48 protein-coding genes and 1 pseudogene (1 of these 49 running past the window's edge) are annotated in these 57,671 nt (G+C 42.6%); 29 read left to right on the plus strand and 20 right to left on the minus strand.

Annotated features, from left to right (window positions below):
• The 3 genes from NH399_RS16040 to NH399_RS16050 form a co-directional block, all read left to right on the plus strand.
• The coding region (locus NH399_RS16040; protein WP_253041832.1) for a hypothetical protein at positions 1–354 on the plus strand (354 nt) is incomplete at its 5' end.
• Between the two features lie 902 nt (positions 355–1,256).
• Positions 1,257–1,667, plus strand: a complete 411-nt coding sequence (locus tag NH399_RS16045; protein WP_253041834.1) for a hypothetical protein — start codon at positions 1,257–1,259, stop codon at positions 1,665–1,667.
• A 180-nt stretch (positions 1,668–1,847) separates the two neighbouring features.
• On the plus strand, positions 1,848–2,261 hold the full coding sequence (locus NH399_RS16050; RefSeq protein WP_253041836.1) for a hypothetical protein: 414 nt from the start codon (positions 1,848–1,850) through the stop codon (positions 2,259–2,261).
• Positions 2,262–2,727: 466 nt separating this feature from the next.
• Here NH399_RS16050 and NH399_RS16055 read toward each other — a convergent pair whose 3' ends face one another.
• Complete coding sequence (locus NH399_RS16055) at positions 2,728–4,089, minus strand: tyrosine-type recombinase/integrase (RefSeq protein WP_253041838.1); 1,362 nt, start codon at positions 4,087–4,089, stop codon at positions 2,728–2,730.
• A 303-nt stretch (positions 4,090–4,392) separates the two neighbouring features.
• Here NH399_RS16055 and NH399_RS16060 point away from each other — a divergent pair, with 303 nt between their 5' ends.
• Positions 4,393–4,725, plus strand: coding sequence for a DUF2956 domain-containing protein (locus NH399_RS16060; protein WP_253041840.1), 333 nt, complete (start codon positions 4,393–4,395; stop codon positions 4,723–4,725).
• A 40-nt stretch (positions 4,726–4,765) separates the two neighbouring features.
• On the opposite strand, the gene NH399_RS25965 is transcribed toward NH399_RS16060, so the two are convergent.
• Both NH399_RS25965 and NH399_RS25970 read right to left on the minus strand, forming a co-directional pair.
• Positions 4,766–8,278, minus strand: coding sequence for an ATP-binding protein (locus NH399_RS25965; RefSeq protein WP_253041842.1), 3,513 nt, complete (start codon positions 8,276–8,278; stop codon positions 4,766–4,768).
• Positions 8,279–8,527: 249 nt separating this feature from the next.
• Positions 8,528–8,836: pseudogene (locus tag NH399_RS25970) on the minus strand (two-component regulator propeller domain-containing protein); the annotation flags it as partial.
• A 641-nt stretch (positions 8,837–9,477) separates the two neighbouring features.
• On the opposite strand from NH399_RS25970, the gene NH399_RS16070 reads away from it, so the two are divergent.
• Positions 9,478–9,753, plus strand: a complete 276-nt coding sequence (locus tag NH399_RS16070; protein ID WP_253041844.1) for a hypothetical protein — start codon at positions 9,478–9,480, stop codon at positions 9,751–9,753.
• Positions 9,754–11,249: 1,496 nt separating this feature from the next.
• Here NH399_RS16070 and ansA read toward each other — a convergent pair.
• Complete coding sequence (ansA, locus tag NH399_RS16075) at positions 11,250–12,263, minus strand: asparaginase (RefSeq protein WP_253041846.1); 1,014 nt, start codon at positions 12,261–12,263, stop codon at positions 11,250–11,252.
• A gap of 355 nt (positions 12,264–12,618) precedes the next feature.
• A complete protein-coding gene (gene sppA, locus NH399_RS16080; protein ID WP_253041848.1) occupies positions 12,619–14,490 on the minus strand; it encodes a signal peptide peptidase SppA in 1,872 nt (623 codons plus the stop codon).
• 309 nt (positions 14,491–14,799) lie between these two features.
• Here sppA and NH399_RS16085 point away from each other — a divergent pair, with 309 nt between their 5' ends.
• The 6 genes from NH399_RS16085 (at position 14,800) to NH399_RS16110 (ending at position 23,397) form a co-directional block, all read left to right on the plus strand.
• A complete protein-coding gene (locus tag NH399_RS16085; protein ID WP_253041850.1) occupies positions 14,800–16,833 on the plus strand; it encodes an NADPH-dependent 2,4-dienoyl-CoA reductase in 2,034 nt (677 codons plus the stop codon).
• A 58-nt stretch (positions 16,834–16,891) separates the two neighbouring features.
• Entirely contained in the window at positions 16,892–17,710 is an 819-nt protein-coding gene (locus NH399_RS16090) for a DUF2797 domain-containing protein (protein ID WP_253041852.1), read from the plus strand.
• Positions 17,711–17,755: 45 nt separating this feature from the next.
• Positions 17,756–19,396, plus strand: a complete 1,641-nt coding sequence (locus tag NH399_RS16095) for a VRR-NUC domain-containing protein (RefSeq protein ID WP_253041854.1) — start codon at positions 17,756–17,758, stop codon at positions 19,394–19,396.
• The gene (locus NH399_RS16100; protein WP_253041856.1) at positions 19,389–21,725 is read left to right on the plus strand and encodes an ATP-dependent DNA helicase; all 2,337 of its coding nucleotides are present in this window, start codon (positions 19,389–19,391) and stop codon (positions 21,723–21,725) included. The genes NH399_RS16095 and NH399_RS16100 overlap by 8 nt, the downstream gene beginning before the upstream one ends.
• A 117-nt stretch (positions 21,726–21,842) precedes the next feature.
• Positions 21,843–22,256 carry a hypothetical protein gene (locus NH399_RS16105; RefSeq protein WP_253041857.1) on the plus strand — a complete coding sequence of 138 codons (414 nt, stop codon included), beginning with the start codon at positions 21,843–21,845 and terminating at the stop codon, positions 22,254–22,256.
• A gap of 166 nt (positions 22,257–22,422) precedes the next feature.
• Positions 22,423–23,397, plus strand: a complete 975-nt coding sequence (locus tag NH399_RS16110; RefSeq protein ID WP_253041858.1) for a rhodanese-related sulfurtransferase — start codon at positions 22,423–22,425, stop codon at positions 23,395–23,397.
• A 79-nt stretch (positions 23,398–23,476) separates the two neighbouring features.
• Here NH399_RS16110 and NH399_RS16115 read toward each other — a convergent pair whose 3' ends face one another.
• Positions 23,477–24,190 (minus strand): PEP-CTERM sorting domain-containing protein, encoded by a 714-nt coding sequence (locus tag NH399_RS16115; RefSeq protein ID WP_253041860.1) that lies wholly within the window; start codon positions 24,188–24,190, stop codon positions 23,477–23,479.
• A 276-nt stretch (positions 24,191–24,466) separates the two neighbouring features.
• Here NH399_RS16115 and NH399_RS16120 point away from each other — a divergent pair, with 276 nt between their 5' ends.
• Entirely contained in the window at positions 24,467–25,003 is a 537-nt protein-coding gene (locus NH399_RS16120; protein ID WP_253041862.1) for a GNAT family N-acetyltransferase, read from the plus strand.
• Between the two features lie 2 nt (positions 25,004–25,005).
• Positions 25,006–25,431, plus strand: coding sequence for a nuclear transport factor 2 family protein (locus tag NH399_RS16125; RefSeq protein WP_253041864.1), 426 nt, complete (start codon positions 25,006–25,008; stop codon positions 25,429–25,431).
• 11 nt (positions 25,432–25,442) lie between these two features.
• On the opposite strand, the gene NH399_RS16130 is transcribed toward NH399_RS16125, so the two are convergent.
• Positions 25,443–26,072, minus strand: coding sequence for a methyltransferase domain-containing protein (locus NH399_RS16130; RefSeq protein ID WP_253041866.1), 630 nt, complete (start codon positions 26,070–26,072; stop codon positions 25,443–25,445).
• Between the two features lie 395 nt (positions 26,073–26,467).
• Here NH399_RS16130 and NH399_RS16135 point away from each other — a divergent pair, with 395 nt between their 5' ends.
• From NH399_RS16135 to NH399_RS16185, 11 genes are all read left to right on the plus strand, one after another.
• A complete protein-coding gene (locus NH399_RS16135) occupies positions 26,468–26,926 on the plus strand; it encodes a (2Fe-2S)-binding protein (RefSeq protein WP_253041868.1) in 459 nt (152 codons plus the stop codon).
• A gap of 16 nt (positions 26,927–26,942) precedes the next feature.
• Entirely contained in the window at positions 26,943–29,174 is a 2,232-nt protein-coding gene (locus NH399_RS16140) for a molybdopterin cofactor-binding domain-containing protein (RefSeq protein ID WP_253041871.1), read from the plus strand.
• Between the two features lie 4 nt (positions 29,175–29,178).
• Complete coding sequence (locus NH399_RS16145; protein ID WP_253041873.1) at positions 29,179–29,640, plus strand: iron-sulfur cluster assembly scaffold protein; 462 nt, start codon at positions 29,179–29,181, stop codon at positions 29,638–29,640.
• 12 nt (positions 29,641–29,652) lie between these two features.
• On the plus strand, positions 29,653–30,723 hold the full coding sequence (locus tag NH399_RS16150; protein WP_253041875.1) for an XdhC family protein: 1,071 nt from the start codon (positions 29,653–29,655) through the stop codon (positions 30,721–30,723).
• Positions 30,716–31,288 carry an NTP transferase domain-containing protein gene (locus NH399_RS16155; protein ID WP_253041877.1) on the plus strand — a complete coding sequence of 191 codons (573 nt, stop codon included), beginning with the start codon at positions 30,716–30,718 and terminating at the stop codon, positions 31,286–31,288. Before NH399_RS16150 ends, NH399_RS16155 begins: the two co-directional genes overlap by 8 nt.
• Positions 31,289–31,594: 306 nt before the next feature.
• Positions 31,595–32,560, plus strand: a complete 966-nt coding sequence (locus tag NH399_RS16160) for a ribonuclease Z (RefSeq protein ID WP_253041879.1) — start codon at positions 31,595–31,597, stop codon at positions 32,558–32,560.
• A gap of 75 nt (positions 32,561–32,635) precedes the next feature.
• A complete protein-coding gene (locus tag NH399_RS16165) occupies positions 32,636–33,211 on the plus strand; it encodes an HAD family hydrolase (RefSeq protein WP_253041881.1) in 576 nt (191 codons plus the stop codon).
• Between the two features lie 15 nt (positions 33,212–33,226).
• Positions 33,227–33,664: an SRPBCC family protein gene (locus NH399_RS16170; protein ID WP_253041883.1), complete on the plus strand. Its 438-nt coding sequence runs from the start codon at positions 33,227–33,229 to the stop codon at positions 33,662–33,664.
• Positions 33,665–33,811: 147 nt separating this feature from the next.
• Complete coding sequence (locus NH399_RS16175; RefSeq protein ID WP_253041885.1) at positions 33,812–34,162, plus strand: helix-turn-helix transcriptional regulator; 351 nt, start codon at positions 33,812–33,814, stop codon at positions 34,160–34,162.
• Position 34,163: 1 nt separating this feature from the next.
• Positions 34,164–35,108, plus strand: coding sequence for a hypothetical protein (locus NH399_RS16180; RefSeq protein WP_253041887.1), 945 nt, complete (start codon positions 34,164–34,166; stop codon positions 35,106–35,108).
• A 115-nt stretch (positions 35,109–35,223) separates the two neighbouring features.
• The gene (locus NH399_RS16185; RefSeq protein WP_253041889.1) at positions 35,224–35,724 is read left to right on the plus strand and encodes an O-acetyl-ADP-ribose deacetylase; all 501 of its coding nucleotides are present in this window, start codon (positions 35,224–35,226) and stop codon (positions 35,722–35,724) included.
• A gap of 51 nt (positions 35,725–35,775) precedes the next feature.
• Here the strand turns inward: NH399_RS16185 and NH399_RS16190 are convergent, their stop codons facing one another.
• Complete coding sequence (locus NH399_RS16190) at positions 35,776–36,348, minus strand: YceI family protein (protein ID WP_253041891.1); 573 nt, start codon at positions 36,346–36,348, stop codon at positions 35,776–35,778.
• A 105-nt stretch (positions 36,349–36,453) separates the two neighbouring features.
• Complete coding sequence (locus tag NH399_RS16195) at positions 36,454–36,999, minus strand: cytochrome b (protein ID WP_253041893.1); 546 nt, start codon at positions 36,997–36,999, stop codon at positions 36,454–36,456.
• Positions 37,000–37,601: 602 nt separating this feature from the next.
• Here NH399_RS16195 and NH399_RS16200 point away from each other — a divergent pair.
• Positions 37,602–38,450, plus strand: a complete 849-nt coding sequence (locus NH399_RS16200) for a peroxiredoxin family protein (protein ID WP_253041895.1) — start codon at positions 37,602–37,604, stop codon at positions 38,448–38,450.
• Between the two features lie 347 nt (positions 38,451–38,797).
• Positions 38,798–39,640, plus strand: coding sequence for a peroxiredoxin (locus NH399_RS16205; protein WP_253041897.1), 843 nt, complete (start codon positions 38,798–38,800; stop codon positions 39,638–39,640).
• 63 nt (positions 39,641–39,703) lie between these two features.
• Here the strand turns inward: NH399_RS16205 and NH399_RS16210 are convergent, their stop codons facing one another.
• A complete protein-coding gene (locus tag NH399_RS16210) occupies positions 39,704–40,807 on the minus strand; it encodes an alpha/beta fold hydrolase (RefSeq protein WP_253041899.1) in 1,104 nt (367 codons plus the stop codon).
• A gap of 634 nt (positions 40,808–41,441) precedes the next feature.
• On the opposite strand from NH399_RS16210, the gene NH399_RS16215 reads away from it, so the two are divergent.
• A complete protein-coding gene (locus NH399_RS16215) occupies positions 41,442–42,104 on the plus strand; it encodes a TorF family putative porin (protein WP_253041901.1) in 663 nt (220 codons plus the stop codon).
• A gap of 172 nt (positions 42,105–42,276) precedes the next feature.
• Here the strand turns inward: NH399_RS16215 and NH399_RS16220 are convergent, their stop codons facing one another.
• From NH399_RS16220 to NH399_RS16250, 7 genes are all read right to left on the minus strand, one after another.
• The gene (locus NH399_RS16220; protein WP_253041903.1) at positions 42,277–43,362 is read right to left on the minus strand and encodes a PA0069 family radical SAM protein; all 1,086 of its coding nucleotides are present in this window, start codon (positions 43,360–43,362) and stop codon (positions 42,277–42,279) included.
• A gap of 112 nt (positions 43,363–43,474) precedes the next feature.
• Positions 43,475–43,807, minus strand: coding sequence for a hypothetical protein (locus NH399_RS16225; protein WP_253041905.1), 333 nt, complete (start codon positions 43,805–43,807; stop codon positions 43,475–43,477).
• A 75-nt stretch (positions 43,808–43,882) separates the two neighbouring features.
• Positions 43,883–44,485 carry a response regulator transcription factor gene (locus NH399_RS16230; protein WP_253041907.1) on the minus strand — a complete coding sequence of 201 codons (603 nt, stop codon included), beginning with the start codon at positions 44,483–44,485 and terminating at the stop codon, positions 43,883–43,885.
• The gene (locus NH399_RS16235; RefSeq protein WP_253041909.1) at positions 44,482–45,591 is read right to left on the minus strand and encodes a sensor histidine kinase; all 1,110 of its coding nucleotides are present in this window, start codon (positions 45,589–45,591) and stop codon (positions 44,482–44,484) included. The genes NH399_RS16230 and NH399_RS16235 overlap by 4 nt, the downstream gene beginning before the upstream one ends.
• 59 nt (positions 45,592–45,650) lie before the next feature.
• Positions 45,651–47,453 carry an amidohydrolase family protein gene (locus tag NH399_RS16240; RefSeq protein ID WP_253041911.1) on the minus strand — a complete coding sequence of 601 codons (1,803 nt, stop codon included), beginning with the start codon at positions 47,451–47,453 and terminating at the stop codon, positions 45,651–45,653.
• A gap of 61 nt (positions 47,454–47,514) precedes the next feature.
• Entirely contained in the window at positions 47,515–48,285 is a 771-nt protein-coding gene (locus tag NH399_RS16245; RefSeq protein ID WP_253041913.1) for an ABC transporter permease, read from the minus strand.
• Positions 48,285–49,199, minus strand: coding sequence for an ABC transporter ATP-binding protein (locus NH399_RS16250; protein WP_253041915.1), 915 nt, complete (start codon positions 49,197–49,199; stop codon positions 48,285–48,287). The genes NH399_RS16245 and NH399_RS16250 overlap by 1 nt, the downstream gene beginning before the upstream one ends.
• A gap of 182 nt (positions 49,200–49,381) precedes the next feature.
• Here NH399_RS16250 and NH399_RS16255 point away from each other — a divergent pair, with 182 nt between their 5' ends.
• Together NH399_RS16255 and NH399_RS16260 are read left to right on the plus strand one after the other, a co-directional pair.
• Positions 49,382–51,070: a methyl-accepting chemotaxis protein gene (locus NH399_RS16255; protein WP_253041917.1), complete on the plus strand. Its 1,689-nt coding sequence runs from the start codon at positions 49,382–49,384 to the stop codon at positions 51,068–51,070.
• Positions 51,071–51,328: 258 nt separating this feature from the next.
• Complete coding sequence (locus NH399_RS16260) at positions 51,329–52,312, plus strand: adenylate/guanylate cyclase domain-containing protein (protein WP_253041919.1); 984 nt, start codon at positions 51,329–51,331, stop codon at positions 52,310–52,312.
• A 2-nt stretch (positions 52,313–52,314) separates the two neighbouring features.
• Here NH399_RS16260 and NH399_RS16265 read toward each other — a convergent pair whose 3' ends face one another.
• From NH399_RS16265 to NH399_RS16275, 3 genes are all read right to left on the minus strand, one after another.
• A complete protein-coding gene (locus NH399_RS16265; RefSeq protein ID WP_253041921.1) occupies positions 52,315–52,923 on the minus strand; it encodes a hypothetical protein in 609 nt (202 codons plus the stop codon).
• Positions 52,924–52,998: 75 nt separating this feature from the next.
• Positions 52,999–56,142: an aminotransferase class I/II-fold pyridoxal phosphate-dependent enzyme gene (locus tag NH399_RS16270; protein WP_253041923.1), complete on the minus strand. Its 3,144-nt coding sequence runs from the start codon at positions 56,140–56,142 to the stop codon at positions 52,999–53,001.
• A 225-nt stretch (positions 56,143–56,367) separates the two neighbouring features.
• On the minus strand, positions 56,368–57,671 hold the 3' portion of the coding sequence (locus tag NH399_RS16275; protein WP_253041925.1) for a M2 family metallopeptidase. The gene runs 517 nt beyond the window's last position; 1,304 of the gene's 1,821 nt are visible here — the last part of the coding sequence; the start codon falls outside the window, past its right edge; it ends in the stop codon at positions 56,368–56,370.

Below are 57,671 nucleotides of genomic sequence, written 5' to 3' on the forward strand. Positions count from 1 at the left end.
CCCGAAGAGAGCTACGAGCTGTGTATTCAGGACTATCCGATACCAGAAGACCTAAAGAGTGTTATACGATTAGAGGGGAATATAGCCTTTTATGAAGACACTGGCGAGGTGGCTTATGTGTTTCCAACACTTAAAGTTAGCGAGGATGAAGTGAAACAAATTATCTTATCCGAATACTGCAAGGAGCAGCGTTATAAGCATGAAAAGAAGAAGTTAGAGGAACCTTTGCACTGTGAGTTTATGAGCAACAAGGTGTCATTTAAAAAACCTGCTAATGATGATGTAAGGAGCTATAACTACAACCGTTTGATTACAGATAAGCTAGAAATGTCAGAAGGAGTTATAAGTTATTGATTTTACTTAAAAGTACCTAGTCGGTAGTTTTGAACACTTCATCAAGCGGCTTACAAGTCAGCTCTGAGTGCGTTGTAAGTTATTGATAATATTGAAACACGGTGAAACGCCGTATTTGGATTTGCTGACCGTCGTGAAACGCGACTGTTAGAAAGTTTAAAGATGCTTATAGTTTGTGCAAAAGCGGTAAATTATCACCTTTAAATAAATTTTAAGTATATTAGATAGGCGGAAACTTTGTAAGTCATTGATTTTATTCAAACACCCCGTTTCGGGTGGTATGGATTTATAGACCGTCTCGTTTCAGGACAGTTAGGAACTCTCAAGTCTGGCTTAAAGGTTGCCCTGAGTGCGATGTGTTATTGATGCAGAGTTGAGGGGCGACGAAACATCGACCCCTATTAAGTGAAGTATTGTTGCAACTCATTGATGTCACCTAAAAGTAGGAATATCCGACATTTGAACACTACCATTTCGAATGTTGGGGTATTCTATTCAATGCCCCGTTTCAGGGTATTTAGAAATTCTGCTGTATAACCAAACCGGAAATTTCAGATTCGCTTAAAAAAAGAATTATGCAGATTTGCACAGTTTCTCTGGTGGTTTAACACTAAGACTAACGACTGCCACATGTACTAATTTAAGTGATCTGTAAGGTGTCTATAAGCCTCTCTGAGATCTCATCTCTAAGGGGGAGGGGGTAGATAATAGCTACAGATAAAAGCCTCTCAGACCGCCGCCTAGTGTTATTTATATGACCGCAGGTTAGCTAAGCATTTTTTGAAAGCCTTGTGGATTTATCGCTTATCTCTATATTAAGTGGCTGCTATAAATATCACTAAACGGAAGTGAAGATATAATGCTATAGTTTTGTGGGACATATAATTAAGGATATCGGGATTATGAAAAGAATTTTTATAGCTGCATTATTGAGTATATCAAGCGTTGTGCTAAGTACCGCCGTATTAAGTTTAACCCTAATGCTTATCGGCGGTGATTTTAGTGGTGCCGCCTTGGGGGTATCGGTAGTATTTATTTATGTTGCTACGATAATTGGAGGCTTAGGCATCTTTTTTGTAGCCATTCCTCTGCATTTATTTTTACAGTACAAAAATATTGATTCAGTCAAGCCTTACGTAGTGACTGGGTTGATTGCTTCGATGGGATTTGGTTTTATATTCAAACCATTTGGTAATGATGATTTTCTTACTTTGATTCAACAGTTGCTAATAGTTGGAACAGTAGGTGCTGTATGTGCATTAGTGTTTTGGTATGTGGCAGTTAAAGGCGAAGCTAATAAAGTGTCATGTTAAGGTATTTAGTCGTTTTTCAAGCTAGGTAATCATGCTGGATGTCATGAGTGACGTCCAGTGTTATGCATTTGGTTTGAAGATATACAGCCTTTTTAAATTATGCGCTAAATGATCTATATCACTTGTTAGTCTGAAATTAAGCTGGTGTAAGTTAAAAACTAAATTCAATAGAGCTTTAAAATGAAGCCAATAAAAACTCAAGAAGCGGTTCAAAAAGTAAAAAGCCTTAAACTACCACCCATTATTTGCGATATCCTCTTGGAGAAAACAAATGACCCTGTAGATATATATTTCACTTGTCCTAACACATACTTGTTGAGCGATGAGGAACAACTAGCTTATGAGCTTGGTGAGGTGATTCCACTATTTTCAACATGTGGTGGAGGTGTTGTTGCTGCATATAGTGTAAAGAATAAGTCATACCTTACTTTCTATTTGGATGGTGGAGTTGCAAAGTCTAATATGACCTGGAACGATATGTTAGTAGATTGGTTTGAAATCATTATCGAGGATTACTGGGAAACTGAGCCAGATTTTGTGCGGGAGTTAGCTATTAAATTTAGATTCGAAAACTTAAATCAATTAATAGAATAATCAATAACTGCCCATAACAAACCTGAAATTCTGATTCAACGTGCTGAGGAGTATTTGCAATGGTTAAGCTTTAGGCGCACCACAAATTTCGGGCGCGGTTGTTTTCTGAGCAATATTCATATTGATCAAGATATGGCAAAGACGCAAGTTTGCGACTAACCGCTGAGTGTAGTTTCAGGGGAAAGAGTAACAAGAAATCCTGTTTAATATTGTGGCGTGTTTTTTTATGGTAGTTCAAAAAGCACAACTTGTTCTTTTTTAGATTTTCAAAGTCGACGTTTCGTCGCTTTTAAGAATTGGGATACCCAAAACCTAAAGGTCACGTTTTGTTACTTTTGGAAGTAGCGAGCTAGCAAGTTTGAATCGGGGTGTTTTAAAAGTATCTATACTAGAAGCTCTGATTCAAGGCTTCGAAAAGAGGTTGACATAAATGAAGAGTTAGAAGAGAGCCGTTAAGCTCTCCTCTTTAATTCTCCGTATTAAACACCAAGCTATCAAATTGTAAAAAAGGTTCTAATTTCTTCTCGACCTTATCTATGGCTGGCTTTAGGATTTCTTTAATATTCGCTCCATCCGAATACAAACCATAAGTTAATGTTTGATTGTGAGAGTGTCCACAAAGCCACGCGGCGGTTCTCTCTTCAATCTTGGCATTTTCGCAAGCTGTTGCAAGGTTACATCTGAGACTATGGAAAGATTTCCAGCGCGATGTTATTCCAAACTCTCTCTTAGACTCTCGAATATTATTACTAAACCAGCCTGAATGTTGATTCTTTGCTATGCGAGCTTCTTTAAATAAAAACTCTTCGGGGTTTCCTTTTGCAAGTTTTTTAACTACATCAATATATCGATTCATAACAGGAATATATCTAATTGCATTTTTAGTTTTTACAGAGCGGTGTTTATTATTAACATGGAAGCACAATACACCATCAACATATTTCACATCGCCTTTTCTAAGTCCTGATATTTCTTCTATACGCATACCAGATGTAATACCTAGAAACATAAAGAGCTTTGCCCCAATTGTTTTACTCCTAGGCAAGTAATTTTTGAGTATTCCTTCCCACTCTTGCAAAGTTAGGACTTCATAGGAGTTACTATCTAGTATTTCTAAAGAATGATCAGTAAAAGGAGACCCCTTGTCGATTACATATTCTTTATTTGTTGCATAAATCCACGTTTTGTTAAAAATAGATAAAACATCGCGAATGGTTTTGTTTTTAAGGTCGTCAGAAAGGTATTCAATAAACGCAACCACTTTTGCTCTGCCAATATTTTGTAAAGGTGTTGATTCTTTGTCGAATTCTTCCCAGCGTGTAGCAGCCTTGAAGACTTTATTTAAGTAGTTGTTAGACTTCTTGCCTAAGATTGTATTTCTATATTCCTTTGCAACTTCTGGGAGTGTATAACCTTCTTGAACACCTGAAAACTTAGCCTCGCCGCCCTTAGCAATTCTGATAGCATCAGCCATAATCAAATCGCCTTGGTTGTAGTAATACTCTGGGTCGTGCCCATCTAACCAAGTTTGAGCTGTGTCGTGGTCTCCTAACGACTCTTTGTAAGATTGCTTAAGGTCTGCTACGAGAGAACGTAAACGGTGACCTTTGGGGTTTATTCCAGCTTGTAGTTTTAGGTTTTCCCATTCACGCAAAAAGACATCTCTATGCGCTCTCGCTTCTCTTAGATTGTTTGTCCCAGTTGAACGAGTTAGAACGGCTTTATTGTTTGTTAAATGGCGCAATGCTGTTGGTACAGCGATTTGAACTAAGTATACGCCGCCTGCTTTTTTCTGTTTTAGATATCTTCTATCTTGCTTAGCTTGCATAATTTAATGACTCCTTGTCATATATTGAAACGAGATTTTAGCAAGGGTGGAGCAAATTGAAAACAAATATCGCTCATTTATGTGGTTATTTGATATACTACGACTAAGCACTTAATACTCCTAAACTCATAGACCCCAAACTAGACCTTTGTTTTTGGGGAAATTTGTAGAAAGTGAGAGAACAAGGTGGCTGTAGGCCAGTTTTAACATTCTGAAACTATTAATTCTGGCAAATATAGGGAGTGTTTCACTCCCTTTTTTATATCTATAAAAAATTATTAAACGGTAGAGTTGTATTAACGGATGAGTAAAAAGCAAACCAAAAAATCAAAGCCTTCGCAGGAAACTCAAGACGAAGCCATGAAAATAGCCCGTGGCACCCAAAGACCTGGGCAAACTAAAGAACAAACCAAGCTCATTGCGCAAGGCATTCAAAAAGGGATTGAACAGTATAAAAAACAATACAAGGAAAAGTCACGCCAACTGGATCGACAGCGCAAGAAAATGCAAAAGCAATCAGAAGTAGAGCCTGAAGCTCTTGTTGAAGAGAAGTTGGTATATAAACAATCCGTACTTCCGTGGGGATTGCTGGTGGCTTCTTGGATTGGATTTGTCGCTTATTTAACGATGGGATAAACAGTATTCGAATTGAACACTGTTTATCCTTAGGTGAGAATTACTGTTTGTCTTTCTTGCTTGCTTCTACATATTCTTTGGGCGTGACACCAATCTCGGCTTTAAAACAACGTCCAAAATATCCCACCGAAGAAAAACCAACTGTATAGGCAATGGCACTGACCTGCATGCCTTGCTGCATGAGTTCTAAGGATTTATGCACTCGATATTGGCGCAGATATTCACTGAAAGAGTAGTCCGAAAGCGCTTTAAGTTTGCGTGAAAACTGTCGTTCGCTTATGTTAAGCTCATTGGCGATGTCTTGACGCTTCAGATCTATGTTGTCGTAGTGGTTCGCAATCAGTTCTTTAAACTTGTTCAAAAACTCAATGTCTTTTTCTTCACTTTCATCATCTGCTTGAATCGTGACTTCACCAGGTTGAACTAATTGGGTGGCGAATTTGCGCTGCAAGATTCGGCGAATCGAAAGTAGGTTGTGAGCGCGTAGCATTAACTCTTCAAGATTAAATGGCTTGGCCAAGTAGTCATCTACATTGCGACGGAAACCTTGCATGCGACTCTCTGCATCACCTTTTGCTGTGAGCATGATGATGGGAATATGGCTGGTTAAAGTGTCCTCTTTGAGGCGCTGAGTTAATTCGTACCCATCCATAACCGGCATCATGACGTCAGTAATAATAAGATCAGGAATATGTTTGTGAGCGAGTTCTAATGCATCTTTACCGTTGGATGCCATGAGACAACGATACTTTTCGCTGAAAGAATCGAATAAAAACTGACGCATGTCGGTATTATCTTCGGTGATCAACACCAGAGGCTGTGCACCATCTTCAGTATCTGATACTTCGTCTTCCTGTGTCGTTGTTTCTGTGTCTCGGGTGTTTTCTATTTCTGATAGTGCTTCGACTTCCTGCTGCACATTGGGGGTGCCTGACTCATCTTCAATCATTAGGTGAGAGAATTCTGATTCGTCTTTAATAGGAAGGACAACAGTAAAAGTAGATCCTTGGTTCAGCTCACTGGTTACGCTGATTTCGCCCCCGTTGGCAGAGACCAGTTCTTTTACTAGAGCCAGACCTATCCCAGCCCCTGGAATATTCTCTTCGTTTTGCTCGGTAGCACGAGTAAAGCGATTAAAGATGAGCTTTTGGTTCTCTTCACTGATGCCAACACCTGTATCAGAGACGTTAAAAGTAATCTGAGAGTTTTCTACTGTTACCTTGAGATCGATAGAGCGGTTATCTGGCGTATATTTAACGGCGTTTGATAGCAGGTTAATAAGGATCTTTTCTAATGAATCCGAAACCAAAATGATTTGAGTGTCTTCGAAACGGTTGGTTGTGAAAGTAATGGACTTCGCATCAAACAGAGGCTCAAAGGAGTAGAGCAATGTTTGCACTGTTTTACGTAAAGAATATCTTTTACGAGTCACTTCGATGGATGATTCTGAATGCGCCAGATCCAACAGTTGGTCAACCATTCGCAGTAGCCTACGCCCATTTCGTTTCATCATGGTTAGGGTAGTGGCTACACTCGACTCTGGATTTTTGTTGAGCATAACATCCAGAGGACTGAGTATCATGGTGAGTGGTGTTCTAAACTCGTGCGAGACATTGGCTAAAAAGCGCTGCTTTTGGTTGAGCAGGGAGTTTACGATTTCATTCTTGTGTTGCAGTTCTTGGGTGGCTTCTGCAATGCCTTTTTCCAGTTCTGCTGCACGTTTTTCAAAAGATCGAACTCTTTGACGATAGAAAATATAGATCGCTGTGAGGATGGTGAGCAAGTAAAGAACATAAGCTTGCCATGTTTTCCAGATAGGAGGCGAAACAGAAATCGGTAACAGAGTCTCGTCACTATACCATCCTTCTTCAACATGCTTTGCGCGTACCCGAAAAACATAGTCATCCGCAGGTAAAGTCGTGAAGGTGGCCATTTGATTTTCTGCTTTGATCCAATCACCTTTCAAACCATCAAGTTTGTAGTAGTACTCCAGCTTTTCCTGATTTAAATAATCAGTACTAAAGAAGGATAAAGAGAATAGGGAGTCTTTGTAAGTTAGCTCCAATTTATCCAGCATGTGTATTGGTTTTTTTAATGGCGAGTTAGGATCTTTATGAGCTAGCTGAACGGGTTTGTTAAACAGCTTAAAATCTTGTAAATGGATTTTATGATCGTTCTTAGGTGACTCTAAGTTGAGATCTGCTGGGTTGAATTTGACTAAACCCTTGAAGCCGCCAAATACCAATGACCCATCTTCTAGTTTTGCCACAGAACGGCTGATATAGTTGTTTGGTCGTAGACCATCAGAGCTTGAAATTAGTCTAAGAGAATCATTATTCATGTTATATTTGAACAACTGAGACTCAGTTGATATCCAATAAAATCCTAGATCATCTTGTATTATGTTTCTAATCGATTGGTTACTGAATTTATCATTTATTACAGGAGCTATCAAAGAAAGAGAACTTCTATCAAACTGGTATAAACCTCGACTATTCGAACAAATCCAAATTACATCTTCGAAGTCTTGGTATACGCATCTAGACTTTAAGTCTTTAATATTTTTTATGTTGATAAGTGATAAGTTAACTTTATCAAGGACAGCTACTCCCTTATTTCTAGTTGCTAAGAGTAGTTTATCACCGAGGTCGAATATTTGTTCAATAGTCATTTGGGATGTTATTTGAACATATCTATTTTCGTTCTCAATGTATTTATAGAGACCAGACAATGTTCCGTCAGAGGTTCTATATAAGCCAACCCATAGAGTTGAGTTGTCATAAAGAATACTTTGAATCGCGTAGTTTGGTAGCCCAGTACTTTTGGGAGAAAACTGACTTATTTCCCCTGTGTCACTATTGAACTGGTAAATTCCTTTAGAGTCGACTGACAATAGTATCCGTTCATCAGAAAGAGTGGTAAATGAGCTGATATAACCTAGCTCTGGATAAATTAGCTTTGAAGTTAAGTCCGAATTTGCTGCGTATAGATTGCTGTTATCGGAATACAGCATCTTGTTCTTAGGTTGGGGTATTATTCGATTTACTTCGAAGTACTCGCCATCATTTTTTTTTACATAGTTGTACTTAAAGGCCTGAGCGTTAAGTTTTAGCAGCTTACCTGCGACTGTAGTTGCGAGAGTTATATTATTTTGACTGTGATGAACTTTGATTAACTCTTCTCTTAAGAATGATTCGCTGTAGTCTCCCGGAGAGTACTTATATTCTAGTGCGGTGGACTCCAGAATATTTAATCCATGTAAGGAAAATGAAACCCAAACTTTCCCAGTTTTATCTTCCGATACACTTGCGACACGACCATTGTATTCATTGTGTTTAGATTGAACTCTGATGAAATTTAAACTTTCTCCATTAATTGCAACTTTGTTAACTCCGTTCGATGTGGCAAGCCATAGATTGTTATGTTTGTCTAAATGCATTTCATATATGCTGTTGCTCGAAGGGGAGTTCCCAATTTGTTCACTACTAGGAAATTGTTTTACTGTTTCTTCTGATGTATTGTATTCAAGCAAACCTTTTCCAGCTGTAGCCACAAAGACCCTTTTTCCAGATATTTTTATTGCGGTTGTATCTGGTGAAATTATGTTTAGATTCTTTGGAGTCTTATCGGAAAGAGTGGATAAGTCTATTCTGTTAACGCCCTTTGGAGTTGCTATCCATAAGTATTGAAAACCTTCTAGTTCAAGGTCTCTGATTGTTCCATCCGCTTGCATTGATATGGCTTGCTGGTTAAAAAATGTATATTTCTCTTTTGCAGGATTGAAACGAATAAGTCCTTGGTACGTAGTGGCCAACCATAGATTTCCATCTTGGTCCTCCACGATATCATTTATTTTTAGGTGTAGATTTGTAGGAGTTTTATAATGCTTAACATCGTGCCCATTGTATAGAGCTAAACTATGAGATGTTCCTAACCAAACTTTGCCTTTTCTGCTGGTGTAAATTGAGTAGACTCTACTGGAAACATTAATTTCTGAGTACACTGGACCTGGATTAACGAGTTCCGATGCTTCTAAGGAAAATATGGGTAGTAATAATAAGTAGGGAAAGTGTTTTAGTAAACTGAGTTGTTTTTCTAGTTTTTTAAGCATGTCTACTTGTCTTTTGTTATGACCTTAAGCTAATTTCTAAGCCGAGCTTCACTTACTATTTTATCGAATAATACGTACTATCGCAGAAAATTATTTAATGTATTTATTTGCCTTCTTTTCCCAGTTTCTGTATTATGGGTCTTGTGGTTAGCGGAAACCACAAGATTATACAGCCTCATTTCACTGCTGTGTAAATATTAAGTAAATTTTATCAAACATCATCACAGCCTAAGAAAAGAAATAACGAAGTTTAGGCTTAATAAATTAAGTTACATTATGGATTAAGTAGCTTTGATTAATTAGGGATTACAAGAAAGGATTGATCGTTATGTTGATTTGGATTAAGCGAGTCGTTTTTAACTAAAAAATACCCACGATAAGTGCCAGTATCTATGCGGAAAGTATTGGTATTTGATAATGGATTATTTTAGCAATTTCTAATACTAGGTGTAAGAAATAACACTATAACTGCTTGCGCCTCAAAATCAGAAATTGGAGTTGTTAACGAGCACATGGAGGAAAAATTAGTAGGACTTTTTTAACTGCTTTGAACACGGTTTGTTCACTTATTGAGCAGTAACTATTTGGAAATATATCGCTAGGAGCGACCAGGATAATTTTAATATATATGGAGACACACTATGCTAAGAAGAGCTTTAAAAGCGCTGTGCGTTACAGCGGTTGTTGGATTTGCATGCAATGGTTTTGCAAATGTTAATGTTAAGGAAGATAGCAGCAATGCTAACAGAGATAATTGGGCAGTTGTTTACACTGCGTGTGTAAGCTTAAAAGGAAGTCCTTCTCTTTGTGGAATGGTTGCAAATACCTTAACGGCAAGTACTAATGATACATCTTTACTAACTAAATCTGTTGTAAAAGGCAGTGATGTATGTAGAGAGTCTGAAGAAGTTTGCTAATCATTCAAGCTTCTTAAGTTGCTGGCGAGAAATGCTCGCCAGCATTTAAAATTCCCATGATGGCCGAATATTACTACTCATTGGCCCAATTTTAATAACATCTATATCCTCATTTCTGTATCTTTACCCCATCGATGATTCACAAGTGCTCTCCACTGGGACATCGATACCAGTAAAGTTTGAGTGTTTCTCTTGTTGTAGAGTATTTATACAACCGCATGGAAATTATTGCTCCAAGGATGGAGTGTTTTTTTAACCCTTGAGTTCTTAGGTTCTCTTTCAAATCACTTCTAGATATCAACCAGACAACTTTGTCATGGCTTTAATATAGCCTTTGATCTCTTCTCAATCCGTAGTCTCAATGTACCAATTCTAAATACTTTAAATAAATGACCTTATTAAAGGAGTTATAAGGTACTGTATTTAAAAAGAAAATTTGTCGATGTCCTTAAATTGACACAACTTGGCCGGATATTGATAACACATAAATCTCAACTTCAGTATCTTTCTATCTGTCGGCGGGTACACGGATATTTACATACCTGTCTATTGTTTCATCAAGTGCCAATGTTGCAATAAACGACATGATTTTTCAGGAAGAAAATAAGGATGCCAAAGTCAAAGCCCAGGGAGGGTTGTGATTTGAAAAGGCAAGTGAGTGTTTTGTCTGTCTAAAGGATATAAGCTCGGATTGATAGTAAGACCATGGATGGTAGACAGACTCTCTTATCTTCATAACTCTTAATTAGCTCATTTTGACTTATCTGGCTTTCCTCTATCCTGTCGTTCTTGTAGCTAATTATCTAGATGTAAGGCTTATTTTGCAGCTCTTGGGATAAAGGGCATGTCAAAGCTATCTCGATTTAGCCAAGTACAGCACGTTCAAACCGTTTGAGCAATCAAACTAAAGGCCCAGTCATTTTATGGAGAAGGGGAATTACTTATAAACCTCTGTGGTTAAGGAGTTGGGGTAACCTTAAATCCTGTGTGGCTGGACTGTAATAAAAGTGTAATAAACTGGCTTCTGCTTGCCTTATTTTCTTAACTCAAAGTCTCAGTTAAATTTTCACAAAAAAAGACATCGTTATAACCTGTTGAAATTATTGCTTAAAATCTCGATGTCCGAATATTGCTATACATTGTCCCAATTTTGATAACACCAAAGTCTTAGTTTCGGTATCTTTATCCCATCGACAACGCAGTTACTCTAATCTGCGCTGCCGAGTTTCTGGAGACAGGAACACATTGGGGAAATTAGAGTGAACATGAGTGATATTTTGATTCAAGGATTGAAAATATGGATGTCGAAATATTACTCCAAGGATTACTGGAATAGTATTGAACGGCAGGTGCGTTTTTGGTTTCGAGGTTTACGCTAAGGAAATCAAAATAGTCCCCCAAGGAAGGAAAATTTATTTTCGAGGAGTATGAGACAAGGCGGTCTTATTGTTAGCTCGAATGCAATATGTGTCAAATTGACTTAGTCTAAGGAAAGACTAACGCGTCAGTTCTCCTCTCAAGCTTAATTGCATTTTCTCTTTGATCTCCTCTTTATCCAGCGAAAGGCTCAGCAGATAGTAAAGCTTTGTTAACGCCGCCTCTGTGGTCATATCATAGCCACTAATAATGCCACATTGGCTAAGTTTGTTGCCTGTTTCATAACCACTCATATCAACACTGCCTCGATAACATTGAGTAATGTTAACGATAATGACTCCTCTGTCTGTTGCTGCTTTTAATACATCCAATAACTCTTGGTTGTTGCAGGGCGCGTTGCCCATACCAAAGGTTTGTAGAATGAGGCCTTGGAAAGGCTCAAGTAGTAGATTATCCAACATTTTGGCTGACATACCAGGGAAGATACTGATCACTGCTATTTCCGCCGCCGCGATAGAGTTAACTACCAGAGGCTTTTGATTGGGCTGCTGAACTAAAGAATGGTTGATATCGATGGTCGTGCCCAATTTAGCCAGAGGAGGCAGATTGGGGGATGCAAAAGCATGAAAATCATTAGCGTCTACTTTTTGTACTCGATTACCACGATATAAACGATCATGAAAATACAGTGACACTTCAGGTATATCGCTGTTAGCCGCCAACAGGATGGATGTGATCAGATTATCGCGCCCATCGCTACGTAGCTCACTAAAAGGGATTTGCGAACCCGTCACAATCACTGGCTTTTGTAGGTTTTCCAGAATAAAGGATAAGGCCGAGGTCGTGTAAGCCATGGTGTCAGTACCATGAAGGATAACAAAGCCGTCGAAGTCGTCGTAGCGAGACTCAATGTCTTTGGCAATATCCATCCAGTCTGCGGGTGTGATATTCGAAGAATCGATGAGTTGAGGGTACTCGTGGATCTCAATCTCAGGCATATCATCACGTTTTAGCTCTGCCAGTTGCTGAACCTCTTCTGTTAGATAGCCTGCCTCAGGCACAAATCCGTGTTGCGATGGCTTCATACCAATGGTTCCGCCAGTGTAGGCAATATAAACAGAGCGCTTTGACATAGTGTTCACCCGTAGTTTGGATATCAATAGATACTGACTTTAAAAGCATAGAACATCGAAAGGTTAAGCTTTAATACCCATGTCTTTCAATATATAGAGGTTACTGACTGCAATCACTCAGACCAATGACTTAGTGAGTCTAAGATCAAAGGAGCTGCTCGCTTGCCGTCTACCTGTATGACGAAATACTTTGAGTAAAGTCATAATAATTAAGCGGGCGCAATCTTCGCTTTTTTTGGGGAGAGACGCAAATATTTTTATTAGATGAGGGGAGGAGGTATGAGCAGTGCAGAGAAGCACTGCTCATCGACCCGTCGCTTTTTAAATGCTTCGGGCCGAGGGCTGGATATCAAGGCTACTTCAATTCACAGTTACATAAAACGTAAGCATGATTTGGATCATTGTAGCTTTGTAATGTTTCTAGCTCAGTTTGCAGTGCATTCAAGAACTGAAGACTTGGCGACAGTTTTGATGCGTTTACATCCGAGTCGGTTAGCATTTCGCCGATTGAGCTGTTAAAGATGCTTTGCAGCAACTGCTCTTCTTTAGTCAGCTCACGTTGTACTTTCCATACATCGTACTTGGCTTCGGCAATGCCTGCTTTTTCAGCTGCTGCGTTGATTGCATCTTTTAACGTTCCTAGCTCATCAACTAAGCCTAGCTCTTTGGCTTTAGCACCTGACCAAACACGACCCTGAGCGATTTTGTCGACTTCTTCAGGTGTCATGCCACGGCCTTCAGCAACAATGTTTAAGAAGCGCTGATAGCCTTTTTCGATGTTAACCTGAATGATATTTTTTACTGGCTCAGAAATACCACGACCTGTATCAATACCACCAGCTACTTCTGTAGTACCAACACCATCACGGTGAATACCCACCCAGTCCAGAGTCTTTTCGAATGTAGGAATCATACCGAAGATACCGATAGAACCTGTAATAGTGGTTGGACGAGCCCAGATCTGGTCTGCGTTTGCAGAAATCCAGTAACCACCGGAAGCAGCATAAGTACCCATGGATGCGATAACCGGCAATCCTTGAGCTTTGGCTTCTAACAGTTCCTGACGAATAACTTCTGATGCAAAGGCGCTGCCTCCAGGGCTGTCGACACGTAATACAATCGCTTTTACGTTCTTGTCTTTACGCGCTTTGCGAATTTTTGCTGCTACTGTGTCACCACCAATAGCGCCTTCTTTCTTACGGCCATCTTGAATAACACCTTTGGCTACGATTAAGGCAATTTTCTGGCTCTTAGGATTAACAAAAGGAACTGGAGGTTTAACTACCTTCAAGTAATCACGGTGGTGGATTTGCTTGTAAGACGTTTTCTTCTCATTTTCGCCGACCATGCCAATCATCATGTCACGGAATTGAGGACGAGTTTTTAAACCGTCAACCAATTTGTTGTTTACAGCTACTTGGCCCCACTCAGTGTCTCTATCCGACATTTCGCCTGCGAAGTTATCAACAAAGGTGTTGAAGTCTGCTAATTCGATATTACGCGCTGTTGCGATGTCTGCTTTGTAAGAACCCCAAAGGTCGTTCAAGTAAGCCAGATTTGCTTCTTTAGCGTAATCAGACATATCGTCACGAAGGTAAGGTTCTACTGCACTTTTATAAGTACCAACGCGGAATACGTTAACGGTTACTTTGGCTTTCTCTAACATTGATTTAAAGTAGGTGCCTACGCGGCTATAACCTTCAATAAATAGACCACCGTAAGGATGCAAGTAGACTTCGTCAGCCAGAGAGGCGATGTAGTATTGATTCTGAGAGAAGTAATCACCCATCGCATAGACTTTTTTACCACTGGTTTTAAAGTCATTGATAGCGTCGCGCAGGTCTTCCATCATCGAAGGACCAATGCTTACGATGGATTGAGGATAGATAACCAATGAAGTGATGCGCTTGTCGTCTTTTGCATTACGCAGAATTTCAATGAGGTCATAAAGGTTTTCTTCTGGTACACCGTCGTTACCAAAAGAGTCCTGCATGGCTTTTTGAATAGGATCGACGTATTTGCTCTGCTCAACGATGGCTCCTTTGGGCGCAAATACTAAGGCGGCCCCTTTAGGTACCTTCACTTTACTGTCACCGGAGAAAATCCCGATAAGAATAAACAATAATATAAGAAGGAAGATCAGGTTGAAAAATACACGTCGGGTAATATCCAGCCCGCTCCATAGGGTCGAGAAAAATCGGCCCGCTGCACTCGATGGTTTATCCACTTTAACTCCTGGTTTCTAAACATTATCCCCGTGCTTTTCAAAACGCAGGGGTGTTAGCTGCGCTTTGAAATACTTGGGTATAGTCAACATGTTGGGCGAAATTTAAGCGCTTTTCGACTCAAATCTCGTCGTTTCTTACTGAAGTAGCACTATAGAGTACTCTGATTCGTCAACTTCTTACAAAAAATAGCATTATCAAAATGTAATCAATTGTTATTATGCCGTGCATAGCGTGATGTTTTAACACTGGAAATCTGTTGCAAGCACTGATACAGTTTCTGCAAATTAAAGTGGTAGGACCAGCACTCAATGACACAAAATGCATATTTTCCTTCATTAATGAAGCCTTTGGATTTGGGATTTACCCAGCTAAAGAACCGAGTCCTTATGGGATCGATGCACACCGGCCTGGAAGAAGAAAAGGGCGGATTCGAGAAAATGGCCGCTTATTTTGCAGCCCGCGCCAAGGGTGGTGTTGGCCTGATGGTGACTGGCGGCATTTCACCAAATTATCGAGGACGTCTTGCACCTCATTCGTCTCAATTATCGAATCGTTTTCAGGTAAAAAAGCATCGCATTATTACTGATGCCGTCCATGCCGCAGACGGCAAAATCTGTCTGCAAATACTGCATGGTGGCCGCTATGCTTATCACCCTCTTAACTGCGGGCCTAGCGCGATAAAAGCCCCTATTAATCCTTTTAAGCCTAAGCAGCTATCTGATCGAGGTGTGCGTCAGACGATTCGCCATTATGTGCGTTGCGCCAAGCTGGCCCGAGAAGCTGGCTATGACGGCGTAGAAGTTATGGGCTCAGAAGGCTACCTGATTAATCAGTTTATCTGTTCTCGCACAAACAAACGTACTGACCAATGGGGCGGAAGCTACGAAAACCGTATCCGTTTTCCTCTAGAAATCATTCGTCAAATGCGCGAAGAGGTAGGAACCGACTTTATTATCATTTATCGCCTGTCGATGCTTGATCTGGTCGAAGACGGTTCTAGCTGGGAAGAAGTGGTTCAGCTGGGTAAAGCGATTGAAGAAGCTGGTGCGACCATCATTAATACTGGCATTGGCTGGCACGAAGCGCGAGTACCAACCATTGCAACTTCGGTACCTCGTGGCGGGTTCACCTGGATCACCCGTAAGATGAAAGAAGAAGTATCGATTCCTTTGGTCACCACCAATCGAATCAATACGCCAGAAGTGGCCGAAAGCATTCTTAATCAAGGTGACGCCGATATGGTGTCTATGGCGCGTCCTTTGTTAGCCGACCCTGATTTTATGCTTAAAGCTGCCGAAGGCCGCTCAGATAGAATTAACACCTGTATCGGTTGTAATCAGGCGTGTCTGGATCACGTCTTTAAGCAGCAACGTGCGACCTGCCTGGTTAATCCTCAAGCGTGTTACGAGACAGAGTTAGTGCCACAACCTCTGGCACAAAAGAAAAAGCTCGCTGTTGTAGGAGCTGGGCCAGCAGGGATGACCTTTGCTTTTGAAGCCGCCGATCGAGGCCACGATGTGACTTTATTTGACCGCAGCGATAAGCTGGGTGGTCAGTTAAATATTGCCAACCAGATCCCCGGTAAAGAAGAGTTCTATGAAATGTTGCGCTACTTTGAAGTTCGCTTAAAAGAGAGCAGCGTTAACATTCAGTTGAACACCGAGGTTAATGAAGAAGCCCTGCTTGACGCTGGCTTTGATGAAGTGATTCTGGCCACGGGGGTTGTGCCGCGTACACCTCCTATTGAAGGTGTTGATCATCCTAAAGTGATGAACTACATCGATGTGTTAAAACTGAAGAAGCCTGTTGGTGAGAAGGTTGCTGTTATCGGTGCGGGTGGTATCGGTTTTGATGTTTCTGAATACTTAACACACACGGGTGAGTCCTTGACGCTTCGACCCGAAGCCTGGATGAAAGAGTGGGGTGTTGACCGTAATTATGAGCATCCCGGTGGATTACTTGAGCAGAAAGTTGTTGAGCCGTCACCAAGACAGGTTTGGATGTTCCAGCGTAAAGAATCCAAAATGGGTAAGAACCTGGGTAAGACCACTGGTTGGATCCACCGTTCTTCGTTGAAACACAAAGGCGTAGAGATGGTTACTGGCGTTCAATACAAAAAAGTTGACGATCAGGGACTTCATGTCGAAAAAGATGGTGAAATCACCGTTTATGACGTGGATCATGTTATCTTGTGTGCAGGCCAGGAGCCTTTGAGAGTATTACAGCAAGGTCTTGAATCCAAAGGCATGAAAGTTCATCTAATCGGCGGAGCAGACGTTGCGTCTGAACTTGATGCAAAACGAGCGATCCGTCAAGGAACAGAACTCGCATTTGCTATTTGATACCCTGCTATAAATCTGTTAAAAAGCCAGAATATTACAATAAAATATTCTGGCTTTTATGATCACAGGCACCTTAAAAAAACTTAAATCGGACCTACAAGACACGGTTAATTATTGGCTACCCGTCGGCGAGCAAGATATTGCTCTTAACCCCTTGATTGGTCAGTCAATTCGATTAGAGCACACGGGCAATATCTATTGTCTTAACTGTCAAACCAAAACACGCAAAAGCTATGCGCAAGGCTTTTGTTTTCCCTGTATGCAAAAACTGGCTTCGTGCGATATGTGCATTATGAAACCAGAAACTTGTCATCATCATAAAGGTACCTGTCGTGATCCTCAGTGGGGAGAAGACAACTGTATGGTGCCGCACTATGTCTATTTATCCAACACGTCCGGCATTAAGGTTGGAATTACCCGACACACACAAATCCCTATTCGTTGGATCGATCAGGGCGCGACGCAAGCCATCCCAATCTTTAGGGTAAAAACTCGACAACAGTCTGGATTTGTCGAAACGGCTTTTAAAGATCTGATTGCTGATAAAACCAATTGGCGCGCTATGCTAAAAGGCAATGCGGAGCCAGTCGATCTGGCGACTCGAGCAAAACAGCTAAAAGAAGAATTGAAGACGGTCATTGGAGAACTTGAACAACAGTTTGGTGAGGGGTCTATTGAATCATTAGAGGATGAGAGTGTAGACATCAGCTATCCTGTTGAGCAGTTTCCTACCAAAATAACGTCACATAACTTTGATAAAAACCCCGTGGTTGAAGGAATTCTTCAAGGCATCAAAGGTCAATATTTGTTGCTGGATACTGGTGTTATTAATATTCGAAAATTTACTTCTTACGAAGTGAATTTTGATGATCAGTAGATTTGTTTTTAGTTTCTGGCGGCTTGATGATCAAAGGTTGATACGATGAAGCCTGAACCAAAGGATCTCAAGCCTGATTACTATCTGGATAATTTCAATCAGTTGATTGATTTTGTCCATCATCACTATGCTTCGATTTTAGAAGCCACAGAACGTCTTTTTTATCAAGAGTTTCAATCTTTGTCAGCAGACGCACAAAAGTTATTTGTGCGTCTGCTTATGCGTTCCAAGTCGATCTTTGTACTAAACAAACTTAAGTACGACGAAATTCTGGATATCGAAGACGCAGCTTCAGAATTAGTAACCTTAGGATGGGCTGAGTGGTTTAACAAAGAGGAGTATGCAGATTGGGTATCTCTGCTTACTAAAGCTGAACTGGTTGCTTTATTTTCTGAAAAAGCCTGGAGCAAACTTTCTCGTGCAGAGTTAGACGAAGAAGTTTATCAGCGTTGGGAGCAAGGACTGTTACCTGAGGCGCTGGATAAAGTCGCTATTCTTGAAGTGCACCACCAGGATGTATTCGATACCTATCGACTGCTGTTTTTTGGCAACTTGCATCAAGATCTTACGGATTTTGTTTTGCAAGACATTGGATTAATACGTTATGAATCTTATCCATTGTCGGCAGCGTCTTTACCTTTTAAAAGTTATCATCAAATAGAGCAGCATTTGCTGTGTTTTGCGTTGCTAGATGCTATTCATGAAGTAGAAGAGTGGGTAGAAGAAGCCGTTGAAGTATTTGTTAAAGAACTGCCTCCGCTGATAGAAGGTGACAGTGCACTAAAACGTCGTCGAGATCGAATTATTTTGGCGCTGGCAAGAGAGCTGGAACGACTTCAGGCATTTGAGCGTGCTGTCGAGGTGTATTCCTTGACGGATGCACCTCCCGCTTTCGAGCGGCGGGTTCGATGTTTGGAAAAACTCGGGCATTACGAAAGTGCCCTTAGTATTTGCCAAACTTTGCTTGCCCATCATAATGAAGAAGAGATTCAATTTGCTGAGTTTTTTCTGCCTAAGTTGCAAAAGAAGTTAGGCGAGTCAGTTACCAAAAAAGAATCCTATATTCCTGTAGAAGAATTGATGCAGTTGCCGCAACAAGAGTCCTCTGTTGAGCTCGATGTGGTGAATGCTTTAAACCGTGAAGGTGATGCTTACTGGGTCGAGAACTCTGTTTTTTGTGGTTTGTTTGCACTGGTGTTCTGGGACGTTATTTTTGCTGATATCGAGGGCGCTTTTTTTAATCCTTTTCAAGCCGCGCCTGCTGACTTTCATTTGCCTGAGTTTATATCCTCCCGTCAAGATTTAGTTGATTCAGCATTAGAACGATTGCAAAGCGAGCAAGTCTTCGAGTCCTGGTGTCGAGACATCTTTGAGCATAAACAAGGCGTTGCTTGTCGTATGATGCACTGGCCCTTGTTTGAAGAACAACACTTTTTCGAGCGGCTATTAGAACGAGTGCCACTTGAGCATATTCGAATCATTCTTATGCGAATTCTGAGAGATCGAAAATCGAATCGTTCGGGTATGCCTGATTTAATATTCTTTCCTGATGCTGGAGGTTACGAACTGGTCGAAGTAAAAGGGCCTGGTGACCGGTTGCAGAAAAACCAGCAGCGCTGGATGCAATATTTTGAGCAACATGATGTTCCGCATCGTGTTGTACGCGTTGAGTGGGCCGATGAGTGATGCCCTTGCTGTATCGATAACGGAAGTTGTCGCTTTTACCTGTCAGACTGGAGATATTGCAGCCCTTCATCAACGTGGGCCGAGTGCGAAAGAAGGCATTCAGGCGCATCAAACGGTGCAAAAAAAACGTGGCAAAAACTATCAAAGTGAAGTCGCCATTGAGGCGCACTGGCAAGTTGGAGAACAAACACTTCTGTTACGAGGCCGAATCGATGGTGTTTTGTTTAAATCTGCCGATGATCACGCCAGTTGCGAACTGGAAGAAATCAAGTCGATGTACGGCAAGCTCGAAGATCAGGCTGAGTCTTCTCGGGCTTTACATCTGGCGCAGCTAAAATTTTATGCCTGGATGTGGATGTCAAAGTATCAGTTGAGCGAGATATCTGCTCAGTTGACTCATTATGACATCAATGCCAGAAAAGAATATAACCAGAGCTTTCAGTTTGAGCTAGAAACACTGAAAGAATTTGTCGACGAAAAACTAAATCAATACTGGCAATGGTATTCGCGAGTGCTTGAGCATCGAAAGCAACTTCAAAAAAACTGCCAATCTTTAACTTTTCCTTTCTCTGAGTTTCGTACTGGCCAACGAGAAATGTCTGTCACTATCTATCATCATATCCGTGAACAGAAAAACTGCATGATTGAGGCGCCGACTGGCATTGGAAAAACCGTCAGTGCTTTGTTTCCGTCCTTCAAGGCGGTCGGAGAGTCGTTGGTAGAACAGGTGATCTTTCTAACAGCCAAAACATCTGGGCGTTTGGCTGCTTTTGATGGTATACAACTAATACGGCAACAAGGCATTAAAGCCAAAGCTTTAGTATTACAGGCAAAAGAGAAAGCCTGCTTTTGTTCTAAAGATAAAGCTTTTATTGTTGAAGGGCAGTGTTGTTTTCAGCAGGGGTTTTATGATCGTTTACCGGAGGCTTTGGTTGATTGCTTTCAGGCGGATAATCTTAATGAAGAGGCATTGTCGGCTATCGCAAAACAATACCAACTATGTCCTTTTGAACTGTCTCTCAAATTAGTTGAGTGGGTTGATCTGGTTATTGCCGATTATAATTACGTTTTTGATCCGGTTTCGGGGCTTAATAATTTAACAGGTGATAAATCGAAAAAAGTATTTTTGATTGACGAAGCCCATAATCTTATTGACCGTTCTAAAGATATGTATTCGGCTGAATTGAGTCAGGCAAGTGTAGAAAGCTTGGCAGAGACAAAGTCAGTGTCTGTTTCTTTACGCCAAACCGCAGCAAAAATTGCGCGTTTGCTGGACGGAATAGATGATGAATCGTCAGTTGAGCAGTTAAGTGAAGAAGATGAGGCATTATTGGTGGCTTTATGTCGACAACATGTGAGCCAAATTGCACATGCAGCGACTAAAAAGCCGCTGACGGACGAAGTTGTTAAATGGTTAAAGTTGTTGGTTCGCTATTTGGTCATTGATGAGTTAGCGGGTGAGCATCATCAATATTTTGTGGAGCAAAACGTTTCTGGACTGTTGGAGCAAAAGACACTACGTCGTCGTTGCTTGAATGCGTCTGAGTATATTGCGCAGCATTTAGCAAATCATTCTCATGCGATGTTTTCGGGCACATTAGGGCCTGACCGTTTTTTTCGCCAAAGCTTAGGCATTGATGACGAAACAGCTCGAGTGAATCTTCCCTCGCCATTTTCTACGCAACAAAGCTGTGTCTTAATCGCGCGTCATATTGACACGCGCTATCGGCAACGCCCTTTTTCTGTAGGAGCTATTGTTGATTGTATTCTTGAAGTCAAACAGGCCAAGCTCGGGAAATATCTGGTTTGCTTCCCCAGCTACGTATTTATGCAGCAGGTTTATGAACTGTTTGTCGAAAAACATGGCGACAAAGATCTATGGTTACAAGAAAGAGACGCCAACGATCAAAGTAAAGCGGAGTTTATTCGTTCATTAAGTGAGGCGGAACAAGGGATTGGCTTCGTTATTATGGGAGGAAGTTACACCGAGGGTATCGATTTTAAGGGCGATGCTTTGCATGGGGTGTTGATCGTGGGTACTGGCTTGCCACAGATTGAACCTATTCGTGATGCCATTAAGATGGATTTTGAGCAGCAGGGTTTTAATGGATTTGATATGGCCTATCGGTTTCCTGGTTTACAACGAGTGTTGCAAACTGCAGGCAGGGTAATACGCACAGAAGAAGATAGAGGCTTGATCTTGTTACTGGATCAGCGCTTTATGTCTGCGGATTATCGACGTTATTTTCCATCACAGTGGCAACCCCAATTGTTTTCTGAAGCTATGCAATTGCGTCAACACCTCGAGCACTTCTGGCAACAAAATTAGTTGTACTTTCGTTCTACTGAGCGAACCAATGTTTCTATTAAACGAAAACAGGGTGACGAATAAGTTAAAAGAGATAGAGTCATACAGATTGATGATAGAAGCTAAGGAGTCGCCATAATGAGAATTGATAAGTTGTTGTGCCTAATTTGTGCTGTTTCTATTGGCAATGTGCTTGCCTCAGATACCATGCTCAGCGTAACCAACTATGTTCAGGTCAAAGATAAACATTTTGCCGAAGCTCGATATTACTACCAGAAAAATTGGCTCAAGTTACGGCAGGCTGCTGTTGCTGAAGGTATGATCCACAGCTATCGATTGACCGAAATCGCGCCGGAAGAGGAAGTGCCTTTTCAACTGGTGCTAGAAACCGTGTTTCGGGATCAACAGCAATATGATGCAGCAGAAAAGAATTTTCGTCGGTTAATAGACCGTATGCAGCCCAACGGACCTCGCTTGCTGAACGAGCTGAAGAGCAAGCAATTTCGCAAGATTCTATATACCAGCAAAAAGGCGAGTACCATTGGTGGCTAACTAAGCTTAACCTAACTCACTGAATTTAATGGAAATAATTAGTCATTCTAATTGAGTTGATCCAAGTCAATCTCAAGAAGAAGACAAAAGCCGATTAATTTTTTATAATACGCGCCGTTTTAAGCTCCGGATTTACGGTCCGACTCGCATAAAAGGTAAATTATCTATGTCTCAGTACGTTGTATGTGCTCTGTATAAATTCGTTCGTCTTGAAGAATTTGAATCCATTCGTGAACCTTTGTTAACCGTGATGCTTGATAATGAAGTTCGTGGAACTTTATTACTGGCACGAGAAGGTATTAACGGTACCGTAGCGGGTAGTCGCGCTGCTATCGATACTTTACTCGCCTGGATAGATAAAGTGCCTCATCTTGATAACATCGTTACCAAAGAGTCTTACTGTGATACTCCTCCCTTTAAGCGTTCGAAAGTGAAGCTTAAAAAAGAGATCGTTACTATGGGTGTGGAAGGTATTGATCCCAATCAGGTGGTGGGTACTTATGTAAAGCCAGAAGACTGGAATGCGCTGATCAGCGACCCAGAAGTATTACTGGTCGACACTCGTAATGATTATGAGGTTCAGGTAGGCACCTTCGAAAATGCCATTAACCCCAATACTGAGACCTTCCGAGAGTTTCCCGATTATGTAAAAGATAATCTTGACCCAGAAAAACATAAACGTGTTGCTATGTTTTGTACGGGCGGAATTCGCTGTGAAAAATCAACCGCTTACCTGAAAGAGCAAGGCTTCGAAGAGGTTTATCACCTTGAGGGCGGTATCTTAAAATACTTGGAAGATGTGCCAGCAGAAGACAGCATGTGGAAAGGCGAGTGTTTTGTATTTGATGATCGTGTAACGGTTAACCATGAGCTGGAGAAAGGCAACTACGATCAATGCCATGCCTGTCGCATGCCTATCACCGAAGCGGATAAAGAGAATGAGAAATACCAGCAAGGTGTGAGCTGCCATCACTGTTTCGACACTATTTCTGACGAAGACAAGGCGCGTTTTTATGAGCGTGAAAAGCAGATTCAATTAGCCAGAAAGCGCGGTGAGGTTCATATCGGCCACGAAGTGACTGAGACCATCAAACATCGAAAAGAAGAGAAGCAACAGCGTAAATTAGAGCAACAGTCTTAAGATTGTTGTTCTTTTTATAGTCAGGATCAAAAAAGCCAGCTTAATGCTGGCTTTTTTGTATCTCAACAGAGACAGTCAATTAAGCGCGGCTTTTACGAGCTGCTAAACCTAGTAGACCTAAAGCGAAGATTGCTAAAGTTCCAGGAGTTGGAACTGGAGTAATGTCGCCAACAACTTTAACGTTGTCTGTGTCAGTACGGAAAGTGAAAGTGTTACCTGAAGTCAGGTAGTTACCGAAGCTAACAGTTAAAGTAGTGTACAAGTCACCGTAGAAAGTGTCGTTCAAAGAAACCTGGTTTGAGTAACCGAAGTGAGCAGACAGGTTGTTCTGAGAGCTGCTTACGTGAGTAGGACCAGAAGGATTACCTGGACCACCACGAGCTGAATCTGGAGTAGAATCAAAAGTGTACAAGTAATCAAATAAAGTGTCACCAGGACGACCGTCGATGATTAACGCTGCAACGTCTAAAGTGGTTGCGTTGTTGAAATCCCAGTTGCTGCTGAAAGTAGAACCGCCTGAGAAAGACAGAGTCCAATCAGAACCAGTGGCAGAACCGAAGTTGTCGCCATCTACGCCTGAGTCAAAGCTAACAGTTTCAGATGAACCATTAGAAAACTGAACAGTGATCTGCATACCGTTCATGTCGTCGCCACTAGTAGTGTAAGTGTCTACACCAGAAGTGTCATAACTGATCCCTGCGTCTACGTCGTGAGTTACGGTTACCGGAACAGCGAAAGCTGCTGAGGACATCAACATTAGGCCTGAAGCCAAGCCAAACAACTTATTACTCATTTTATTTCCTATATCTTAAAAATGGTATATCTGGAGTTGCTATACATAGCATGAAGTGTGCCAACTTTATCACGCTGTAAGTTATTGATTTTAAAAGGGCTGATTAATGGTATAAATATTGCTGTCAAAAAAGCTGACATCTTTTATACAAAATTGATACCAAAAGTGTGAATATGTCACAATTTCAAGCGCTTAGAAATCACTTTCGCGTTGTTAATTGACTTGTTCCGGGCCGATTGGCTAGATTAAATCTTTATTCTTATGGAGAGCTCAGGTGTGACTCAAATTAGATTGGCTTTGATGGCTGACGTAAAAGTTATTTATAAGCTTATTCAGCGTTCGTCGCGAGTTATTGGACTAGAAGATTATACGTCTGAGCAAATAGAGGCAGCGCTTCAGTCTGCATTAGGCCTGGATACTCAATTGGTTGAAGATCAGACTTACTATGTTATAGAGGATGGTGACCGATTGGTGGCATGTGGTGGCTGGAGCTTCCGAAAAACGCTATTTGGTAATGATAAAGAAGGAGGAAGGGATGCGGGAAGAATTGATCCTGTTGAGGGAGCTGCCAGAATACGGGCTTTCTTTGTCGATCCAGACTATGCACGACGGGGCTTAGGTACTCTGCTACTGACCACCTGCGAAAATGCAGCGATAGAGCATGGCTATCACCAGCTTGAGTTAATGGCAACGATGCCCGGAAAGCGTCTTTACGAGCGGTTTGGTTACATAGCGGCAGAAACGATTGAATACGATTTGGGCGAGGGGTTAACGATACCTTTTGTACCCATGACTAAAAAAGTAATGGAGTGATAATGCAAAAGTCGACAATGAGCATTGCTATGGCTGGTTTGATGGGGTGTCTTACCGTTTTACCTGCCAAAGCTGATGAAAAAGCGGTGCGTTCTTTTATTGATGCCTTTAATAAGAAGCAAACTAAGGCTATGTTGGCTATGGCGACACCAGATATTCGTTGGATGAGCGTGATGCATGAACATTTGTCTGTTGAAACTAAAGGCCGCAGTGCATTAGGTAAAGCTATGGATGGTTACTTTAAACATTATCCTAAGGCAAGCTCGTCGCTATTAGATATCAGTAGCCATGGCCCCTTTATTCACACCGTAGAAAAAGCAACATGGCAACAAGAGGGGAGTGCCAAGTCACAATGTAGTCATGCCATCTATGAGATGGAGCAAAAGCAAATCAAAAGTGTGTGGTATTTTTCTTCTTACGCTTGTTAGTCAAAGTTCTGTTATTTTATGGCAACACCCTTAATGTGTTGCGTGCTGGGTGAGCAGGCTTTCAGGCTGGAGTAGTTAACCTTTTGAAAATTAAAATCCAGTAGTGTTTGCGGTAGATCGAAAGTAGTAAGGCGTTCGGCTGGTTTTTTTAAATAGGCTTGAAAACAATGAAAGGGACTCAACCAGTGAGGCCGCTTATGAGTGGCTTTGGGTTGGTGCTCCAAAAAAACAAAACGACCGCCTTTTTTTAATACTCGATAGGCTTCTTTAATTGAGCGACAAACATCTTGTACAGAACATAGCACCAGTGTGCTGACCACAGCGTCGAAACTGTTGTCATCAAATATCAACTCTTCGGCATTGCCTGCCACGATCAAAGCATCACGAAAAGGTAGCTGGTTTAACTTTTGATGAATATATCCATGTTGCGATATGTTCGGCTCAAGGCCAAGCCATCTGATGTCTCTGGAATAGTGCAACAAATTGGTCCCATAGCCTGGACCAATTTCTAGAACGTCTCCGGTTAATGGCTTAAGCAATGAGTTTTTATCCCAGCCGTAGATTTTTTCTGAGCGAACTTCATCTTGTGTCATAAATACACTGTAGTCAGCTCTGGGTAGGCGTTGGACAGGTTTTGTCACAGTTGTCCTCCTGACATTTTCTATCCGTTATTAAGCTCCTTTACGAAGCGAGGTAACAAGCGTAGACCATGATTGTGTCATTTTAAATGATAAAGTGAGATAAAAGGGTGTTAAATATCTCCTCTTGATTTCGCATTTTGCTATTTATGTTATGAGGCGTTGTGAAATTTGATCGCAGCGACTTTTCGACTTATCGGTTTTTGCTTGTTTCTTTTTAGATGTGGGTGGGAGTATGTCGTTTTATTTTAAATGCGACAGATACTTAGTGGCATAACATACACAGTTGGTTACACTAAAGAGCGACAGGCTTCAAAAGCCGAAAGATATTTGATGTTAGATTATGCGACTGCGACCACCACATTATTCTAAGAACAATCAGCGACAGGACCAAAACAATGATAGAACTGACCATCAATGGAAAAAAGCAACAGCTTGATGTTGAGCCAGATATGCCTTTGCTATGGGCAATTCGAGATATAGCCGGATTGACAGGCACTAAGTTTGGTTGTGGTAAAGCGCTCTGTGGAGCTTGTACGCTTCATCTTGATGGTGTGGCTATTCGTTCTTGTGTAACACCAGTGTCTTATGCCGCGGGCAAGTCAATTACAACGATTGAAGGTCTGGGTGCCGAAAAGATGCACCCATTGCAACAGGCCTGGATTGATCACAGTGTTCCTCAGTGCGGTTATTGTCAGTCGGGACAACTTATGCAGGCAGCATCTTTGTTGGCACAAAATAATAATCCCAGTGACAAAGAAATTGATCAGGCGATGAGTGGTAACATCTGTCGTTGTGGAACTTACCCTCGTATTCGTGCAGCGATAAAAGATGCTGCTAAAGCCACTCAGTCCTAATAGCAAGGAGAGCACTATGTCGACGGTTTTAAAAATGGATCGCCGTGAGTTTTTGAAAGGCGTAGGGTTAAGTTCTGGTGCATTAACTTTAGGTGTAGCGATTCCCACTGGCTCTGTTTTAGCAGGTGCGAGCAGCAATGGGACTTTTCATCCTAACGCGTTTGTTTCGATCGATAAGACGGGGCTGGTCACCATCATTGCGCACCGCTCAGAGATGGGGCAAGGTTCTAAAACAGGTCTACCCATGATTGTGGCAGACGAAATGGAAGCTGATTGGAATCGAGTGAGTGTTAAACAGGGCCTGGCCGACAAGGCTTACGGAAGCCAAAACACGGATGGTTCACGCAGTATTCGTCGTTTTTATCAGCCGATGCGCAAAGTGGGTGCGACAGTTAAAGATATGTTATTAACGGCGGCGGCTCAAACCTGGAGCGTTGATAAAAAAGATTGCCTGGTTGCTAATCATCAGGTTACTCACAAGCCTTCGGGCAAGTCCTTGCATTTTGGGCAACTCGTCGGCGTTGCGCAAACACTTCCGGTACCCAAAGACGTTACCTTAAAACCAGAAAAAGAATTTCGCTATGTAGGCAAAGATGTACCGATAGTTGACCTTGAAGATATGGTTACGGGTCAAGGCGTTTATGGTATCGATGCTCATGTTGATGGCATGCTCTACGCTCAGATTGAACGTTGTCCTGTTTATGGCGGCACGGTAAAAAGTTTTGACGCCAGCGCTGCGCTAAAAGTGAAAGGGGTGCGTGAGGTTTTTGTTATCGAGCACAAAGGTATTCCAACCCAGTTTGCCAGTGTCGGTGGGGTTGCAGTGATAGCCGATAATACCTGGGCTGCAATCAAAGGTCGTCAACAACTCAAGATAGATTGGGATATGGGAGAGAATCGTGTTTACGATAGCAGCTCCTATCGCCGTCAACTGGAGCAGGCCGTCAACAAACCGGCTAAAGTGGTGCGCAAAGAAGGTGATGCCACTGCTGCATTAAAAGCGACAAAAAAACGCATTACAGCTGATTATTATTTGCCTGCTTTAGTCCATGCTCCCATGGAGCCTCCAGCCTGTGTTGCCTGGGTGCAAAAAGATAAAGCTCAGGTGTGGGCCTGTGTTCAAGCACCTCAAGGTGTACAACAGGTGGTTGCTGGTGGTACTGGGCTCAAGCCAGAACAGGTTGAAGTGAATGTAACTCTGCTTGGTGGTGGGTTTGGTCGCAAATCAAAGCCGGATTTTGTTTTTGAGGCGGCGGTGATTTCCAAGCGTATTGGCAAACCCGTTAAGCTCAACTGGACTCGAGAAGATGAAGTGAAGCATGGTTATTATCACAGCGTCAGTGCTCATCATCTGGAAGCCGCCATTGATGATAATAAAGTATCGGCCTGGTTACATCGAAACGCTCATCCATCTATTAGCTACACCTTTGATAAAAATGCTGAACACGCATCTGATGGCGAATTAAGTTTAGGGTTTGCGGATCTTCCTTTTGCGATTCCTAACATACAGCACGAGAATGGAGCCATAAAAGGTCATACCCGTATTGGTTGGCTGCGTTCGGTTTCTAATATATTTAACGTATTTGCCAGCGGTGTTTTTGTTGATGAGATCGCCGCGGCTCGAAAGAAAGACCCCGTTGATAATTTACTTGAGTTGATGGGCCCCGACCGTCATCTTTCTTTTGATGAGTCTGGTTTTAAGTTTTCAAATTATGGAGAAAACATTGAGCAGTACCCTTACGATATTAAGCGATTGAAAGAGGTCACACGCCGCGCAGCCAAAAATTCTAACTGGAAAGCCAAGACAAAGGAGGGTAACGGCAAAGGCATTTGTGTTTATCGTTCTTTCTTGAGTTATATCTCGATGGTGGTGGATGTTTCTGTTCAAGATAAAGAGTTAAAGGTCAATAAAGTCTATTGCGTTGTTGATTGTGGCCGCGTTGTTAATCCAGATCGTGTTCGCTCACAAATGGAAGGCTCCATTATCTTTGGTTTGTCTCTTGCTTATTATGGCAAGATTACGGCGAAAGAAGGTGCCATTGAACAAAGCAATTTTCATGATTACCCGTTGCTTAGAATTCCACAGACCCCAGAAATTCATATTGAACTGGTACAAAGTGAAGAACTGCCCACGGGGGTTGGAGAGCCTGGCGTACCACCGGTTGCTCCTGCATTAATCAATGCGATTTTTGCTGCAACAGGTGAGAGGATCCGTGAGCTGCCTTTAAACCAGCGTTTCTCGGTATAGAACCGTGGCTGAGGTATCTTCAGAAGATAATGTGGGTGCCTTTTATCGAGATCGAGTGATGAAGTTGAGTCGCTCGTCTCGATATCGAGGTGTTCCTACAACCTATGAATACAAAAAAGACGCGGTCAATCATTATTGCGGTGACGAACTCTGCTTGTATCTGACTTATGATGCAGACAAAGTGTCTTTGCATTATGAAGGTGAAGCCTGTGCCATCTGTTTAGCCTCATCGGCTTTAATGGCAGAGCATATCAACGGTTTGACGCAACCACAGGCGCAACAGATAACGGAGCAGGTGTTATCTTGCCTGTCACAACAACAAGATGTTGAGCTGGGTGAAGAATTTACTTACTTTGTTGAAAAAGTAAGAAGTTTACCCGTTAGAATTCAATGTGCTTCTTTATGTTGGAATGCGCTGCATCCCTTATTAAATTCTCTACCAGAGGATCAACCTTCTGGTGATTGACGAATAAGTATTATGAACCACCTATTACCTATCCTGAAACAGTTTTGCCAGTTGGCAAAACTGCAAGAGCCATTTGTTCTCGCTACATTGCTGCATAAAAAAGGTTCCACCTATCGGCGCGAAGGCGCTCGTATGATTATTCGTCGTGACGGAAAAATAAGTGGATTGATCAGTGGTGGTTGTTTCGAAGCGGATTTGCAGTTGCATGCAAGGCAGGTGTTGGAGTCTGGTGACCCCTTAGTGATTGAATACGATCTCATGAACGACGATGATCTGATCTGGGGCATGGGAGCAGGGTGTAATGGCGCGATTTTGGTTTTGTTGCAGCCGATGCAGTCGGCGCAGGACTATCAACCTTATTGCGATCTCTATCAGCAACTGGCATCAGGTCGCAGCGTTTGGTGCCTTAAGCGATTAGACACCACAGATGACCATCATCTTGAGGTGTCGACACAGGTATTTGAGGACTGGGCGCAATTAGAAGTCTCTGTGCCGCGAGAGGTGTTACAAAAGCTCCCGAAGGAGAGTTACAAGCCTGCTTATCAATCGCATCAAAGTTGTCACTATTATATTGAGCGTTTGCAACCTGCGACTCACTTATTGATAGCCGGCGCTGGGCCAGATGTTATGCATCTTGTGCAGTTGGCTTTACCACTGGGATGGCGCATCACTATTATGGATCATCGTCCTGCATTTTTAGATGCGTATAAAGCCTTGCCTGTAGAGTGCATTAAAACGAGACCTGGTGCAGCAAAAGCATTGTTACAGGATAGTCATATCGATTTGGCCATGGTGATGAGCCATCATCTTGAAACGGATGAACAGTATCTTAAGTTACTACAAGCGTTGCCCATTACATATATTGGATTGCTGGGGCCTGCGGGACGACGTAATCAGATGCTAAAACAACTTGATCTTTCTTTAGCGGATTTTGCTGGCCGATTGTTTAGTCCCGTCGGTATTGATATGGGAGCAGAGTCTCCAGAAGAAATTGCGCTATCGATTATTTGTGAAATGAAAATTGTTCTTGCGGGTACCTCGGGCCAATCGTTGCGAGAAAAACAACGAGGCATTCATGAGTGAGCTGAGTGTTGTCATACTGGCTGCGGGCAATTCCAGCCGACTCGGGCGACCTAAGCAGTTGTTGAAGTATCGAGGACTAAGTCTGATAGAGAGAGCATGTTGTCAAGCATTAAGGATCACAGACCGCGTATCGGTGGTTACCGGGGCGAGTGCAGAAAATATTGCAGATGCATTGCAAGAACTACCAGTAAAGTTAATTCACAACACCCGCTGGCAAGAGGGAATGGGTAGCTCAATTGTCACCGGAGTCAGTGCTGACACGGGCTCTTCTGGGATGTTGTTAATGTTATGTGATCAACCCTTAATATCCGATGACCATTATGTGGCTTTAGTTCAGTGTTTTAATGAAAATCCTCAGAGCATTATAGCTTCATCCTATAAGCAGGTTATCGGTGTTCCTGCGATTTTCCCCGCTCGACTTTTTACATCCTTACAGGGGCTTTCTGGTGCAACTGGAGCCCGTAAAATTATTCAGGAAAACCTTGATTCACAGATATCCATTGATTGCCCACAAGCAGCTATTGATATTGATGTAGAAGCTGACGTAGAATCTTGGTTAGTTTAAGGATGACTAACCGACTCACGGATTGATTCGTTTTTATCTTCATACCTTAAAATGGCTATGGTGCCAAACTGATTGGTTTCTATCTATACTGTTATAGTGCTTGTTGCTCTTGAGTTATACCCGTCGCCTTTCAATGTGCAGCGGTGTTGGCTGCGCGTACTCACCCCAATCACTTAGTGTGTCTAAGTTCAGGGGATTCGCTTGCTGGCCGTCTATCTGCATCTTGAAATACTTTGGGTATAGATATCTTTGTTGTGATTAAAGGCTATCGATCGAGGGATGAAGAGTTATATATAGGTTTTAATTATGGAATTACTATTTTTAGGTACATCATCCGGTGTGCCGACTAGAACTCGTAATGTTTCGGGATTGGCTGTGATACCTGACGGTGGGCGTCGCTGGTTTCTCGTCGATTGTGGGGAGGGAACACAGCATCAAATTCAGCGCACTTCACTTTCGTTGGCGCAGTTAAGTACTATCTTTATTACCCATGTTCATGGTGATCACTGCTTTGGCTTACCTGGTTTATTGGCCAGTGCGTCAATGAGTGGACGGGATCGGCCATTGACCATTGTGGGACCATCAGGATTAGAAAAAATGATACGGACTATTCTTGATGTTTCACAAACACGATTTACTTATGAGCTAAAGTTTATTGATGTTGAACAAATTTTGTCGGCCAATTTGTTTGAGCGAACCATGGTGGACGCCTTTGCGCTTTCTCATCGAGTAGAATCTTATGCCTATCGGTTTACAGAGAGTTTTGTTTCTCGCAGTTTAGATACGCAAAAGTTGCTGCAAGAAGGGATCGAAAAAGGCGCTATATGGGGGCAGATCCAACGCTCAGAAACAGTAACACTGGATGATGGGCGAGTGCTTGAATGCAAAGATTATTGGTTGCCATTACAAACGCCGCGACAAATTGTGGTGGGCGGAGATAATGATACGCCTGAGTTATTGAGTGAAGCCTGTGAGAAAGCTCAAGTGTTGGTTCATGAAGCAACTTATACTCAAGACATTGCAGATAAAGTTGGCCCGGCCCCGCAGCATTCATCGGCGAAACAAACCGCTACATTTGCGCAGTCACTGCAACTTAACAATCTGGTGTTAACGCATTTTAGCCCACGTTATGTTGAAGATGAAACAGCACTCATGTCGATTCAATGTATCTACAAAGAAGCCGAAGCTGTTTATCAAGGTCGATTGTTTTGTGCAAAAGATTTCGCGCATTATCGCTTGAAGTCGGATGGAGACTTAATTCAGTTGGATTAGGCCTATAGGCCCTAATAAATAGTGTTTTCGGGTTAAGGAAGAACCCGAAAATGGAATACTAAGGAATGATGAGAGATGGATAAAAAGTTATTGATTTTGGATATTGATGAAACCCTGTTGTTTGCAACATCTGAACCTCTATCGCAGAAAAAGGTCGACTTTATGGTCGGCCCTTACTCTATTTATTTGAGGCCTTTTTTATATGAGTTTTTAGCAGAGGCGAGTCAAAATTATAGAATAGCTTTGTGGACCGCATCATCAGAGTCGTATGCTCACCGCATTGTCGAGCAGATTTTTAAAAATCGTTTTGAACTGGAGTTTATCTGGGCAAGGAAGCGATGCACCTTGAGATTTGATCCCATACATTACGAGTATTTTTATCTTAAGAATTTAAAGAAACTAAAGCGTAGAGGTGAGTTGTTAGAGCAGATTATTATGGTTGATAACACGCCGCGTAAGTTAATGAAAAACTATGGTAATCTTGTTGCCATTCCATCGTTTGAAGGCGAGTCTGATGATGAGGCATTACTCTATCTATCTCATTATTTGCGCATTTTGGCGAATGCTTCTAATGTAAGAGTAATAGACAAGCGAGGGTGGATAACGAAGGTGAAAAATCAGCAAGCCGACAACCTGGCTCAAGAAAAATAAAAGGGAGGATTTTTTATGCGCTATACCACGGTTGTTGATATCAATGTAGGTCGAGATCGATTAATTGAGCTGTTTGATAGTTCGGAAAACATGAAAAAGTGGCAGCCGGATTTAGTGAGCTATGCTCAAATGTCTGGCGAGCCAGGGCAGGTCGGCGCCAAAATGGAATTGGTCTACAACATGAACAACAAAGAGTACAAGCTTGTAGAAACCATCACCATAAAAAACTTCCCAGAGGAATTTGCGGCGACTTACGAAACAGACAAAATGTGGAATCTGGTTACTAATCAGTTTTATGTGCTGGATGATGAGCGTACACGTTGGGAGAGTGTTTCGGAGTTTAAGTGCCAAGGATTTATGCGCATTATGGCATTTTTGATGCCCTCAATGTTTAAGAAGCAAACACTCAAAATGATGAACAATTTCAAAGCTTTTGCCGAAGAAGCCAAGTAAACCTGCCTTAGAATCATGAGCCAATACTCATTAGTTGGCTCATAGTTTACCTTATAATTCAATTAGTTAGTCTTTATCTTGTATTTTTGTTAAACAAAAGTCTTGCGCATACATACTGTTTGTCATACAGTATATGAAAAATACTATGTGGCATACAGTAATATGGATGAGCAAACGATATACGAAAAAATGCGACTGGAGTTGCGCCGAGGTGTGTTGGTTCTCGCCGTACTCAGCCAATTGCAACAAGAGCATTATGGGTATTCATTACGTAAGAATTTGGCCGACAAAGGCGTGGATATTGATGAAGGTACTTTGTACCCATTGATTCGCCGCTTGGAAAAGCAAGGATTGTTGCAAAGTGAGTGGCGGCAGGACGACAAACGCAAGAAGCGTTTTTATCAATTGTCAGAAGCTGGAGAGCAAATGCTTGAGCGTTTACAGAAAGAGTGGTTTGAGGTCTCGTCGACTCTGTCATCATTGTTAAAAGGAGCATGATATGAAATTAATTCAACACTATGTCGATACGGTAGCGAGTTATTTATCGAGTGAGCAGCGCGATGATATTTCTGCTGAGTTATACAGCTCTTTAAGTGAGCAGTACGAAGAACAGTGTGAGGATCAAACACAACTGGAGGATCTGAGTTACCAGGAGGCATTTTTACAAACACTAGAGCATCCTCTAAAAGCGGCCAGCCACTATTCTGAACATCAGTATTTGATTGGTCCCAATGTGTTTCCTGCCTATTGGCATGTATTAAAAACCGCAGCCTATGTTTTCTTTGCCTTATTTCTGGTGCTGTTGGTTGTTGATATTGTGACGACTTCGAAAGTGGTTGATCATATTGCCGATTTATTTCCTGGCTTTTTTTCTGGGATGTTAATGGTATTTGCATTGGTGACAGCAGTGTTTGTTGCTATCGAACGAACAGGACAAAAACTTAAATGGTTTGATGAGTGGGAGCCCTCCAGTTTAGTTGGGTCGGAGCTCATTCAGTCTCGAAGTTCAACGGTTTTTAATCTGGTTAGTGAGTTGGTGGTTTTAATCTGGTGGAATGATTTAGCTTCTTTTACGGATTGGTTATCTAAATACTCTGGTGTGGGATTGGAGTTAACGCCTCAATGGCAGGCAATGACTGTTGTGATTAATCTATTACTCATTACCGGCATTCTTTGGTATAGCTACCGATTAGTTCAAGTTCGTTGGACTAAGAAAGGGGTGTTATTTGAATCTCTGCTCAATCTGGTTTGGATTATACTGTTGTTAACTGCCATTTTAGGAACCCCCATGTTTGTAATACCCGAAGACTTTTCGCTGGTTGCTCATTTTGATCAAGCCGCAGAATGGATGGCGCGTACTATCCAGGTGAGTCTGGGAATCATAGTTGCAATATTAGGTTGGGAGACTTTCGAACTGTTTAAGAAGTATCAGAAGTGTCGCTAGTTGGAATCAGATAGGATAAAATAGACAGGTGATGTAAAGGAGACTACATCGCCTGTTCAGGATCTAGATGTCCTAATTTTCAAGGATCATTAACGCAGAATATTTAGGAGAAAAAATGCCGGTTGAAGTTCAGCAAGTCGATATTACTCAGTTGTCTGTTGATGCTATTGTGAATGCTGCTAACGCTTCTTTGTGTGGTGGTGGCGGCGTCGATGGTGCGATCCATCGAGCTGCTGGGCCTGAGTTGTTAGTCGAGTGTCGAGGGTTAAGAGGCTGCGAAACAGGGAAAGCTAAAATAACGGCCGCCTATAATCTATCCGCGAAACATGTCATACATACCGTCGGACCCGTCTGGTATGGAGGGAGAAGAAATGAAGAAAACCTTTTAGCCAGTTGTTATCGAGAAAGTTTGCTTTTGGCTCAACAACATCAACTTAACTCAATCGCTTTTCCGGCTATTAGTTGTGGGGCTTATCGGTTTCCTTTAGAGCAGGCCTGTAAAATTGCTGCGCGAGAAGTGAAACGATTTTTAGTACAAGACAATGATTCAATGATGGTCATCTTTGCCTGCTTTGATAGCAGAACAGAAACTGTTTTGCGAAAAGAAGTGGGGTGACGTTAGAACAAGAAATACCAGCTGAGACTTACTCAGCTGGTATACAAAGTCTTAATGACGAACGCCTTCAACATTCAAGTCAATAATAACCTGAGTAGAAGCCGGTCCTAATTTACCTTTAACTTTGTAGTCCGCCATAGTGATGGTGGTGGTGCCCTGAAAACCAACACGGTAGCCACCCCATGGATCTTTACCTTCGCCAATTTTAGTCGCATCGATAGTGATGTTTTTGGTTACACCGCGAAAGGTGAAGTCGCCTTTTACTTCTAACTTATCATTGCCTAAATCTTTAATAGAAGTACTCACAAAAGTTGCTTTAGGGAAAGCTTTTACTTCTAAGAAGTCAGCGCTGCGTAGGTGTACGTCACGTTTAGCGTGATTACTATCAACGCTGTTTGTATCAATCTCGATGCTGATTTTTGAGGCTTCAGGCTTAGCTTTATCCCAGTCAAATTTACCTGAGAATTTGTTAAAGCGGCCATGTAGCCAGCTGTAACCTAAATGCTTAATTTTAAAGTTGATGGATGCGTGGGCGCCTTGCATATCAACAACGTATTCGGCTGCTGATGCAGATGCGCTGATTGCTGCGACGGCAACAGCCGTTAAGAGAGATTTAATTTTCATTTTTATACCCCTTTACGAGTAGCTTATTTTATTAAATGATAATCGTTTGAATGTTAACAATGGGAACTGTACCTGACTAGCGAAAGGACAGCCAGGAAGAATTCATCATTTTTTAAAAGGTTTTAACATTCTTTTAAGTACTTCATTCTTATGAACAAAGTGGTGATAGAGAGCCGCCACTGCATGAATGAGAGCCAGCCCAATGAGTGAATAAGTGAGATATTTATGCCAGATCCCCAGTGTATCAGCCTGGTTCTCAATAACACCATTGAGAGCTGGAACATTAAACCAATCTAATACGACAATAAATTCTTTGTCTTCTGAGGCAATAATGAAGCCCGTTATCAGGGCGGCCAGTAGGAGCAGGTATAACAATCGATGGGTCCATTGGGCCAAAAGGGCGGTTATGCCAGTCTCAACAGGAGATATTTTGGGTTGTGCAGAGCGCCATATCAGTCTAAGCAAGGTAAAAAATAGCACCAGAAGACCCATTCCTTCATGGAGCCACTGAGAACGGTTATACCAAGTGTGGTAGTAGTCGAGCTCAACCATCCAAAAGCCCAGGCCAAACAAAAAAATGACTGCCAGGGCTGATAACCAATGAAAAAGAATGGAGGTCCACCCATAACTACTGTTGTTGTCTTTCCACATACTTTTGCCGAATAGTTAACCTAAATCATATTAGAAGAAGCTAAAGTAAAACGCTTTGTACACCTTTATTTATCAGGGCTTCGGAGCGACTGCTTAGCCTGCGCTAAATTAACCAAGCTGCGTAGGAAAGACAATCAAAAATCCGTAAAAGTCGACGGAATGCGACAAAAAACGGTTTATCGCTCATTCATTTTAACCCTTTTGATTGCATCGGTGTTTTTTTGTTCGGAGTTAGCCGTGATGGCCCACGTGAACAAACAAGACTGCCTATTAATTAAGTAGTAAGGGGAGCCAAGAGACCGATAGCATTGTGAGTTATTATGACTTAGGTTGATTTTTCACCCTAATTTGGATAATAAGTAATCTTAATTAATATAGAACGAATAAAATCAAAGGGATAGGTATGAAGAAGGCATGGCCATTGTGTTTGTTTGGGGCTGTCTGTGTATTAGCTCCGTTATCTCGATGTTAAACGATTTTTTTATTAAGTAGGCGCAACTTTTTTTCGAGAGATGTTACTTAGTTATGTTTATCTTAGTGTTTTGTACAATTAGTGTACAAGTGCTAAGAGTGGGGTAAACGAACTGTTAGTGTGGGCAAGAATGAAATCTTTATTTATTTCGGTCTATATGATGTTACTGATGCTGGCTCCAATTCATGCATCCTACTTCATTATCAGCGATTTTTCGTACGTGTGGATTGTAGTGTTAGCGGCTACTTTGCCCATGCTTATTTTTTTCTTATCGATTAATATGACACCGTATTTTTCGACCTATAACCTAAACCTGACACCTTTATATGTGTGGGAAGTGGCTACGGCTATTCTGCTATTGGCCGTGGGCTATTTAACGGGGCATTGGTTAGTCGGGATCTATTATGGTATTGGTGTTACCTTAATTGGCAGCGGTCTCTATATTTATTGGTACTCAAAACTTGAGCGGGGTAGCAATAACATATTAAAGGTCGGAGCCAGATTGCCAAATTTTGAGCTTAAAGATATTGAAGGGCAAAGTGTTAGTTTTAGGCAAGCCTTTGAAGGGATCACCTTAATTGTTTTTTATCGCGGTAATTGGTGTCCTATCTGTATGGCTCAGATTAAACGTCTGGCAGAAAATGCCAAAGAGTTTAGGGAGCGCGAAGTGGATGTTGTTCTGGTAAGCCCGCAACCTCCAAGTTATACCTTTGCTTTAGCCAAAAAATTAAAAGTGCCTTTCTACTTTTTGGTCGATGAAGAAAATAAAGTCGCGCAGCAACTAAAGATATCTTCAAAAGAAGGCATGCCAAAAGGGATTGAGTTATTAGGCTATGATAGCGAGACGGTTTATCCGACGGTGATTCTGACGGACAATGATGGTCAGATTTTTTATGTCGATTTAACCGATAACTATCGAGAACGACCTGAGCCCGTATCTTTTATTGATGAAATTGATCGACATTACGCCATCTCATAAGTCCGATTCATTCTCCCGAAAAAAGTAAGTTTCCTCTTTTCGGGAGAATTGGTGAGTCAGAATACCGCTTTATCCCTAGCTTTTCGATATGGAATGATCTTTGCTCTTTACTCGTTAGTGGTTTGATAAACATTAACCTGAGGAGAAAAGCATGACCATGTATCAGGCACGACAAAAATTCAATCGCTATTTTTTATGGGTAAGCTTGGTTATCTTTTTCGTGAGTTTGATTATCAACAATGGCTATTGGTAGAGTGCAAGATAATCGATATTTTATTGTGGTTGTGAATGTAACGGGCCTTTGATTCGCGACTCTAAAAGTCACCTGTCATTGTCTTGCAATCAAAATGTTAAAATCACTGTTTATCTCTGTCTATTTAACTCTTCTTGTTGTCACCACTTCTCAATCGCTCTATCACTTGTTCCTAAGCTTTTCTGCATTTTGGCTATTAGTGCTGTTGGCTAATGGTGTGATGCTTGGCTTTTTTGCTCGCTTATTTTTGTTTCCGACGGCTCGTACTGGGCGTTTAATTATTCTGCATATCACCCAATGGGGATTGGGCCTGGCCATTGTAATGAGTCATAACACCATAGTCCCTGCCATTCTCTATGGTGTGGGGTTACCTATTATTGGCAGTAGCTTGTATATTTTTTGGTATTCGCACCTTGATCGACAGTCTAATGAGTTATTGGTATCAGGAAAAACATTACCTGACTTTGAGTTGATCACGATAGAAGGCCAAAAGGTTGAAGTTAATCAATGGTTGCCTGGGCAAAAGCTGATTCTATTTTACCGCGGTAACTGGTGCCCCTTATGTATGGCACAAATCGACGAAATTGCTTTGCAGTATCAACAACTGAATGCCATGGGATTTCATATTGTACTGGTAAGCCCTCAACCTCATAAATTTACTGTAAAGTTGGCGGCTAAGTATGACGTGCCTTTTTATTTTATGCAGGATGAGGCCGGTAACACTGCCAAACAGTTAGGAATCTATGCTCAGCAGGGGACACCAAAAGGAATGGAGTTATTAGGGTATGAGTCGGATACTGTATTGCCCACGGTTTTGGCTACGGACAAAAATAACAAAATTATCTTTGTGGATCTCACTGATAATTATCGAATAAGACCTGAGCCGAAAGTGTTTATCGAAATGATTCGAGAGCATCAACAGGCAATGAATGATTGATTTGTTTTGAGCTTAAGCAAAGCATCGCCAATGGGTATCTGGCAATGCTTTGTTTTTGAAGTTTTATTGACCTGCTTTTAGCAGTTTGGTCATAGTACAGGTATAACCGTCATTTTCTTTTCGCATTAAGTGCACACCTAAGTTGGTAGTAATCACGCCTGCTTTTTGTTGTACATTATCGACGATGTTGTTGCTGTTCTCGTCAATGTCTCTAAATTGATTCGCGATACCCTGCCAATAGGCTTGTTCTTCGTAATCATTGGTGAGTGCGTCAGCAAACACCAGAGTTTGTTCGTCAACCATAGAAACATGGCTACCAAATAAACCATAAGGCATTTGATATCTTATTTTGTCCAACAAACCCGTAAAAATACTGGGTATAAAAGAAAACAGCTCGCGGAATTCATCAAGTGACGTTTCGCCAACAGGAATGCGAGAAAACAAATCTTGTGTATTGGTTACTCGATAAACGGGAGTGCTGCCCATGATCTGGTTAGCATCTGCAACCCAATCGAGGCTTCCTACTTTGGGAGAGCCCGTGGCGTAAACCTGAGCAACATCGATGCCTTCAAGCTTTAACCCTGGTGCAGACAACAAGGCTAAAGCACCACCTAAACTGTGGCCAAAGATATGAACTTTTTGACCATCTTGAGTGCGTGCCTGCAATTCGCTAACAACATCTGTCCACACAGAGCCTAGCATGGTTGCAAAGCCGTGATGAACTTTTCTATTCAGCGCGAAGCTGTGGTCGAAATTCCATAACCCAAAATCGGCGTTGAGTAGCCAGTTAAGGTTTGAGTCTGTGTGGCGAAAAGTCAGAAAAACGTCACCTTCGTAATCGGTAATCATGGCGCGAACATTCCAGCGCTGATTATCAAACATTTTGATGTTACTTAATCCCCATTGTTCCTGAGCTTTGGCCAGATCAGCGTCTTTATCGTCGTCGTAGCTATTGGGGTCAGTATCTAACGTTTGCAAAGCGATCCACGAAAAGCTGAGTGCGTGAGCCAGGTCAAATTGAGTTTTTGCGGTATCAACAAGGATGTGAGCGGGAGAAGTGCTGCAAGTGTCTACCGATAGTTGGTTAATAAACTGAGGGCGTTCGATTGTTTGCGCCGAAGTGCTCAGTGCTATTGTTGCGGCAAAGGCAGCGATAAGAGTTTTCATTAATAGTGATTCCAAAGTAAAGTTGTATAGTCACTTCTCTTAACGTTCTGTTAGCCTAGGTTGATGTACTTGCCAACCAGAATGTGTGCAGAGACGAGTGCGATACAACAAAGTTAATATGCAGACTGGTCAAACCAGATTGGGCGCGATATTACCACAAAGTGGGTAATTTGGAAGTGTGAATATGAGATATTTATACGGATTATCATAATAATGTCACATTTGATCTGGGTTTGGAGAAAGCCAACGCAGGATTGTTTATGGTTTCTTTTTATCGCTTATTTAAGATTAAGAAAACCAACAAATATCGGAATTTGAGTTATGTTGTATAGGCGTACCAGTTAGCATTTTGCTGTGGTGATGGCACATCTTGGTCAGTGAGAGAAAAGAGTTCGTTGATATAAAGAAAGATTAAAAAATGAACTATCTTCTGCAAGCCTGTGATGAAATTGATATTGTCGCGATTTCGTGAGGCAATGAAAGACCATTTCGGGGTATACTGGCGTTTAAGTGAATAACAAGAACTTTCTCTTAATGTATTACAGGCTCGCTTTTGGTCATCAGAACTGAGGCGTTTGGCATTTATGTATTCTGCTGTTTTAAGAGATATCAATTAAGCTTAACGGAAGGCCGTATGACGTTTTCTATTCGATTATTAGGGTGTGTGTGTTTGGGCGTTTTGAGTCCCTCTTTATTTGCTCAAGATATTCAGTATGGAGCAGATGTCTCGTTAGTCAGTAATCAAATTTTTCGTGGTCGCAGTTTAAGTGACAAATCTGGTGATTTGCAGGCCACTTTGCATATTTCAAATGACAAAGGTTGGTCTTATCGTTTCTTCGCGACTTCTTACGAAAACTTTTTGGGTGATAAGAAAATGCGCGGTGAAGCGTCACTCGATTATCGCTCTAAAAGCATTGACGGATTTGACTACGTATTTGGCTTTAAACGTTACTTTAGCCCTGATGGTGGTATTGTCATTAATCCTTTAACCAAAAGTTACACTAACGAAGTGTATGTTGGGATTACTTATAAAGATGTACTGCTTACTTACCATCAAGATGATGATGCAGATACCAATTACACTAAACTGAGTTACAAATATGAGTTGATGCAAGGCTTAAAGCTCAGTGCTCATTATGGTATTAATAGTCCTATATATGAAGGGGACGATGCGAATGACTATGGTCTTGAAGCCGTATATCACTGGAACGAAGATTTAAGCTTCTATGGTGGTGCCACCGATCATGAAGTCGAGGGTGGTCACAGCTATGCCGGTGTGACTTATCGGTTCTGGTAATTAAAAGCAGTTTGTTAAAAAAGGCGCTTACATAAAGCGCCTTTTTTGTGCCTGAAACAAATATACCCGTCGCCTTTCAAGGTGCAGCGCTGTGCGCACTCACCCCAATCACTTAGTGTATCTAAGCTCAGGGGACTCGCTTGCTGGCCGCCTATCTGCACTTTGAAATACATTAAAGTAAGCTCATTTGCCGAGAGGCTTCTCGTTGAGCTTCATTGCTAAAATGGCTTGTGTCGAGTTGGTTATAATCATGTTGATTAAGACCTGCTTTTTGACAAGCAACTTTAAATCTTTGTTTAAACAGTTTTGCATAAATGCCATCGCCAGACATACGATAACCAAATCGATTTTCGTTAAGTTTGCCATTACGCATTTCGGTCAAAAAATTGAGTACTTTCTTTTTACGAAACGGAAAATGTTGCTGTAGCCATTGTACAAAAATAGGTTTTACTTCGTAGGGTAGACGCAACAATATATAGCGTGCGACAGAAGCTCCCGCATCGCTGCAGGCTCTGAGTAATGATTCCATCTCACTGTCATTAATCCCAGGAATAACAGGAGCAACAATCACCGAGGTTGGAATATGGTGTTTGTTGAGTTCTTCAATGGTTTGCAGTCTGGCTTTGGGGCTAGCTGCACGTGGTTCCATTATTCTTTTTAGATGATTAGACAAACTCGTCATGCTCATGGCCACAGAAACCAGATTGTTCTCGGCCAGCTGAGATAGCAAATCAATATCTCGGCAAATGAGTTTGCTCTTGGTGATGATGGTTACCGGATGTTGGTACTCCACCATAAGTTTGAGTATATCTCGTGTAATTTCGAGTTGTTGCTCTACTGGTTGGTAAGCATCAGTATTCACACCCAGCGCTATCGGAGTGCATTGATATCGAGGGTTATCAAACTTGGCTCTGAGTAATTCTGCGGCATTCGATTTATAGATTATCTTGGATTCAAAATCGAAACCTGGCGAAAAATCCCAATAAGCATGAGATGGACGCGCAAAGCAGTAGACACAGCCATGCTCACAGCCTCGATAAGGATTGATGCTTTGTTCAAAAGGCACATCACTCGACTGATTGGTACTGATAATGGATTTGGCTTTTTCTTCTATTAACTGAGTTGTGTTAGCCGGTTGATCGCCTTCTTGATACCACCAGACATCGTCCGGTGCTTCAACAGACTGATGGCTAAATCGGTGCTGTACATTATCACTGATGCCTCTTCCTTTGAGGGGGGGAGTATGTAGAGCCGTCATATTTTTCGTTCCTCGTAAAATGATGATCGGAATCGTCCATTAGTAGACGTGGCTCTATACTAACCTACTATTTTAAATGATGCTACTTTTTTAAGTAGTGCTTGTTTGGGTGCTAAAAAGGGCGTTTAGTTCGCGGTTGGTGAAGTAGCTGCTCCATCGTGATGCCATGAGATTGTGCATATTGAGTTTGAAGTTGAAATTGGTTGATGCGCTTCAATAGATAGCGATAGCCAATAATGGCTACAATAGCACCAGGAATCACTAAACCAATATAGGGATAGCCTGCACCAAAAATAATGGCAAACATGACGCTGTTTACGGATAGAGAAATCCACACGCCTAGTGCAAGGCTCAGTTTTGTAAGGTGTTTTTTCTCAGACTCGTTTAAATGAGTACTAATTTGGCGACTAGCCTCAGACTGCCAGGGAGACCAAAACAGGTTCATACCACTTCCCTCAAATGACTAGATGTATAAAAAACTGACAGTCTAGCAGATGGTTAACTATTGATCACCTAGTATTTATAACCATCCTTTTTGTCTGGCTATTCGAGCCGCTTCAATACGATTATTGGCATCCAGCTTGCTGGCGGCGTTGGAGAGATAGTTACGAACAGTACCCGGCGAAAGACACATTTGTTCAGCGATCTGTTCTGTTTTTAGACCATCAAAAGCGAGCTTTAAAGCATGCCGTTCTTTATCTGTCAGTGGATCGGATTGCTCCCAGGCTTCGGTAATGAGTTCTGGAGCGATCACTTTGCGACCAGCCATCACTCGTCGAATGGCATGGGCTAATTCGTCACTGGGAGCGTCTTTGAGTAGATATCCTTTTACGCCAGCATCCATTGAACGGCGCAAGTAACCTGATCGAGCAAAGGTTGTTAAGATGATCACTTGGGTTTTTAATGCTTCCTGCTGAATGGATTGTGCGAGTTCTATACCCGTCATCTGAGGCATTTCTATGTCGGTTAGTACAATGTCAGGTAGGTGTTCACGTGCCAGCTCAAGCGCTTCTTGTCCGTTATTGGCTTTGGCGATCACGGTGAAATCTTCTTCAAGGTCGAGGAGGGCACTGAGTGCACCTAACAGCATCCCTTGATCTTCGGCAATCAAAATTCGAATCATCGGTGTTGTTCCGGCAGGTTGATAAGCAGTTTAAATCCATTGTCAGTCATATAGTCAAAACTTCCCGTTAACTTTTCAACTCTTTCTCTCATACCCTCTATGCCATTACCTTCATGAATGCTTTTTAGTTGACCATTGTCATGAATGCTAAGAAGGGTGCGTTGTTTTTCGCTGGTTAATACAATTTCGCAACTGGTTGCATTGGAGTGACGAACGATATTGGTTACGGCTTCTCGTACAATAAAGGCGAGTGTTGAATTAACCGATTCGGCGAGTTCTGAACAATCGACACGATAGCTGAGTTCGATATCGGCTGACTTAAGCATCAGTTGCGCGTTAGCCAGTTCGGTATTGAGATCCTTTTGTCGATAGCCGCTGACGGCTTCTCGAATTTGTGCCAGTGCATCTCGGCTTATTGACTCAAGATCTTTAATTTCTTGTCGGGCTTTATCTTTATCAATGTCCATGAGCTTGTGAGCCAATTGCGCTTTCATGGTGAGCATCGATAAAGTATGGCCAATTGAGTCATGTAAATCACGGGCAATGCGTTCGCGTTCGGCTGTTTTGGCCAGATGTTTAACTTCTTCTCGAGAGAGTTTTAATTCCTGATTTTTTCGCTCAATTTCATTGGAGTATATATTTAAGCCGCCAATCATGATGGAAAAGAAAATGGCAGGCATAAAGAAGTATACGGGTTGGTTGAGTAACCAGGAGGTCGCAACAATCGAAACGATAATTAAGCCAACAACAAAGGCAGCTTTTTTAGGATTGTTATAGCGAGAGCAAAAAGAGGCTGCATAAATAAAATATACGTTTGCCCCGGTCGTTAAATCAGATAAAGCACATCCGAGTAACGTGATGGCTGCGATATAAAAGCTAAGCGTTTTTCGGGTTGACCAGTAGGTACGAAAATACAGCACCAGAAAAACCAGCATGCCCAATAAGCCAATTGAAACTTCCCATGACGCAAGCGACTGGCTAAATAAACCAAATAAATAAAATACCAAATAAATAAGCCAAATATAGGGCAGGTAGTTGGTTCTGGTATCAGAAGGTAATAAAGTTTGATGGATGCTTTTCCAGAAAGAACCCGATGTTTGCGTCATAGTCTATTTGGCCTGGATAAAAAAGTTTGCCCTCTGATGGTGAGTCAGAGGGAGTTCAGTTAGTTTATAACAATGTTATCTAATGTGAAATGGAAGTCTGACTGTTGTTTGCCTGCAACCCAGGCAAAACCAGTGACATTGCCCCAGTCGACAGCATCCAGTTGAGCGAAATCTATTTGTATTGGTTGGCACTGCGCAGAAACTTCAAAACCTACTTCTGCCGGACGTTGCGAGTCTCGGGTGAAAACCATCAGGCGATATTGTCCCGGTTGCCCTTTTACCTGAAACTCAATGCTTTTTTGTGCGGTTAGATTAACGCCTTTTTGCATAGACTCTCCCAGCATAAAGAAGACTCCCGCCCAGGGAAAAGGAAACTGATTACCGACGGTTCCTTTAACGGCTAAGGCGCCTGCATCCTGACAGCCTTCAGCAACCCAGTTAATAGAAGCCGTCGAGTTGCCTTTCATCATGTTGTCAGATGTGGCACTGAATCCCAATCCATTTTGTGGTTGTAGATTGGCATCGGGAAAATGACTGACAACACCATTATTTTTTAGCGCGACTTCGCTGACTTCTTTATCTTTTTCGATGGTGTGTACATAACCATTCTTCCAGATGGTTTTGATTGCGCGGGTGTGCTTGATGTCTTTGGCTGGATCGGCAGAGAGCAAAATCATATCGGCTCGAGCGCCAGGTTTTAAGTGACCTCGTTGGGTTAAACCAAAGGCGTTGGCTGCATTGAAGGTTGCCGCGGTCAAGGCCTCTGTGGGTGACAGGCCACTATCAACTAATAGCTCGACTTCGTCATGCATACTGATCCCATGAGCGGTGCCGGGATTAGGTGCATCGGTCCCCGCTAACAGGAGGATGCCAGCCTGATGCATTTTTCGCGTATTATCGAGCGCATTGGCAAAGGTATGGTTGCCGTGATCACCAAAGGAGAAAGATTGCAGTAAACTTTGCTTGATTGAAGGCGTAACCAAAGAAGAAAGTGTTGGATCATCAATTAACGCTTGACCTCTTTGTTGGTTTGCAAAAGAGGCAATGACCGAAAGGGTCGGGATCACAAAAGTGTTTTGCTTTTTTAATGCCGTTAATAATTCGTCACTGACAGCTTGGTCGGCAAAAGTATGGACCAATCCATCGGCACCTGCCTCGACGGCATCCAGAGCTGAATTCATATTACTAATATGTACGACGGCTAATCGATTGTGCTTATGTGCTGCTGTGATCAGAGCGCTCATGGTTGCTTTGTCAATGGATGTAAAATGGCTCTTTTCGTGGGTTCTATCATAGACGATCTTGATATAGTCTGAGCCTTCTTTTAGTCTGGCCTGCACAAAAGCTTCTGCTTCGTCGGGACTTGTTAGTGTTGGCACCGGAATGCCATACTCAGTGCCATGTCCTTTAGGACTGGTTGCTAAAGTGCCAGCAGAAAAAAGATCTGCCTGTTTAACCTGATCGACATTATCTCGTTGCGTTTTATGTTGCTGCAAAAAGCGATAGTCAGTAAACATATCCAATTCTGTGGTGACACCAAAGTTAAGGGCTTGCTGCAAAGCTTCTCCCCAGGTATGGGTATGAGCATCGATTAACCCGGGTATCAGATAACCATGTTCGCCATCAACAACTGGCAAGCTTTGTTGTGAATCATTGTTGGCGATATGACCGTTGATAACAGTAACTTGAGTATTGGGTATCCATTGCTGGCCATCAAACAGATGGATGTTCGTTAAGCGAAAAGAGGAGGCTTCTGTCTTGCCGCTCTTGGAGGTTGTTTTTTCTTCGGTGGGTGTTGGCAACAGAAAAATAAAACCGGTTACCAAAGCCAATATGATTAAGGCAGTTATTATAGGGCGCATAAAAAATGTCTCTTGCAATAAACTTGTTGCGCTCGCTTAAACAAAAACGAGCGCTATCGATTTAGTTGTTTGATATTCGATGGAAAGCGCGTGTAGCAAGCGCCAGAAAAATAGCTGTCATTGCTGCCAGTGCTGCGAGATGAATCATCCAGGATTGGCCAATGTCCAGCGACTGAACTTTTAGTGTCAGTTGTGCTAAATGAAAAGCGGGCAGCAGATTCGCAGCTTTTTGCAAAAAGTCTGGAAAGTAATCGATGGGGATCCAAAGGCCAGATAAAAAGGCCATTGGAAGATACAGCAAATTAACAACGGCTGGAGCCGCCTGTGCTTTCAGTTGCAGACCTAACCATAAGCCGAGGGTACAAAAAGGAAGTACGCCCAGCAACAAAACCAGCAAAGTCATCGCCCATTCTGATCGGCTTAATCGTACGTCACCAAAAATAGCCGCAAGACTAAACAAGGCCATGGTGATGATTAAAGCAAACATCATAGCGGTCAGTATTTTTGATACAAAATAGGCCGAGATGGGCATCGGGCTGGCTTGTTTTAGTGCTAACCAGCCGTGATCTTTTTCTACCGCTATGTTAACGCCAAAAGAAAAAAGAGCAGGGCCAATTATGCCAAAAACACCATAGGTCGCCATCAGGTAAGCAGGCATCTGACCGCTCATGCCACCACGGTTAAATATTAAACCAAAGAAAACATAAAACATCAGAGGAAATGCCAAACTAGGGAGTGCAAAAGCAGGCATGCGAATTACTTTTAAGAATTCGCTTTGGGTTTCTAGTGAGAAAAGACGCAACCTTTGATTAAAAGTAAATGACTGGCTCATCACACGGCCTCCTGATAAGGGGTAGTTGGCGATTCTTCCGTTAAATGAATAAAGGCATCTTCGAGTGAAACTTCGGTAACCGTTAAGTCCGTTATCTTGGCTTCGCGGTTTAACAGATGCTTGAGGGTGTGTTCTGCATGAGTGGATTGTAACTCGATGTAGTCGCCACGCTGACGACTCTGACTAACATCTGGCAGTGTGTTGAAGTCCTCTGGCTTATGAGGACTACGAAAGCGGATCCGTTTACCACCGAGATGAGATTTAATTTGTTCCGGCGTACCCTCCATACTGATGCTTCCATTGTTAAGTAATGAGATGCGATCGGCGAGTACATCGGCTTCTTCTAAATAATGGGTGGTCAGTAATACGGCGCATCCTTCTGCTGATAATTGTCGAATGCAATTCCAGAAATCTCTTCTAGAGTTAACGTCGAGGCCAACAGTTGGCTCGTCCAGAAAAACCAGTTCGGGTTGTCCACAAATAGCCAAAGCAAAAAATAAACGTTGTTGTTGTCCTCCCGAAAGCGCGTCAAAGCGTCGCTGTTCAAGTCCAACGAGATTGGCTTTCTCCAAAACGGATTCTAACGGCAGAGGATTTAAGTAATAGCTTGAAAATAGCTCAATATGTTCTTTAATTGTCAGAGTATTTGGCATTTTTGTGGATTGTAAAACAGTACCTGTGCGACGACGAGCATCGAGATGACCGGGAGCTTTGCCGAATACTTTTACGCTACCCGAATCATACTTCACGCGACCTAGCAGGGAGTTAATAAAGGTGGTTTTGCCAGCTCCGTTAGTTCCCAGTAGCGCCACAATTTCGCCAGGATTAATAATAAAGTCGATGTTTTGCAATGCTCTAACATCACCATAAGATTTGCTGAGTCCCTGTACTGATACACAGGCATTAATTGTCATAAGGCTCTCCTCCAAACTACTGAGCCTATTGTGTCTTATTGATGCCGTGATGAGTAGAGTGATTTGTCACAGATGTTTAATGACAATTGTCATTTGTCAGAAATGAGCGCCGCTAATGAGTGCTGGACGATAAATAAGCAGACCAGCCGCAACAGAAATTAACAAATAGGAGTTGTCAAAAGGTGTTGTCGTTAAAGAGTTTGTTCTGGAGATTATTTGGACCGGTATTGGTGATCGTCATTGTTGCTGCGGTAGCCATGATGTTTATTATTCCTTCGTCAATCAAGGCCGGAGCTATTAAAGACGCGATTGCATCAGCACAAAATACCGTGCAGCAGTTTAAGACATTGCGAGCTTACTACACAAAAAATGTCGTCGCCCCGGTGCTCAGTGATTCCAATTTAAAACCTCACTATGACCACAAACAGTCCGGACGGATCCCTTTGCCAGCCACTATGATTCATGAACTGAGTGATGAATTAAAAAAGAAAGGAATGTCTGTTCGGTTATACAGCCAGTATCCGTTCCCTAATCGCAGTCAGCGTTCGTTGGGGGATTTTGAGCGTAACGCATGGGAGTTTTTATTACAAAACCCAAAGCAAGTGTTCAGTGAAACCACCCAGATTGATGGCAAAGCCTCATTGCGAGTGGCGATTGCCGATACCATGGCCGCTCAGGCCTGTGTGGATTGTCATAACTCTCATCCAGAAACCCCCAGAAAGGGTTGGAAGCTCGGGGATGTTCGAGGCGTTTTGGAGGTGGCGATACCCATCGAAGACAAAATAGCCATGAGTTATGAGATAGGTACCAATGTTGTGCTGATCTTGATCGGTGTATTGGTGATTATTTGTGTCACATTGTTATGGGTGTATCAGCGTTTTGTCAGTGCCCGTTTAGAAGGTTTCTCGGATAGTATCGAGCAGATGTCTCGAGGTGATTTAACGGCGCGACTGGATGATAAAGGCAGTGACGAATTTGCCGAAACCGCGCGAACCTTTAACCAGTTTGGTGATAAGTTATTAAATTCCATGCGCACCTTCAGGGAGCAGTCGGAGCTACTGAATATGGCCGCAGCGGATCTGGCGGGTATTTCGGATCGCTCATTGGGTACCATGGAACAACAGAAACGAGAACGCGGGACGGTAGTAGAGTCCCTCGAACAGACATCAACGGTTGTGAGTGATGTTGCTCAAAGCGCATCCTCTGCGGCGATGAATGCCAACAGTGCCGATACTGCGGCAAAAACGGGATTGAGTGACGTTAATAATACGATAGGAGCTATTCAGCAACTGGTGGGAGAAATCGAAACGGCCACTCAGGTGATTAACCAGTTAGAAGAAGACAGTGTCAGCATTGGTTCGGTGCTGGATGTGATCCGAGGCATTGCAGAGCAAACCAACCTGCTAGCGTTAAATGCGGCCATTGAGGCAGCACGAGCCGGAGAGCAAGGACGAGGGTTTGCGGTGGTTGCCGACGAGGTACGGACTCTGGCCAGTCGAACTCAATCGTCTACTGAAGAAATTCAGGTTGTGATCGAAAGAGTGCAAGAGGGCGCTCGTAAGGCGGTGGCGGCCATCGAGAGCGGTAACTCAGGTGCGGCAGGTAGCATGGAGCAGGCTCAACAGGCAGGAAAGTCTCTGGACGAAATTGCCAGCGAAGTGGCTTCTATCAGCGATATGAATAACCAGATTGCCAGTGCTGCCGAAGAGCTTTCGGTCAATACTCGACATATTATTGATGTGGTGACGCAGGTTGCGAGAGTGGCGGAGCAGTCTTCGCACACAGCACAGGAAGTTGCATCGCAGTCCGAGGGACTTAATGCTCTGGCCTCAAACTTGCTGGAAAATGTGAACCAATTTAAGGTGAACTAGCTGCTGCTGATGGTTGGCTGACAACCACGGCAGCAACACTCAAGTCTATCTACGGCCTCAACATTTGGGGCCGGTTTTCTCTTAGCTTTGTTATAAGCTCCTCTGTTCTTATCGTTACTTCATAAAAGTGTCGGCATTTATTCAAAAATAAAATATCTGCCCAGAGTTAAAAAGGACTAGGCTTAATAGAGTTGCGCTACAAAGGCGTTCTGCCTGAGGCGAATAACTTTCGATTGCTAATAAGGTAGTGACTGTTCTATGGAGAATGCTGAGACCCAGAAGATACCCGCCCAACGTAAGCAGGTTACGGTATTGATTGCTGATATTCGAGGATTCTCGCAATTGTCATCAATACTCGAGCCAGAAATGACCATCCTGTTGCTGAATCGCTTTTTCTCCGAGATGGTTGATCAGGTTCATCGGTTTCACGGAACGGTGGATAAATTTATGGGGGACGCCATTCTTGCTGTTTTTGATGGTGATCACGTGGATGGGCCTGCGCAGCAACAGGCCAATATTGCCGCTCAGAATGCTGTGGCCTGTGCGGTCAGCATGCAACAATCGCTCAACTCTCTTAATCACAAAAATGCCGTTGATAAGATGCCGCCCTTATATATTGGCATCGGCATTCATTCTGGCGAAGTGATTGCCGGATGCATAGGTTCTTCGTCACACAACGAAAAAACCGTGATTGGTAAGACGGTAAATATGGCGGCCAGGGTAGAAGCCCATAGCTTACGGGGGCAGATATTATTGTCTGAGGCGACCTATGAGCGTACCCAAGGATTCGTTAAAGTTGCGGATCCTTCTCGAGTATTTCTTAAGGGCGTATCACAGCCTGTTCGATTGTTTGAATTACTAAAAACCCAACGTCCTAACCCGATGATTGTGCCCCGTCGTGAAGAAAGAAAAAGCCCACGGGTAGAAGTTCACATGCCGCTGTCTTTTCAGTGTGTTGCTGGACCCACCGTATTAAGAGAAGAGTACCACGGAGAAATATTGGATTTGAGTTACCATGGAATGAAGGCCTTTACTCCCATTAAGTTAGAGCCTTACACCGACATTAAATTTCCGTTGTCATCCAGTTTGTTTGGCGAGCAACTCGGTGAGGTGTATGCCAAAGTATTAAAGTCATCCACCATGTCGAATACCTTTGGTCATACTGCCAACATGGAGTTTACTGCGATGCGGCCACAAAGTCAGTTTGCTCTAAACCGCTTTGTGGATGGCCTGATTGCGTAAAACTATCGACGATTTAAAAACGGCTGCAAATAGTCTTCGAGATTTTCTATACAACGATAAATGCGTTTTGTCATAACATTCTGTTTGGCGTTCTGATTCATGACTTTCATGGTAATTTCTTTACCCAGCTCTGGATCGGTAGTGAAGTCTTTGCCACCCGAAGCTTTGTCGCTGATAAAAGTGTCCATGGCAATGTTAACTTCAGTCACGCATTTACGTAATGCCTGTGTTAGCTCAGATATGTTTTCTCCCCACAAGGCTTCGGCTTCAAGCGTACAGGCATCGAATTCCTTGATGGCTTCATAAACCGGTATCCAGCGTTGTTTGAACACATGCATCCAGGCTTCGGCTTCTTCTTTAGCACTGGGGTTTCGGTGCGATGCAAACTCAGAGGGGAGTTCTTCTACCGTTACAAAAGGCGCGCGACAATAGTTGAGTTCTTCGCGCAAACTGTAAACGGCTTTAATCAAACTCTTGGCCGCTTCGAACTCGGCTTTTCCGTTGTTTTCTTTGCGCCAGCTTTTTAGTCCTACGATGGCGACACCAGCCAGTGTCAAAGCCGCGATTGAGAGTGACACATCTTTGATCATGGTGACAATTTCTGCAGCCATAGCTTTCCCTTCGTTTGTTTTTTATTTTATGGGTTGTCAGAGCAGGTGGATTTAACACACTGCCCTGATTGTAGTTTAAGAGCTTAATTCAAAGTTGGCCAGTCGTTCTAACGCTTGCTCAAAGTCGGCTTCGGGAATTGATAGTACAAATCGACAATAACCCGGCAAACCTGTCCAGGTGGCGTTATTAATCACGACACCCGTTTCATCGAACAAACGTCGTGCGATACGGTCCGTTGCTTCTGTCCATCGGTCTTGCTCCAGTGCATCAAGACTGATTTTAGGCTTTGCTACCAAGAAGAGACCTGCTTTGGGCACTAGCACATCCCATCCTTGTTCGCTCAGTACTTTTGTCAGTCGCTCAGCCCGTGAAGACAGGGTTTGCCGTTGATGGGCCAGACATTTCATCAACTCGGGATCTTCTGTTAACTGTGCTTCAATGGTTTCTCGGATCGCATAACCCATTGTAAAGTGCGGTCGTCGATGAGTTTTGCGATCCAGTTGCTGCATCAGTTCACGATCATGAGACCAGGCGTATCCGAAGCGTAAACCACCTGCGGCATATTCTTTTGCGATGCCGCTCACCAAAATTAATCGGGCGTCGTCAGCATTGATCAGCGCTTCTACACCTTGTTTAATATTCCACTGTGCTGCAGCATCAAACTCTAAGCCAGAAAATATCGTGTCGAGGATCAGAGTGCCACCCATGTCGGCCACTAAAGTCATTATCTCGTTGAGTTCTTCGTTGGTATACAAAGCGCCCGTAGGATTGACGACCGGAGCGTTTAAAAATAACCAGGCGTTGGGGTGCTGTGTTAACGTAGAACGTAAAAGCTCTGGTGTGAGCTTAAAGTGATCCTGCTCCTGAGTTTCTATGGGGTAGTGTTTAAGCTGATAATAATCGGCAGCGGCAACAAAATATCCGTAAGAGCCAGTAGGGAACAGCAAGGTTTGCTGGCGTTCGTGACAAATAGACAGCAGGGTAGAGTACATGGGCGCAACACCCAGGTTAAACGCCATGTCGGCATACCATGACTGAGGGATTGCAAAACGCTGTTCCAGTTGACGTCGAATAGACATTTCTGGAGATGTTTCGTCGGCTGGGAGTTGGTTCAACAAAAAGCTCTCTAACACCGACTGCTTTAAACATCTTGGTGCGGGGAGTTCATTTTCACCATAATCCATGCGCAAGGTGTTACTGCCAAAAGGCAAATGGTTACCTGTGATTGCAGGATGTTGAAACGCCGTTTTTGCGTGCGATGTGGCATTTAATGTGGTTGCGTTTTTTGTGGCGGAGTTGTCGCCACTGTCTTGAATCAAACGCGTACGTTGAAAGAATAAAAGCTCTTCAAACAGATGGCCGTAGTACAGCTGATTGATCACCGGAGTTCGGCTATAAGATAATTCGGCAGAATCGGTTAAACATTGCTGAATATCAGGGTTAGCTGATACAACAATGTTCAGGGATAGATCTTGGTAAACCTTGTTATTGATCAACGCAATGGACAACAACAGATGTTGCGGTAAAGAGTTATTGGCTAACCAACGATAAATTGCATGACTCTGTGTTTGGCTCGATAACTCCACATGGTTCGATAAATCAAGCACCAGCAGGCATTGATGCTGTTCCGTTACTTTGATGAGTTGTTCAATCAGATGGACCGAGTGAACCTCATGCTCTTGTATCTGAGTAATAAGGGCAGCGGGTTTAAGTTGCTCTATGAGCTGCAATTGCAACTCGATACTGGTAGGCACTTCCAGTAGGCGAGTATCGGCGGGCAAGTGACTATTGGTGATACGCGATTTACTTTCGCTGTCCATAAATACCAATGGCAGTTCACAACTATTTAACAGGTTGGTAATAAACTCTTTGCGTCCGGGCGTAATTAAAATGTTATCTTCATGAGCTTCTACATGATGGTAGTAACGCAAAAACTCTTTTATTTGTTGGCGAAAGTAAGTAATACCTTTGGTGCTTTCATAAGGAAAAGCATCAATTGATTGCAACCAAAGAGACAGATGCGCAATAAAAGAATAACGTTCTTCTGCCAGCTCGGGATTTTCTATGGTTAAGTCTACGGCGCTTTTAAGTTTGTCATTACCGTAATTGAGTAAACTTTGGTAGAGTGTTTTTACCGCTTCTGGATAGTTGAGTTGAGCCTCATACACATCAACCGTATGAAAAATTTTGCCATCAGCCCGTGCATAATCTGCTGCGGTGGTTGCTGTAATAGGAGTACTGTCATCGGGATTAATATAAAACTCGAATTTATGACCGGTAGTTTCTTCGATGGCAACCAGAGCATCAATGTCGGTGTCGGCTGCTTGTTTTACATGGTTTTGCCAGATGCGACGGAGATTAAACCCGCGGCGTTTTATCAGTCGTTCGAGGACTGCCTGACCGGGTCGCCCGCCAAGATTTAAAATCAACTTGCCTTGGGGTTTGACTAAACAAATCGATTGCTCAACGGCTTTAGCAATCAATCCTAATCCAAACTGATCTTCAATGTAGCCTTGAACGGCGCAATAATTAGATAACGACAGCAAATAGTCATCGTTGGCGGTTTCGGCTACCAGAGTTTCCATCACTTCAGGTTCTGGGTTCAATACCTGTGGAATACAACCAATAATATAATCAAAGTGATTTTTCTTACCATCGAAGTGAGACAAGAGATCCGATTGATAAAAAGACACGCAATCCAGAAGACCACGGTTATCATCAATGAGCAGGGCTTCGCCTTGTTCATTAAAGGCATTAACTAATAGATTTAATTGAGCGCAGGTGATGGCTTTGGGATTAATATCGACGCCGACAATCATTTGAGGGCGATAACGAAGAGCCAGTGCAATGGTGATCCAACCAATACCACAGCCGAGTTCGGTCATGGTTCGTTGGTAAAATTCGTTGTCGGGATAACGAACTAAGCCTTCGTAAAAAGTAAACGACCAATCTTCTGGTTCAAAGGTACTCGGAAATTGAAATAACCACAGGGTGTGTTGTTTGTCGTGATGGTCGAGAATAACTTGAGGAAATAATCGGAAGCTATGTTGCTCTAAGGTGTAGTCACTGGCGTTCGTTTTTAGTTGCTGAACCAGATCCAGCGCTGCACTACGAGTGTTGTCGTTAGATAATTGTCGAATAAGCTCTTTAAATGCGTCGTAAGCGCTTGTGCTAGACGCTTGGCAAAGATCAATAAAGTGTTCTTTGGTGAATTGCATAAACAATGTGTTTCCGTGGGTTAACTCATTGTGATTGGAATATATATCCGTCGCCTTTCAAGGTGCAGCGGTGTTGGCTGCACCTTGAAATACTTTGGGTATAAAATCCTGGTGCAATCTATGTACTCATTTTAGTCGTTTCACAATGAGAGTTTTTATAGGAGCAACTGTTCTTAAGTCAAAACAAAAAAGACTCGCCAGGGCGAGTCTTTTTTTGTGATTAAGCTACCAACCGCACTGACGATTTTTGTTTTGCTCGTCAAGCCAGGTTTTGAGTGGGGCAAAGTAATCGATAACAGCCGTCGCATCCATTTCTTTGCTGCCAGTCATTGCAGCCAAAGCTTCTTGCCATGGCTTGCTTTGACCCATTTCTAACATGGCAATAAGCTTTTTGCCCGCTTCTTTATTGTTGTAAATAGAGCAGCGATGCAGTGGGCCTTCATGGCCTGCAATTTTACAAAGCTCGCGATGGAACTGGAACTGTAAAATGTGTGCAAGGAAGTAACGCGAATAAGGTGTGTTACCTGGGATATGGTACTTAGCACCGGGATCGAAGTGTTCTTCGGTACGCTCAACAGGAGGGTGAATACCCTGATAGTCTTTACGTAACTGCCACCAGCCAGCGTTGTAGTTTTCTGGCTTTAATTCTCCGCTAAATACTTTCCAGCGCCACTTATCAACCATCAGGCCAAATGGTAAGAAGGCTACCTTATCCATTGCCATACGCATTAAGAAAGGCAAGTCGCCAGACGCATCCGGCTCTTCGTCAATCAAGTGAATTTGTTTTAAGTACTTAGGCGTGATGGACAGAGCAACGGTATCACCAATGGCTTCATGGAATCCATCGTTGGCGCTACCACGATAAAGCATGGGCTGCTTCAAGTTGTAAGCACGCTGATAAACGTTGTGTCCAATCTCATGGTGAATGGTATTAAACTCATCTCCAGTGATTTGGATACACATTTTTATACGATAATCGTCGCTATCAAAGTCCCAGGCGCTGGCATGACAAACCACATCGCGATCACGTGGCTTATCAAACAAAGAGCGTGACCAGAAAGTATCGGGTAGTGGCTCGAAACCTAGTGAAGTGAAGAAACCTTCTGCTTCACGAACCATGCCTTTAGAAGTATAAGCTTTGGCTTTCAGGCGCTCTGTCACATCAACACTGCTGCCACCTTCAGGAGCAACCAGATCATAGATGTTACCCCATTGTTGTGCCCACATGTTACCTAACAAGTGCGCAGGAATGGTTCCTGAGTTTTTCGCTACTTCATCACCGTACTTCTCGTTTAGATTGGCACGAACGTGGCAGTGGAGGGCGTCGTACAATGGTTTAACTTGTCCCCATACGCGATCCATTTCGGCGGCAAACGCATCGGGCTCCATATCGTAATTAGAACGCCACAAAGCACCGACGTCAGCAAAACCTAAATCTCTTGCGCCTTCGTTAGCAATTTCTGCCAGGCGGGTATAAGGCGCTTTCATGGGTTTGGAAACTTCACGCCATTTGACCCACGCATCCAACA

Origin of the sequence: Pleionea sp. CnH1-48, assembly GCF_024124665.1 — a bacterium.
Lineage (GTDB): Bacteria > Pseudomonadota > Gammaproteobacteria > Enterobacterales > Kangiellaceae > JAMXSB01.

What these genes read in the sequence shown, in the direction of transcription:
- NH399_RS16045 (WP_253041834.1), top strand. Translation starts at nt 1,257, where the DNA reads ATGAAAAGAATTTTTATAGCTGCATTATTGAGTATATCAAGCGTTGTG.
- NH399_RS16050 (WP_253041836.1), top strand. Translation starts at nt 1,848, where the DNA reads ATGAAGCCAATAAAAACTCAAGAAGCGGTTCAAAAAGTAAAAAGCCTT.
- NH399_RS16055 (WP_253041838.1), bottom strand. Translation starts at nt 4,089, where the DNA reads ATGCAAGCTAAGCAAGATAGAAGATATCTAAAACAGAAAAAAGCAGGC.
- NH399_RS16060 (WP_253041840.1), top strand. Translation starts at nt 4,393, where the DNA reads ATGAGTAAAAAGCAAACCAAAAAATCAAAGCCTTCGCAGGAAACTCAA.
- NH399_RS16070 (WP_253041844.1), top strand. Translation starts at nt 9,478, where the DNA reads ATGCTAAGAAGAGCTTTAAAAGCGCTGTGCGTTACAGCGGTTGTTGGA.
- ansA (WP_253041846.1), bottom strand. Translation starts at nt 12,263, where the DNA reads ATGTCAAAGCGCTCTGTTTATATTGCCTACACTGGCGGAACCATTGGT.
- NH399_RS16085 (WP_253041850.1), top strand. Translation starts at nt 14,800, where the DNA reads ATGACACAAAATGCATATTTTCCTTCATTAATGAAGCCTTTGGATTTG.
- NH399_RS16090 (WP_253041852.1), top strand. Translation starts at nt 16,892, where the DNA reads ATGATCACAGGCACCTTAAAAAAACTTAAATCGGACCTACAAGACACG.
- NH399_RS16095 (WP_253041854.1), top strand. Translation starts at nt 17,756, where the DNA reads ATGAAGCCTGAACCAAAGGATCTCAAGCCTGATTACTATCTGGATAAT.
- NH399_RS16100 (WP_253041856.1), top strand. Translation starts at nt 19,389, where the DNA reads ATGAGTGATGCCCTTGCTGTATCGATAACGGAAGTTGTCGCTTTTACC.
- NH399_RS16105 (WP_253041857.1), top strand. Translation starts at nt 21,843, where the DNA reads ATGAGAATTGATAAGTTGTTGTGCCTAATTTGTGCTGTTTCTATTGGC.
- NH399_RS16110 (WP_253041858.1), top strand. Translation starts at nt 22,423, where the DNA reads ATGTCTCAGTACGTTGTATGTGCTCTGTATAAATTCGTTCGTCTTGAA.
- NH399_RS16115 (WP_253041860.1), bottom strand. Translation starts at nt 24,190, where the DNA reads ATGAGTAATAAGTTGTTTGGCTTGGCTTCAGGCCTAATGTTGATGTCC.
- NH399_RS16125 (WP_253041864.1), top strand. Translation starts at nt 25,006, where the DNA reads ATGCAAAAGTCGACAATGAGCATTGCTATGGCTGGTTTGATGGGGTGT.
- NH399_RS16135 (WP_253041868.1), top strand. Translation starts at nt 26,468, where the DNA reads ATGATAGAACTGACCATCAATGGAAAAAAGCAACAGCTTGATGTTGAG.
- NH399_RS16140 (WP_253041871.1), top strand. Translation starts at nt 26,943, where the DNA reads ATGTCGACGGTTTTAAAAATGGATCGCCGTGAGTTTTTGAAAGGCGTA.
- NH399_RS16150 (WP_253041875.1), top strand. Translation starts at nt 29,653, where the DNA reads ATGAACCACCTATTACCTATCCTGAAACAGTTTTGCCAGTTGGCAAAA.
- NH399_RS16155 (WP_253041877.1), top strand. Translation starts at nt 30,716, where the DNA reads ATGAGTGAGCTGAGTGTTGTCATACTGGCTGCGGGCAATTCCAGCCGA.
- NH399_RS16160 (WP_253041879.1), top strand. Translation starts at nt 31,595, where the DNA reads ATGGAATTACTATTTTTAGGTACATCATCCGGTGTGCCGACTAGAACT.
- NH399_RS16165 (WP_253041881.1), top strand. Translation starts at nt 32,636, where the DNA reads ATGGATAAAAAGTTATTGATTTTGGATATTGATGAAACCCTGTTGTTT.
- NH399_RS16170 (WP_253041883.1), top strand. Translation starts at nt 33,227, where the DNA reads ATGCGCTATACCACGGTTGTTGATATCAATGTAGGTCGAGATCGATTA.
- NH399_RS16180 (WP_253041887.1), top strand. Translation starts at nt 34,164, where the DNA reads ATGAAATTAATTCAACACTATGTCGATACGGTAGCGAGTTATTTATCG.
- NH399_RS16185 (WP_253041889.1), top strand. Translation starts at nt 35,224, where the DNA reads ATGCCGGTTGAAGTTCAGCAAGTCGATATTACTCAGTTGTCTGTTGAT.
- NH399_RS16190 (WP_253041891.1), bottom strand. Translation starts at nt 36,348, where the DNA reads ATGAAAATTAAATCTCTCTTAACGGCTGTTGCCGTCGCAGCAATCAGC.
- NH399_RS16195 (WP_253041893.1), bottom strand. Translation starts at nt 36,999, where the DNA reads ATGTGGAAAGACAACAACAGTAGTTATGGGTGGACCTCCATTCTTTTT.
- NH399_RS16200 (WP_253041895.1), top strand. Translation starts at nt 37,602, where the DNA reads ATGAAATCTTTATTTATTTCGGTCTATATGATGTTACTGATGCTGGCT.
- NH399_RS16205 (WP_253041897.1), top strand. Translation starts at nt 38,798, where the DNA reads ATGTTAAAATCACTGTTTATCTCTGTCTATTTAACTCTTCTTGTTGTC.
- NH399_RS16210 (WP_253041899.1), bottom strand. Translation starts at nt 40,807, where the DNA reads ATGAAAACTCTTATCGCTGCCTTTGCCGCAACAATAGCACTGAGCACT.
- NH399_RS16215 (WP_253041901.1), top strand. Translation starts at nt 41,442, where the DNA reads ATGACGTTTTCTATTCGATTATTAGGGTGTGTGTGTTTGGGCGTTTTG.
- NH399_RS16220 (WP_253041903.1), bottom strand. Translation starts at nt 43,362, where the DNA reads ATGACGGCTCTACATACTCCCCCCCTCAAAGGAAGAGGCATCAGTGAT.
- NH399_RS16225 (WP_253041905.1), bottom strand. Translation starts at nt 43,807, where the DNA reads ATGAACCTGTTTTGGTCTCCCTGGCAGTCTGAGGCTAGTCGCCAAATT.
- NH399_RS16230 (WP_253041907.1), bottom strand. Translation starts at nt 44,485, where the DNA reads ATGATTCGAATTTTGATTGCCGAAGATCAAGGGATGCTGTTAGGTGCA.
- NH399_RS16235 (WP_253041909.1), bottom strand. Translation starts at nt 45,591, where the DNA reads ATGACGCAAACATCGGGTTCTTTCTGGAAAAGCATCCATCAAACTTTA.
- NH399_RS16240 (WP_253041911.1), bottom strand. Translation starts at nt 47,453, where the DNA reads ATGCGCCCTATAATAACTGCCTTAATCATATTGGCTTTGGTAACCGGT.
- NH399_RS16245 (WP_253041913.1), bottom strand. Translation starts at nt 48,285, where the DNA reads ATGAGCCAGTCATTTACTTTTAATCAAAGGTTGCGTCTTTTCTCACTA.
- NH399_RS16250 (WP_253041915.1), bottom strand. Translation starts at nt 49,199, where the DNA reads ATGACAATTAATGCCTGTGTATCAGTACAGGGACTCAGCAAATCTTAT.
- NH399_RS16260 (WP_253041919.1), top strand. Translation starts at nt 51,329, where the DNA reads ATGGAGAATGCTGAGACCCAGAAGATACCCGCCCAACGTAAGCAGGTT.
- NH399_RS16265 (WP_253041921.1), bottom strand. Translation starts at nt 52,923, where the DNA reads ATGGCTGCAGAAATTGTCACCATGATCAAAGATGTGTCACTCTCAATC.
- NH399_RS16270 (WP_253041923.1), bottom strand. Translation starts at nt 56,142, where the DNA reads ATGCAATTCACCAAAGAACACTTTATTGATCTTTGCCAAGCGTCTAGC.